This is a genomic window from Nostoc sp. (genome assembly GCF_036918015.1).
Lineage (GTDB): Bacteria > Cyanobacteriota > Cyanobacteriia > Cyanobacteriales > Nostocaceae > Nostoc.
On the sequence record NZ_JBALEO010000060.1, the window covers coordinates 115,343 to 173,013 of the forward strand.

General features: G+C 41.7%; 46 protein-coding genes (1 of these 46 cut by a window edge). 24 read left to right on the plus strand and 22 right to left on the minus strand.

What is annotated here, in order from left to right; translation table 11 throughout:
• Together V7K61_RS14265 and V7K61_RS14270 are read right to left on the minus strand one after the other, a co-directional pair.
• Positions 1 to 145, minus strand: partial view of a hypothetical protein gene (locus V7K61_RS14265; RefSeq protein ID WP_335053935.1) — the beginning only. The gene continues 173 nt to the left of window position 1, outside the view; only the first 145 of its 318 coding nucleotides appear in the window; its start codon is at positions 143 to 145; its stop codon lies beyond the left edge, outside the window.
• A 403-nt stretch (positions 146 to 548) separates the two neighbouring features.
• Entirely contained in the window at positions 549 to 1,385 is an 837-nt protein-coding gene (locus V7K61_RS14270; RefSeq protein ID WP_335054116.1) for a prephenate/arogenate dehydrogenase, read from the minus strand.
• A gap of 70 nt (positions 1,386 to 1,455) precedes the next feature.
• On the opposite strand from V7K61_RS14270, the gene V7K61_RS14275 reads away from it, so the two are divergent.
• The 3 genes from V7K61_RS14275 (at position 1,456) to V7K61_RS14285 (ending at position 4,662) form a co-directional block, all read left to right on the plus strand.
• A complete protein-coding gene (locus V7K61_RS14275) occupies positions 1,456 to 3,027 on the plus strand; it encodes a pentapeptide repeat-containing protein (protein ID WP_335054118.1) in 1,572 nt (523 codons plus the stop codon).
• 81 nt (positions 3,028 to 3,108) lie between these two features.
• Positions 3,109 to 3,702: a DUF1517 domain-containing protein gene (locus tag V7K61_RS14280; RefSeq protein WP_334715927.1), complete on the plus strand. Its 594-nt coding sequence runs from the start codon at positions 3,109 to 3,111 to the stop codon at positions 3,700 to 3,702.
• 69 nt (positions 3,703 to 3,771) lie between these two features.
• Positions 3,772 to 4,662, plus strand: a complete 891-nt coding sequence (locus V7K61_RS14285) for a hypothetical protein (RefSeq protein WP_335053937.1) — start codon at positions 3,772 to 3,774, stop codon at positions 4,660 to 4,662.
• A 129-nt stretch (positions 4,663 to 4,791) separates the two neighbouring features.
• Here V7K61_RS14285 and V7K61_RS14290 read toward each other — a convergent pair whose 3' ends face one another.
• Complete coding sequence (locus V7K61_RS14290) at positions 4,792 to 5,070, minus strand: hypothetical protein (protein ID WP_335053939.1); 279 nt, start codon at positions 5,068 to 5,070, stop codon at positions 4,792 to 4,794.
• Between the two features lie 164 nt (positions 5,071 to 5,234).
• Between V7K61_RS14290 and V7K61_RS14295 the strand changes: the two genes are divergently transcribed.
• A complete protein-coding gene (locus V7K61_RS14295) occupies positions 5,235 to 5,366 on the plus strand; it encodes a hypothetical protein (protein WP_335053941.1) in 132 nt (43 codons plus the stop codon).
• 63 nt (positions 5,367 to 5,429) lie between these two features.
• On the opposite strand, the gene V7K61_RS14300 is transcribed toward V7K61_RS14295, so the two are convergent.
• Complete coding sequence (locus V7K61_RS14300) at positions 5,430 to 6,203, minus strand: hypothetical protein (RefSeq protein WP_334875058.1); 774 nt, start codon at positions 6,201 to 6,203, stop codon at positions 5,430 to 5,432.
• Positions 6,204 to 6,556: 353 nt separating this feature from the next.
• Between V7K61_RS14300 and V7K61_RS14305 the strand changes: the two genes are divergently transcribed.
• Positions 6,557 to 7,246 carry a hypothetical protein gene (locus tag V7K61_RS14305; RefSeq protein ID WP_335053943.1) on the plus strand — a complete coding sequence of 230 codons (690 nt, stop codon included), beginning with the start codon at positions 6,557 to 6,559 and terminating at the stop codon, positions 7,244 to 7,246.
• 10 nt (positions 7,247 to 7,256) lie between these two features.
• On the opposite strand, the gene V7K61_RS14310 is transcribed toward V7K61_RS14305, so the two are convergent.
• Positions 7,257 to 7,664 carry a hypothetical protein gene (locus tag V7K61_RS14310; RefSeq protein WP_335054120.1) on the minus strand — a complete coding sequence of 136 codons (408 nt, stop codon included), beginning with the start codon at positions 7,662 to 7,664 and terminating at the stop codon, positions 7,257 to 7,259.
• 67 nt (positions 7,665 to 7,731) lie between these two features.
• On the opposite strand from V7K61_RS14310, the gene V7K61_RS14315 reads away from it, so the two are divergent.
• Positions 7,732 to 8,397, plus strand: coding sequence for a class I SAM-dependent methyltransferase (locus tag V7K61_RS14315; protein ID WP_335053945.1), 666 nt, complete (start codon positions 7,732 to 7,734; stop codon positions 8,395 to 8,397).
• A 60-nt stretch (positions 8,398 to 8,457) separates the two neighbouring features.
• Here the strand turns inward: V7K61_RS14315 and V7K61_RS14320 are convergent, their stop codons facing one another.
• The 4 genes from V7K61_RS14320 to V7K61_RS14335 all read right to left on the minus strand — a co-directional run bounded on the left by V7K61_RS14320 (position 8,458) and on the right by V7K61_RS14335 (position 16,536).
• Positions 8,458 to 10,134 carry a fasciclin domain-containing protein gene (locus V7K61_RS14320; RefSeq protein ID WP_335053947.1) on the minus strand — a complete coding sequence of 559 codons (1,677 nt, stop codon included), beginning with the start codon at positions 10,132 to 10,134 and terminating at the stop codon, positions 8,458 to 8,460.
• Positions 10,135 to 10,872: 738 nt separating this feature from the next.
• Complete coding sequence (locus V7K61_RS14325) at positions 10,873 to 11,340, minus strand: GNAT family N-acetyltransferase (protein ID WP_335053949.1); 468 nt, start codon at positions 11,338 to 11,340, stop codon at positions 10,873 to 10,875.
• Between the two features lie 454 nt (positions 11,341 to 11,794).
• Entirely contained in the window at positions 11,795 to 15,652 is a 3,858-nt protein-coding gene (locus V7K61_RS14330; RefSeq protein WP_335053951.1) for a CHAT domain-containing protein, read from the minus strand.
• 197 nt (positions 15,653 to 15,849) lie between these two features.
• Positions 15,850 to 16,536 carry a hypothetical protein gene (locus V7K61_RS14335; protein ID WP_442936316.1) on the minus strand — a complete coding sequence of 229 codons (687 nt, stop codon included), beginning with the start codon at positions 16,534 to 16,536 and terminating at the stop codon, positions 15,850 to 15,852.
• Between the two features lie 408 nt (positions 16,537 to 16,944).
• Between V7K61_RS14335 and V7K61_RS14340 the strand changes: the two genes are divergently transcribed.
• Positions 16,945 to 19,050 (plus strand): DNA polymerase III subunit gamma/tau, encoded by a 2,106-nt coding sequence (locus V7K61_RS14340; RefSeq protein WP_335053955.1) that lies wholly within the window; start codon positions 16,945 to 16,947, stop codon positions 19,048 to 19,050.
• A 66-nt stretch (positions 19,051 to 19,116) separates the two neighbouring features.
• Here V7K61_RS14340 and V7K61_RS14345 read toward each other — a convergent pair whose 3' ends face one another.
• Complete coding sequence (locus V7K61_RS14345) at positions 19,117 to 20,523, minus strand: glycosyltransferase (protein WP_335053957.1); 1,407 nt, start codon at positions 20,521 to 20,523, stop codon at positions 19,117 to 19,119.
• Between the two features lie 184 nt (positions 20,524 to 20,707).
• The gene (locus tag V7K61_RS14350) at positions 20,708 to 20,890 is read right to left on the minus strand and encodes a hypothetical protein (protein ID WP_289797665.1); all 183 of its coding nucleotides are present in this window, start codon (positions 20,888 to 20,890) and stop codon (positions 20,708 to 20,710) included.
• A gap of 263 nt (positions 20,891 to 21,153) precedes the next feature.
• Between V7K61_RS14350 and ebsA the strand changes: the two genes are divergently transcribed.
• Positions 21,154 to 21,528: a type IV pilus biogenesis protein EbsA gene (gene ebsA / locus V7K61_RS14355; RefSeq protein WP_094347510.1), complete on the plus strand. Its 375-nt coding sequence runs from the start codon at positions 21,154 to 21,156 to the stop codon at positions 21,526 to 21,528.
• Between the two features lie 164 nt (positions 21,529 to 21,692).
• Here the strand turns inward: ebsA and V7K61_RS14360 are convergent, their stop codons facing one another.
• Positions 21,693 to 22,496 (minus strand): PEP-CTERM sorting domain-containing protein, encoded by an 804-nt coding sequence (locus V7K61_RS14360; RefSeq protein WP_335053959.1) that lies wholly within the window; start codon positions 22,494 to 22,496, stop codon positions 21,693 to 21,695.
• Positions 22,497 to 23,000: 504 nt separating this feature from the next.
• Complete coding sequence (locus V7K61_RS14365) at positions 23,001 to 24,998, minus strand: AAA-like domain-containing protein (RefSeq protein ID WP_335053961.1); 1,998 nt, start codon at positions 24,996 to 24,998, stop codon at positions 23,001 to 23,003.
• 488 nt (positions 24,999 to 25,486) lie between these two features.
• On the opposite strand from V7K61_RS14365, the gene V7K61_RS14370 reads away from it, so the two are divergent.
• Complete coding sequence (locus V7K61_RS14370) at positions 25,487 to 27,016, plus strand: PAS domain-containing sensor histidine kinase (protein WP_335053963.1); 1,530 nt, start codon at positions 25,487 to 25,489, stop codon at positions 27,014 to 27,016.
• 115 nt (positions 27,017 to 27,131) lie between these two features.
• Here the strand turns inward: V7K61_RS14370 and V7K61_RS14375 are convergent, their stop codons facing one another.
• From V7K61_RS14375 to V7K61_RS14390, 4 genes are read right to left on the minus strand one after another with little or no spacing between them, the layout of a single operon-like run.
• Complete coding sequence (locus V7K61_RS14375; RefSeq protein ID WP_335053965.1) at positions 27,132 to 28,166, minus strand: Npun_R2821/Npun_R2822 family protein; 1,035 nt, start codon at positions 28,164 to 28,166, stop codon at positions 27,132 to 27,134.
• 52 nt (positions 28,167 to 28,218) lie between these two features.
• The gene (locus V7K61_RS14380; RefSeq protein WP_335053967.1) at positions 28,219 to 28,479 is read right to left on the minus strand and encodes a hypothetical protein; all 261 of its coding nucleotides are present in this window, start codon (positions 28,477 to 28,479) and stop codon (positions 28,219 to 28,221) included.
• Positions 28,457 to 28,615, minus strand: a complete 159-nt coding sequence (locus tag V7K61_RS14385; RefSeq protein ID WP_335053969.1) for a hypothetical protein — start codon at positions 28,613 to 28,615, stop codon at positions 28,457 to 28,459. The genes V7K61_RS14380 and V7K61_RS14385 overlap by 23 nt, the downstream gene beginning before the upstream one ends.
• Before the next feature lie 39 nt (positions 28,616 to 28,654).
• On the minus strand, positions 28,655 to 29,398 hold the full coding sequence (locus V7K61_RS14390; protein ID WP_335053971.1) for an SIMPL domain-containing protein: 744 nt from the start codon (positions 29,396 to 29,398) through the stop codon (positions 28,655 to 28,657).
• 386 nt (positions 29,399 to 29,784) lie between these two features.
• On the opposite strand from V7K61_RS14390, the gene V7K61_RS14395 reads away from it, so the two are divergent.
• The 6 genes from V7K61_RS14395 (at position 29,785) to V7K61_RS14420 (ending at position 38,530) form a co-directional block, all read left to right on the plus strand.
• Positions 29,785 to 30,381 carry a cytochrome b/b6 domain-containing protein gene (locus V7K61_RS14395; protein ID WP_335053973.1) on the plus strand — a complete coding sequence of 199 codons (597 nt, stop codon included), beginning with the start codon at positions 29,785 to 29,787 and terminating at the stop codon, positions 30,379 to 30,381.
• A 95-nt stretch (positions 30,382 to 30,476) separates the two neighbouring features.
• The gene (locus V7K61_RS14400; protein ID WP_335053975.1) at positions 30,477 to 31,910 is read left to right on the plus strand and encodes a bifunctional orotidine-5'-phosphate decarboxylase/orotate phosphoribosyltransferase; all 1,434 of its coding nucleotides are present in this window, start codon (positions 30,477 to 30,479) and stop codon (positions 31,908 to 31,910) included.
• Positions 31,911 to 32,068: 158 nt separating this feature from the next.
• Positions 32,069 to 33,169 (plus strand): AI-2E family transporter, encoded by a 1,101-nt coding sequence (locus V7K61_RS14405; protein ID WP_335053977.1) that lies wholly within the window; start codon positions 32,069 to 32,071, stop codon positions 33,167 to 33,169.
• A gap of 118 nt (positions 33,170 to 33,287) precedes the next feature.
• Positions 33,288 to 34,001, plus strand: a complete 714-nt coding sequence (locus V7K61_RS14410) for a serine/threonine protein kinase (RefSeq protein WP_335053979.1) — start codon at positions 33,288 to 33,290, stop codon at positions 33,999 to 34,001.
• Between the two features lie 693 nt (positions 34,002 to 34,694).
• Positions 34,695 to 36,605, plus strand: coding sequence for a GTPase family protein (locus tag V7K61_RS14415; protein WP_335053981.1), 1,911 nt, complete (start codon positions 34,695 to 34,697; stop codon positions 36,603 to 36,605).
• 245 nt (positions 36,606 to 36,850) lie between these two features.
• Positions 36,851 to 38,530: a hybrid sensor histidine kinase/response regulator gene (locus V7K61_RS14420; protein ID WP_335053983.1), complete on the plus strand. Its 1,680-nt coding sequence runs from the start codon at positions 36,851 to 36,853 to the stop codon at positions 38,528 to 38,530.
• A 36-nt stretch (positions 38,531 to 38,566) separates the two neighbouring features.
• Here the strand turns inward: V7K61_RS14420 and V7K61_RS14425 are convergent, their stop codons facing one another.
• Together V7K61_RS14425 and V7K61_RS14430 are read right to left on the minus strand one after the other, a co-directional pair.
• Positions 38,567 to 39,025 (minus strand): DUF29 domain-containing protein, encoded by a 459-nt coding sequence (locus V7K61_RS14425; RefSeq protein ID WP_335053985.1) that lies wholly within the window; start codon positions 39,023 to 39,025, stop codon positions 38,567 to 38,569.
• Positions 39,026 to 39,366: 341 nt separating this feature from the next.
• Positions 39,367 to 40,476 (minus strand): S-(hydroxymethyl)glutathione dehydrogenase/class III alcohol dehydrogenase, encoded by a 1,110-nt coding sequence (locus V7K61_RS14430; RefSeq protein ID WP_334838227.1) that lies wholly within the window; start codon positions 40,474 to 40,476, stop codon positions 39,367 to 39,369.
• A 367-nt stretch (positions 40,477 to 40,843) separates the two neighbouring features.
• On the opposite strand from V7K61_RS14430, the gene V7K61_RS14435 reads away from it, so the two are divergent.
• The 8 genes from V7K61_RS14435 (at position 40,844) to V7K61_RS14470 (ending at position 51,440) form a co-directional block, all read left to right on the plus strand.
• Positions 40,844 to 42,127: a valine--pyruvate transaminase gene (locus V7K61_RS14435; RefSeq protein WP_335053987.1), complete on the plus strand. Its 1,284-nt coding sequence runs from the start codon at positions 40,844 to 40,846 to the stop codon at positions 42,125 to 42,127.
• Between the two features lie 114 nt (positions 42,128 to 42,241).
• A complete protein-coding gene (gene rimM, locus V7K61_RS14440) occupies positions 42,242 to 43,015 on the plus strand; it encodes a ribosome maturation factor RimM (RefSeq protein WP_335053989.1) in 774 nt (257 codons plus the stop codon).
• Between the two features lie 120 nt (positions 43,016 to 43,135).
• Entirely contained in the window at positions 43,136 to 43,390 is a 255-nt protein-coding gene (locus V7K61_RS14445; protein WP_335053991.1) for a hypothetical protein, read from the plus strand.
• Positions 43,390 to 43,749, plus strand: a complete 360-nt coding sequence (locus tag V7K61_RS14450) for a type II toxin-antitoxin system PemK/MazF family toxin (RefSeq protein ID WP_335053993.1) — start codon at positions 43,390 to 43,392, stop codon at positions 43,747 to 43,749. The genes V7K61_RS14445 and V7K61_RS14450 overlap by 1 nt, the downstream gene beginning before the upstream one ends.
• Before the next feature lie 186 nt (positions 43,750 to 43,935).
• Positions 43,936 to 46,317 carry a phosphoketolase family protein gene (locus tag V7K61_RS14455; RefSeq protein ID WP_335053995.1) on the plus strand — a complete coding sequence of 794 codons (2,382 nt, stop codon included), beginning with the start codon at positions 43,936 to 43,938 and terminating at the stop codon, positions 46,315 to 46,317.
• Between the two features lie 214 nt (positions 46,318 to 46,531).
• On the plus strand, positions 46,532 to 48,145 hold the full coding sequence (locus V7K61_RS14460) for a DUF1565 domain-containing protein (RefSeq protein WP_335053997.1): 1,614 nt from the start codon (positions 46,532 to 46,534) through the stop codon (positions 48,143 to 48,145).
• 603 nt (positions 48,146 to 48,748) lie between these two features.
• Positions 48,749 to 50,860: a bifunctional arginine dihydrolase/ornithine cyclodeaminase gene (gene argZ / locus V7K61_RS14465; RefSeq protein ID WP_335053999.1), complete on the plus strand. Its 2,112-nt coding sequence runs from the start codon at positions 48,749 to 48,751 to the stop codon at positions 50,858 to 50,860.
• A gap of 34 nt (positions 50,861 to 50,894) precedes the next feature.
• Positions 50,895 to 51,440 carry a DUF2085 domain-containing protein gene (locus V7K61_RS14470; protein ID WP_335054001.1) on the plus strand — a complete coding sequence of 182 codons (546 nt, stop codon included), beginning with the start codon at positions 50,895 to 50,897 and terminating at the stop codon, positions 51,438 to 51,440.
• A gap of 371 nt (positions 51,441 to 51,811) precedes the next feature.
• Here V7K61_RS14470 and V7K61_RS14475 read toward each other — a convergent pair whose 3' ends face one another.
• Both V7K61_RS14475 and V7K61_RS14480 read right to left on the minus strand, forming a co-directional pair.
• A complete protein-coding gene (locus V7K61_RS14475; RefSeq protein ID WP_335054003.1) occupies positions 51,812 to 53,821 on the minus strand; it encodes a glycosyltransferase family 2 protein in 2,010 nt (669 codons plus the stop codon).
• Between the two features lies 1 nt (position 53,822).
• Positions 53,823 to 54,029 (minus strand): hypothetical protein, encoded by a 207-nt coding sequence (locus V7K61_RS14480; protein WP_335054005.1) that lies wholly within the window; start codon positions 54,027 to 54,029, stop codon positions 53,823 to 53,825.
• An 849-nt stretch (positions 54,030 to 54,878) separates the two neighbouring features.
• On the opposite strand from V7K61_RS14480, the gene V7K61_RS14485 reads away from it, so the two are divergent.
• Positions 54,879 to 55,523, plus strand: a complete 645-nt coding sequence (locus V7K61_RS14485; RefSeq protein WP_335054007.1) for a response regulator transcription factor — start codon at positions 54,879 to 54,881, stop codon at positions 55,521 to 55,523.
• Positions 55,524 to 55,925: 402 nt separating this feature from the next.
• On the opposite strand, the gene V7K61_RS14490 is transcribed toward V7K61_RS14485, so the two are convergent.
• Entirely contained in the window at positions 55,926 to 57,203 is a 1,278-nt protein-coding gene (locus V7K61_RS14490; protein WP_335054009.1) for a glycosyltransferase, read from the minus strand.
• Positions 57,204 to 57,671 lie beyond the last annotated feature (468 nt).

Below are 57,671 nucleotides of genomic sequence, written 5' to 3' on the forward strand. Positions count from 1 at the left end.
GGCGCAGCCCGCCTTCGGCATCGCGACTCGGTTTTGAGCTTTTGGGGTTGGATTCAATAGGGGTTACAGAATCCGTATTTTCGGAATTGCTTTCAGTGCTTCCTTGAGACTGACGTTCCGATTTCTTAATTGGACGTTCTACCATTGTTGATTTTTGTAAATTTATCTGTATGGTACATCGGTTTGGTGACTGTCAGACTGTTAAGTAGCATTTTTAAAGATTTTATTAGACCTCTTGCAAAAGTTCCTAACACCCCACCCCCAACTTGACCACTAAAACAGCAATAAATTATTTACTTGACCTCTTGCAAAAGTCCCTAACACCCCACCCCCAACCCCTCCCCGCAAGCGGGGAGGGGAGACAAAGCATAGCTTTGGCGGGGTGGGGTTCTTGATTATTTTTGATTTATGCAAGAGGTCTATTGTTGGAATTTCTGAGTAGCTGTGGAGAGTTGTTTTGACAAAAAAGCAGCCAACAAACTTTATTAATTAACTCACTAAATTAAAAAATGGGTGCGTTATCCATAGCTAAACGCACCCGACAACTATCAAACAAAATCAGGTCGTGCCTGTTGCCTTGATTTGAACTTTTCCTCTAAAACTGCCCAATTTTCTTGCTCAATTAAGTTAGTCAACTCATCGAGGTTTTGACGATATTGTTGCAGCGATCGCAGCAATGCTTGACGATTATACCGCGCCATCATCACGCCCAACTCTGGATTCCCGCCACCCACACGACTAGTATCTCGAAAACCTGAACTAGCTAACTTTTGGGCTAATTGCAAAACATCGGGGTCTGTTTCGCTCAAACAAGCCGCAATCAACGAGGAACTGACCATTACAGGTAAATGGGAAATCCAACTCACAGCGCGATCGTGTTGCTCTGGTTGACAATAATAGATATTAGCTCCCAGCGATCGCACAATTTCTTCCACAACTGTAATTGCACTAGTTGGGGTTGTAGTTATCGGTGTTAATACATAAGGTTTATCAACAAATAAATCTCGCTGTGCAGCTTCTATCCCACTGTCTGTTCTGCCCGCCATTGGATGACCACCAATAAAATTATCCCAAAGGGGAGTAATATCCTTAACTATCTGTGCTTTCGCCGAACCCACATCAGTCACAACTGTAGCAGTAGACAAATGAGCGACTAACTGTTCAAATTGGGGCACAATAAGGGCTAGAGGTGTACAAATAAATACAACTTCTGCGGCTGCTAATAGGCTCAGATCGACTGATGCTTCATCAACACTGCCGAGGGTAACTGCCTTTTGACAGGTTGCTTCACGGCGACTAACTCCTAAGATATGATGTCCTTGCGATCGCAAATCAAAACCCAAAGATCCGCCAATCAGTCCCAATCCTAAAATTCCAATATTCATTTTTGATTTTGACATTCCGTTTTTTATGACTTTACCAACTATTAAAGTTGGCATCCAAGGGGTAGCATCGATGACTGTAGAGGAATTACTGGAACAATACGCAGCAGGAGTCTTAAACTTTAGTGGTGTTGACCTCCCAGAAGCCAATCTGAGTGGAGTAAAACTCAGTGGTGTAAATCTGAGCGATGCTAATTTGAGTATAGTCAACCTGAGTGGCGCGAATCTGAGTGAAGCTAACTTGAGCAATGCCAAGCTGAATGTAGCTAGACTGAGTGGCGCGAATCTATGCAGCGCCATCCTCAACAACGCCAGTCTCAACGTCGCTAATTTGATTCGAGCGGATCTAAGCCGCGCTCAACTCAGAGGAGCCTCATTAATCCGCGCCGAGTTAATTCGTGCCGATCTCAGTCGCGCTGATTTATTGGAAGCTGACCTCACCGGTGCTGATTTGCGAGAGGCGACACTCCGCCAAGCAAATCTCCGTCACGCTAACTTAAGTGAGACTGTCTTGAGAGGTGCTTCTTTAACTGGAGCAAACTTTGAGATGGCTAACTTAAACGCCAGCGATCTTAGTCGTTCTGACTTGAGTGGTGCAAATTTGCGAGATGCCGAACTCAGACAAGCCAATTTCAGCCATGCTAACTTGAGCGGGGCAGATTTGAGTGGGGCAAATCTTCGATGGGCAGATTTTAGCGGCGCAAATCTCCGATGGGCAGATTTGAGCGGTGCAAAATTGAGCGGGGCTGATTTAATTGGTGCAGATTTAAGCAATGCCAATTTAACAAATACAAGTTTAGTCCACGCCAATTTAACTCAGGCAAAATTAATTAGGGCAGAATGGATCGGTGCTGACTTAACAGGAGCAACTTTAACGGGAGCCAAGCTTTATGCCACTTCCAGATTTGGTTTAAAAACCGAAGGCATGGTTTGTGAATGGGTCGATCTTAGCCCAAATGGCGATCGCTCCATTGTCCAAAACTTCCATTCTGAAGAGTCACGAGATTTTTTTAACGAAACACCGCCAACAATTCGGATTATTGTTGATGCAGCCTTAGAACACGAAGCCAATTTTGCGATCGCTGGCGCTTACTACCAAATTGCTCAAGAATATCGAGGGCTGAAACAACCTCCAAGCATCGAAAGTAGCCGTCGCCGAACTATTTTCACCTTTCATGTAGATAGCGACGAAGCATTATTTCTCACTGCTTACATCGTCATTCTTCCCTTTCTAGATGCAGCATCTACGCAAAAGAATATTTCCAGTATAGTGGAAATGATTAATAGTGAAGTTGTTACAAACCAAAACTTAAAACCGCTAAAATCGCCTCATATAGTGAAACAATTAAATACTCTTTTAGAACAAGCGATAAATCAGGCTACAACAATTAAACAGACGAAAAAAAATATCGAAGTAGCCGCAAAGTTAAATTTTTGTAAAGCCCCAACTCAAATAGTTTTAACGAATTCCAGCGCCCACACCTTGATTGTTTATGACCATCCCAACTTTGGAAAAAGATTTATTAATCGTTCTGTTCTCAATGCTTCAGCTTATGATATATCCAGTGATTCAACAAAAAATATATTACCTTCATTAGATATAATTATAGATTTTGTCAAAGGATTTCATTATATTAGTCATTAGCTATGGGACATTGGGCATTGAACTAATGACAAATGACAAATGACAAATGACAAATGACAAACAAAAATTTTGGAGGAAAAAATGAGCAATATTTTCAATAAAATGATTGGTCGAACTCGCTATGTAGTGTTTCGCCTATTTCTGCACTTAGGGGGAGGCGAAGTAGCGCCAATTTTGGGAGTATTGAATAGTGCTGGACGGGATGCGATCGATGTCGATGGCGACTTAGAAGTTTTAGGAGAAGGATTGGTAGAAATCAGCCAAACCCTGCTGCAATATGATGAATATTGGCTTTCTGCTGCTAACGAAGGTGACGTATTTTTTAATGAGGGCGAAGCGGGGGATTACGTGAATGAATTATTTACTGACTCTGCCGAAAGATATCTCAGCGAACCAAATTACAGTTCTGACTCTGGATTGAATGAACCTTTATCTATACCTGTAACCCGCAACATCATTGTGATGATTACAGTAGCTTATGAAGGAGAAGTGCCAGAATTAGAAACCGATCTTTCTAACGTTCAGGCGCTCAAGGAAGGATTGAAAGCATTGATAAATTTGCATTATAAACATAGATTAAAGGCAATCCAAGTACATTTCTCACCAGCACAGTTAGGCGATGAACTTACTAGCGATCAACTGTTGCAATATTACCCAGAATTAATTCCTTTGTAATCTGTTGGGTAGTCCGTACTTACTAATCAGATGATAAATTGTTAAGCTCAGAGATAGGACAATAATCCAATGATCATGACCATAGTGCGTAAATTTACAGCCGTTTTTTTAGCTATGAGTTTGTGCCTGACAACTGTAGCCTGTGGGGGAGGAGAGCAAAATACCACTACCCCTCCAGCTAAGAACGTTAGCCAAACTTCTACTAACACAAAGTTGAGTGATGGCGAGTATCAAATACAACAAGCTACTTATGACGATGCAAGTGGTGAGTACAACCTGTTTTTACTAAACAATAAGCCGCCAACCTTTTCAACTGAAAATTTGCAAATGGCGCGGTTAACTGACGATCAAATTAAGGAGGGTAAAAAAACCTATCTGAAGGTAGAAAAAGGACAACCGATTTTATATCTGACGGAAGACTTTAAACTTGAGTACGTCCACAACGTTACTGAGAATAAAACCAATCCCCAAACAGGACAACAAGAGACGACTGTAGTCCGTCGAGAAAATAGCTTCTGGGCACCGTTTGCTGGGTCTGTGGCTGGTAGCTTGGCGGGACAGGCAATTGGTAGTATGTTGTTTAGACCCCAATATTATGTACCCCCTGTCTATCAATCAGGACAAGGATTAAGTGGCTTCGGTGGATATGGCGGAAGCTATGGCCAAGCAGTTCAAAACTACCAAACTCGCTATAATGCGCCACCAGCAGCTGTAACAAATCGCACTGCGTTCCGCAATACAGGGACAATTAGAAGGTCATATCCTGGAAATTCAAATGTACGCAATACACCGCGTAGCACTACAGGTAATAATCGCCCTTCTGGTTCTGGTTTTGGTGGTAGCACATTGCAACCTTCTGGCAGAGCCACCTCACCTAGACGCAATTCTGGTAGTGGTTTTGGTAGTGGGCGTAGTTCATCACCCAGCCGCTCAGGTGGTTTTGGCAGCAGACGCCGTTAATCAATGCCAAGTTGAATAAATAGACTGCCTAACAAGTAAAGGTAGTTGTGCATAAAGAAGCCGGAGGGTAACAAGTCAAACCTCCGGCTTCTCTTTATATCTAAGCAATTTGCGAGGAGGAATTATTAATTATTCGGTTAAATAATATGAAATACTAAATACAAATATTGCTAAGAGAACAGGAATCATTTTACTAAAGTCTATTCGCTTTTGTTGAACCATTTCTAAACAAGACATCGGAATCATCAGAGGCCAGAAGATAGTTGTCACCACAAACATCACAACCGATAAAAATTTATCTTCTGGATTGGAAGCAGGATGACGTAGGGAAAATATTAACCAATTAGTTAAAAAATAGAATGTCATTAATAAGTAGCCAATAGTTAAAGTCAGTTGTATCTGATTCACTGTGAGTACTCCTGAAGTTATGTGAGCTTCACCAAACATCATCCGTACAAAGTTATAACATATACAATCAGAATCTCACCCGATCTTTCCTGACGCAAACACGGGGTGAGGTTGAAAAATGTACTTCATATAAATGAGAACCGCCATAGCTATTAGAGAGATGTTTGAAAAGTCCTCTTGTCGGTATCAAAAATTTTAGAGACGCGATGAATCGCCGTCTCTACAATAATCAGTTTTTTGTAGAGACGGCGATTTATCGCGTCTTTGTGATGATTTATCGCATCTTTGCGATCTAGAATTTTCATCAAGTGCCTAAAGTCACAGCGAAACACTTTTCAAACAACCTCTTAAAGCAATAATTAAGCGGTCTTAAAAAATCGAATAATTTCGCGGACATGATCGAGAAATTGCCCGTCGGTGGAAAGTTGCGCGATCGCATTTCTGGCTTCTCTCCCCAAACGCTCATGTTCTGTTTGATTTGTCGCCCGTAATTCTTCTAAATTAGCTGCAATCCGGGCTAAATCTCTGCGAGTTTCTTCAGCAAAACGTTGTTGAGTTGCGGATAAGGAATAGGGTTGTTCAGGATTAAGCTGATCTTCCAATGACTGGATTTTTTGTTCCAATATAGAGAAGCGATCGCGCAGTTCAAAAATATCTTCGCGCGGATACTTCCATTCTTGGCGAATCATCGCTAACCGCGCATATAAATACTCATAAGCGCGAATCGCTGGACGCAGAATTGTTAATAACAAAGCTGCACCAGAACTTATATATCCAACTGTACTAATCCCAGTGACAGCAAGGGTATAAAGACCAACAGCAGAGAATAAGTGTAAAGCAATAGCAACCCAGAGCGATCGCTTTGCCAACAATGTGACATACTTCACTTGTTTCTCATCAACTGGAATTCCTTTCTCAGTTGATTGTGCTGCTTCTGCTAAGACTTCTTTGGCTTGAAAATGCACATTCCACGGGACGGTAACAATTACTAATAGCCACCAAAAACTAGCACCACCAATCACCCAATCAAGAAAGTTACCAGCAGGGATGTGCAACCATTGCAGTAGTCCAAAAGCCGCTAGTACCACAACCACAATTCCAGCTATGGAACTGATGAAAAAGTTAATATACATCTTGCCCTGTCTCCGGTGAAACTATACCTCGATCATGACTGTACCCTAGCAGTTATACGTAAATGCGTGTGATGGTTTTTTGAGTAGCACATATCCCACTGTGCGGAATTCAAACCTCAAAAATTTCAATTCATCAAGCAAAATTTAGATAAAACTACTATTCAGTATTGTTATCAATTGTCAACTAGCTATTGGTAGATTGACAATTTTATCTTTTATAAGATAGCTTGACGACTAACTATTTAAATATACTTACAAATAAAATAAAAATTAAACAGTAAGATTCCTGAGTTATCACTTGATACCTCACTTTCTGCCTGACTCCAGTAATTAACAATTTCTAAGAAATCCCTATGTCAATCTTTTTTTTAAATCAAAAAATTCCTAAATTCTTCACCAAATTATCAGTTTTAACAGCTAAAACTGCCTTCAGCTTAATACTATTATTCAAAATTGATTCTGCTCAAGCCTTTGCAGCTAAATTCAACATTGACCCCAGTGCAAGTTTTATTTCTTCGTATACATTTAGTCCTGATAGCGTACCTTTTTCTCTAACAGACTTGGGAATTAATTCAGGGGAAACAATTAAACTGGAACGGTTTGGCAGTTTTTCACCATTTGGCGAGCCGACTGATGAATACTTTAGTGCAATGTGGGCTACTTTCAGCACAGACAATAGATTGCTACCAAGTAGCGGAATTTATAATGGCGCAACGACTGATAGAGTTCCTGGTGCTATTAATGCAATTCTACCCAACGGTTGTCTTCCACTTCAGTGTTTAGACAATAGTATTTTTTACATATCACGTGTAGATTTTAATGGTGCTATTGTACAAGTTCCCATTGATGCAAAATTTATATTTATTGGTGCTGGTGACAGTGTATTTGATGATAATGTAGACTCGAATAAAGACTTTGCTGTAGGTATCAATTCTGTATCTACTGCTAGTGTTGATGAACCCAATTTTATGTCGGCTTTACTAGCATTTGGTGTTTATGCTACTGGTTTCCAATTCTTACGCAAACGAAAAAAAGCACTGTGATAATACAGTTTTACTCAACTAAATAGCTACGCCAAATTGATTGAGTATTTTTACTACCTTTTTCTGGAAGCAGCAATCGCCAAGTTTTACCTTCTTGCTGAATTTGCAAGTAAACGTCAAATGCTTGTTGTGGTTGCGTTAAGCGTCGTTTTGGTAGCTTAACAATCAAGTCGTAGGTTCCCCGAACGTGGAAAGCTGGTAAATTGTCAATCGTCAGGGGTTGTTCCTGGGTAATTGATAGCCGCTTGATTTCAAATCCTTGAAAATCTAAATCCAACTGTTGGCTAAGTTTTTGTTGAGTTTGTTCTAGCCCAAGTGCGATCGCTTTTTGCACTAACTCGCTAGTCGGTAGCAGTCCAATACTGCCACAAGCTGTTACTAGCACCAGTAATATTGCTGTCAAAACTAACCGCACCATGTTATTCCTGAGATTCCACTTATCAGCGATAGTATAACTGTAGATTCTCTCAATTCTCTCATCTACCATGCCAAAACAGTCTATAGGTCTTGATAATCAACTCTACAATTATCTTTTATCCGTTTCGCTGCGAGAACCAGAAATTCTTGAAAAATTGCGCCAAGAAACCGCCAATCATCCCCGGAGTGGAATGCAGATTTCACCAGAACAAGGGCAGTTTATGAGCCTTCTGGTACAGTTAATTGGAGCGAAGAAAACCCTAGAAGTTGGAGTGTTTACGGGTTATAGCTCACTTTCTGTAGCTTTGGCACTACCGGCTGATGGGAAGATTATTGCTTGTGATGTGAGTGAAGAATTTACTGCGATCGCTCGGCGATATTGGCAAGAAGCTGGGGTTGCCAATAAAATCGATCTACGATTGGCACCAGCTTTGGAAACTTTAGATCGGCTATTGGCAACTGGGCAAGCCGAAACTTTTGATTTTGCCTTTATTGATGCTGATAAAGAAAATTATGATGGATATTATGAGCGATCGCTGCAATTAGTGCGTCCAGGTGGATTGATTGCGATCGATAATGTTTTATGGTCTGGACAAGTAGCTGATGAGCAAAATCAAGATGAAAGCACCCAAGCAATCCGGGCGCTGAACGAGAAGTTACATCATGACGAGCGAGTTACCCTTTCCCTTGTCCCCATCGCCGATGGACTTACTTTAGCAATCAAGCGACCTTAATACACCAAGGGCGCACAGTTTAATTGTGCGCCCTTATTACACTACACGATCTACTTCTATTTACCTGAAGTTATAGCCAATTCCTAACTGTAGTCCTACATCAGTTTCATCCATAAAAGCAGCATTTACACCACCTGTTAGCGTAAGTTTAGAACCGAGAGGAACGTCTACACCACCTGTTAACAGCAATCCAATATCAGTATCAGAATTAGCTTCAATTGCTACACCAGCACCTATGTAAGGAGATATACTATAGGTTCTTTCACCCACTGAACCTGCTCTGCGAGGAGAAAAATCTAAAGTCACAGGAACTAGAAATATTGTATCGTCCCCAAAGATCACCGATGGTCGCACTGATAGATAGTTTGTCAGACCAAGTTTACTGATCACTGTAAAGTTAGTGTCGCTCAGAGCTGTATCGTTACCACTCAAACCAATGTTACCACCAACTCCGATATAGCTTCTGCCACCACGAGTACTTCTACCTACGTTAACATCAGGCGTTGTACTTCCTGTTGATGGCTGATTTAACTGACTGATGTTAACATCAGGCGGAATCAGGACTTGGTTAATTGCATGGATGACACCATTGCTAGCTTTCACGTCTGCCTGGAGAACTCTGGCATTATTGACCGAGACTTGACTGCTAGCGGAATCAATTTTAATATTTACAGGTCTTCCTTCATCGGTTGTCAATTCCCCTGCCGAGAGTTGACTAGCAGTTACCGCACCAGGAACCACATGATATCTCAAAATCTTAACTAACGCTTCTTTGTTTTCTGGTTGCTGTAACTGTTCTAAGGTAGCAGGAGGCAAAGCAGCAAATGCATCATTGGTGGGAGCAAAGACTGTATAAGGGCCAGGCTGTTGAAGAATATCTGCTAGACCGGCTGTCTTTAATAAAGAAGTCAGAGTTGTAAAAGAACTACTGGATGCTGCCAGAGAAACAATATCAGTACTTGTAGGAGTTCCAGCTACAACATACTGACTAGCTGGAAGATTGCTAGCAATCGGTTGCACCCGTCCTTGTTTCACTAAAGCTTGATATAAAAGTGCTGCGGCTTCAGCACGAGTCAAAGACTGTTGCGGATTGAGTTGTTTTACATCCGGGTAATTGACAACAAGATTACCTACTGTCGCTGCTGCCACACTGCCAACAGCATATTCTGGGATAGATGAGGCATCGTTGTAGTAAGTAGTAAGAGTACTTGTATCGCCACCAGTTAAACCTAAGCCACTACTTAAAGCAACGATCCCCTGCACTCTGGGAATTTCTTGATTTGGTCTAAACACGTTCCCAGGATAGCCTGCCAAAAATCCAGTTTCGTAGGCGTTTTGAATTGCAGCAGCTGCCCAGTAGTTAGCAGGAACATCACTAAATCCACCCGCACTTAATTGCCGAACTCGGTTTTGGGTACTGAAAGCTTTTTGAATCAAAGCAGCAAATTCAGCACGAGTCACAGGCTGATTTGGTCTATAAGTGCCATCAGGAAAGCCACTAATCACGTTATTCTCAGCTAGGGCTTGAATGAAGGGACGCGCCCAATAATCTGAGGAAACATCAGACAGGTTAACTGTTGAAGTCGGCGATGGTGTCGCAGGTAATGGTGTCGCAGATGGAACAGGAGTTTGAGATGAAGCTGGGGCAGAAATTACGATGGGGGTTATTGTAGCAGCTGTCATTCCCAGAACTAGCAAAGTAACCTTTGTTGATGACCAACGAAACAAACTAGACATGGAAATATCCTCTTTTCAATTTTTTGGGTTGACTATTGGAAAATAACTGGATGCAAGGTTAAGTGAATACAAATATCCAGATAATTATTTGGTTGCCTTGATATGCAAACCAAAATGAAACCCGTTAACTCTGGAAAGTTCAAATGTGGGACATTATGAGTAGCTGCTCTGATATCTCATAACATTTATCCAAATGTTTACCACATGTACTATCGGATTCCTATTTTTTTTTGAAGAACCGCAGATCGCACTAAAGAGAAGCAGGCATACTGTGGTCATCTCTTCTGTTGCAACAATAAAGATAATTAATGCAGGTAGGCGATTTTATCAGTTCTAAAATTGCAGTCAAGCAGTAAAATAATTGGCCTTTAATAGCCATTTCTTTATAATTGCCGACGAGGGTTCATGCCGTCAAACTTAATGTATCATGATCTTTAGCAAGATTTAAGAAATAAAATGCCTCTTTGCGATATCATGTATTATTAATCTTTGATCGAAATTATACAACTAACTCACGGCTAGATTTTAGGGAAAAACTTTCACTCTTTAGATAGTTGTCCTTGATGCTAAATTGTCAAATACTAGACTGGAGATTCGCGATCGCAATCAAAAATTTCGAGCCGGATTGCGCCAAGATTTTTGGCTAAGAATTATTTTTTTACAAAAGACTATTTTATAAAAGCGAACCCAAAGATAAACTAGGATTTTTGGAAGCTGGCTAATCTGTATCAATTTTGCTCACAACTCCTCTGGAGGTAGGGCAACAAATCCGGTTTTTAGCCCACGCTTGAATCCTGCTTTTTCATAGAAGTGCAACGTTTCCTCGTTTTTTGAGCCACTTAGAAGCATCACTTTATAGCACTGTTGCTGCCATGCTAAAGCCAAGGCATAATATAGCACTTTTGTACCAAATCCCTGTTGTCGAAAATCGAGATGGGTAACAACATTTTCAATAATGCCGTATGGACGTGCGCCACGCGTCAAGTTGGGAACAATGGTTAAATTACAGGTTGCTACTAGCTGGTTATCAACATCAGCCACGATGTAATACAAACGGGGATCGTGTAAAATCCCATCCCAGATAGATTGTAAAACATCATCAGCCGGTAGAGGTGCATCGACAGGATTTAGGTGGTTATATAAAACCAAAAGTTGGGGAAGTTCGTCGCGTGTAATCAGGCGAACGGTAATTATCGGTTTAGACAAAGCTGTATTAGGGTAATTATCCCAGGAAGTATGTTTGTTGAAGAAGAATTCAGAAGTCAGAATTCAGGAGTCAGAACTCAGGATTCAGAATGCGTAAATAAACCACCCATTCAAAACCAATGAAATGCTTACGCTGTATTAATTTTGAATTTTGTTAGCGCACCGTTAGCGAGTCCGCGTACCCCTACGGGGAAGCAAGCTACGCTTTTAGCGTCTCGTAGAGAGCGTCATTTTGAATTCCGCCTTGCGGTACTAGTTTCTCTAGCTTATTGTCTGAACTGTTTAGCATTTATTTTTTATCTTCACTCTTGCCATAAACTTTCATACCACAGTGAATTAATACAATTTTTGTATATAATTAGACTATTTTACTGAGGTTATTGAACTTTTAGAGAGATGAAGCTAAAAACAAGTATCTAGCTAATTTTATGGCTGGAATAGAAGTTTCAAAGGATTAATTCGGTTTACCCATAATCGTAAAAGCTGCCCAGTAGTAAGGATGGTTATAAAGAATTTTATCTGATGCCATTTTACTATTTCTATATAATTGCGTTGCTAAATAAGTTTGAATTCTTACTTCCTCTGGATGCAGATTATTTAAGATGTCTTCATACCATTTTGTCAGTTCTCCAGCAGTTAGTTCTTTCAGCCATCGTGTTGCTTCGGCTAAAGCAGTAACGGCTGATTTATTCGGCTGTAATCGTCGGTAAAACTCGATCATTACCAAGGCACTAGCCGAAGATTCTACACTCCAGAGAGTACTCACTACATGAGGTATGCCCTGAGTTACAAAACCACTGACTAAACTCACATATTCGCTGCTGATAGTGTAGTTGTTAGTACTTAAATTTTCACACGCAGAGAGGGTAATCAGGTTGTAACTATCTAGATTTTGTTGGCAGATTTCATCTAGAGTAAGCCTTTCTTCACCTGCTAATACTAATTCTGATTTTTTAGGTTCAGCTAAATTATTAGTGACATGACCCGTAAAATGCAAGATGTTATAACTATCGGATAAGGCATTTCCGACAGTATTTTTTGTAGCCTCTGCCCCCTGAATTCGCTGGATATTATTGAACATCTGACTAACAATTTCAGACTCCAGTTTGGCAAATTTAAGTGTGGGATAACCTGTACTTTCTGGATGTTCAACACTAAGCAAGAACTTATTTTGCCACTGCCAAATATCCTCAGTTCTGATTGATAAACCTATTTGGGCACTAGGTAGATAGGTGACGCTGAAATTTGATTCTACGTTGGGTAACTCTTCTGGTGATGGCGAAGAAAGATGGAAAAGTGTATGAATAGGCAATCTGTACAAGTCACGGTGAGGAATTAAGACAAGTTGGGTGATGCCTTCAAGTTCCTGTGCAATTGTGGAAATATTCAGGATTTCATACAGTTGCAACAGTTTCTCTTCCATCTCAACTCGCCAAGAATGGTGAATTTTACTTTCTTTGTCTTGGGCTGTGCTGCGATATTCTTGGTATTGTTGATGCCAATCTTCTAGCCAAATTTCAAATTCAATTAGGCGCTGCACTGCTTCGGGTAGAGGCAATTCATTGAGACGAATAGCGTCTTCTCCTAAAGGTATTACCCCAGTATCTTGCATGGGTGTAAACAGGAGAATTGGCGATGGCGCTTGGTCTTTGAGAATGAAAGTATGTAGGGCAACTGGACTAATATGCCAGTAAATAATTGCTGTTGTGGGATTGAATAGTTGTTGAATTGCGCCATAATAAGGCGAGTAAATATTATCATTCCAACCAGAAAGCAGCCAGTTTAAACAAGCATTTTTACCTTGTTCGGCAATTTCCCAAGCTTCTACTAAATCACCCGACTCCACAGCTAAGTCAACTGCCAATTGATCGAAGCCGACAAATTTTAAAGCTAGCTGTTTTTTACTTTCGTCTGAGCGAGTTTCTTCACTCAGTAATTGTCGCAATAAATCTGTCCCACGTTGCAGCAATTCTTGAACTTGTGTGGTTTGTCCTAGACCCATCAACACTTTGCTTAGAGATTGTAAAACCTCTAAATGCAACTGGGGAAAATACTCTAATGTCAGGGTTAACAGCGCTTGATGGTACTCAGATGCAGCTTTGCGCCAATAATCGCGGGTATTGGTATGTTTTTTACCTTGTTCGTAGTAAGTATTAGCGATCGCAAAATGCAATCTACCCCAACCTTCTGGATGGGTATCTGTCCGCAGATGCTTTAACCCTTCTTCGTAGCTGGCTAATTTTCCTTCGTAGCCACCCTGTTGTAAGGCGGGATTTGTCGCTATGATACTATTCGACAAATTCAGTAATTCGTCAGAATCTACTAAATGACCGATCGCAGTTCCCCGACCAATCCAAGCTTCCCAATAATCTTGTTTGATTTGCAAAGCGTTATCATAACAAGCGATCGCATCAGCAAATTGTTCTAAATGAAACAGTGCTATTGCCTGATTATACCAAGCTAAGTGGAAGTCGGGTTTAATGGCGATCGCTTGCCGATAGGAAGCGATCGCTTCTTCTCTCCGTCCTAAGTTGTCTAACGCGATACCACGGTTGTACCAAGCTAAGTAGAAATCAGCTTGAACTGAAAGTGCTTTATCCCAAGAGGCGATCGCTTCTGACCATCTTCCTAAATTAAACAGCACTACACCCCGGTCTATCCAAACTTCATGGTACTCTGGGTTAATTTCTATAGCTCTGTCGTAAGATATAATCGCCTCGGCAAATTGTTCGCTGACAGCTAGGGCTATACCTCGGTGATACCAGTTTTCCTGGTCTTCTGGTTCGAGTTGCAGCGCTTGGTCATAACTAGCAATAGCTTCTGGTAGCCAACCTAATTTCAGCAGTGCCAAACCCTTGCTAGACCACGCTTCTTGATAGTCTGGCTTGATTTCTATAGCTTTGTCAAAAGAAGCGATCGCTTCTTCAAAGTATCCTAATTCTCCGAGAGTTCCACCCCGGTTGTACCAAGCTTTGTAGAAGTCTGGCTTCAATTCTATGGCTGTTTCATAAGACGCGATCGCTTCATCAAAACGTTCTAAATGGAACAGCGTTAAGCCTCGATTAAACCAATATTCTGAGAATTCGGGTTGCATTTCAATGGCTTGGTCATAAGATGCGATCGCGCCTAGCAAATCGCCTGTTTTCGCTTGCTGAAGACCTTGGTAAAACCACCCTTGAGCGTGGGTAATCGGATTATCGCTATGTCGCTCAATAATACCAGGGGAATTACTACTTTGAACAGCCAAATCAGAAGCAAGTTGCTGGACTAAATTGGTACTTTGATCCAACCTTACCCACAACTCATCTAAAGTATTAGCCACATTCGGCTCTAAATTCGTCAAAGTGTTATCCCAGGTTTCCACCGAGGGAGACGTTGCTAATTCAGTCCTTTGTCTAGTGGAAAGGAGATTTGCTGGTGTTGTAATTTGAACAACAACTTCTTCGTCAAACCTCAATTCGGTTAACAAGCTGATTGAATCTTCCGCTGCCGGGAGAGGGATATTTTCTGGTATTGTGGTTTGGGCATCTTCCTTTTCATATTCCCATACCAGTTCCTCTAAGTTTTCGGGCGATCTCTCCTCAAAAGAGTCATTTTGGGGTGTTGACGTTATTGGTTCAACATCTGGCGCATCATATTCCCATAATTGTTCGCCAAAGCTAAGGATTAGCTCTTGTCCAGGAGAAATTGGGATAATTTCTTCATCGGTTGTAGTTTCTACCACATCTGGCTCATCATACTCCCATAACTGCTCGCCCAAATCGCGGATCAGTTCTTGTCCAGGAGTAGTTTCTATTACATCTGGCTCATCATGCTCCCATAACTGTTCCCCAAAATCGCGGATCAGTTCTTGCCCAGGAGTGATTTCTAAATCATCTTGTGCCTGATTCTCAGGGTAACCTTCTATTTCTGTAGGTAAGTTTTGCATTAGCCGAATGCCAATGTCATAAGCAACTTCTCCAATTCTGCCAACACCAAGTTCCCCCAATTGCACCATCTGTGTTGCTAAAAGAGGATTTGGTGTAGGTGAAGCTAATAAGCTTTCACCAAACATCACCAACCAGTCTATCCAACGTTCAGCCGGAACGCGATTTTCGATCCGTTGCAGATACCTCAATGCCCACTGTCGTCCTCGTGCTTGATGCACGCCTTCTAACAATTGGATAAACAATTGTTCCAGATCCGCATTGGTTAGTTCTGGTAGTACCCCCACCAGATTGCGTCCTCTCGCACCCTTGAGAGAACTATTCTGTTTACTTGCAATGAGGCGCTTTAAAAACCTTTTAAGCGACTGCGATATCCGCCTGAGCATCTGCCACACTCTTGGATTTTGTTTTTCTAGATTGTAGCCATCGTTGTGTTAAAAAAATCATCAATTACGTAAAAATCCATTAGATTCGGACAGCGCTTCCGTAGCAGGTTAGCAAAAAATATACAAATCTTCAAGAGCATAGCATTACAACGTTACAATTCCCAGATTTAACTCTTGAATTTGACTCTGGCAAGCAGTTAATTTTCAGTTTGCTCTGTAGTCGATTGACCAGCAGGATATAACTGACTAATTAATGCCTGGACAAGCACTTGTGGATCGTCCGTTTCAACGGCAAGCTGTTGAGCAATTTGCTGACGTAAATTTTCATCCTCCTGTAACATTACAAACAACTGTTCTAAAGTGACAGTTTGGTATTCTCCCTCTGGGAGGTTTTCTGGTGCATCTGCTGACTCTAATACTGGGGCAACTACATCAGAGGTCAAAGGAGTGCTAAAAGCATCTGGCCCTTCATATTCCCAAACTGGTTCGCCTTCATTGCGTGTCAACAACTGCATCCCGATATTATAGGCAACATCTCCAATTTCTCCGACGTTCAACTCACCCAATTGCACTAACCGCGCCGCCATTTCATTATTTGGTGTCGGAGATGCGAGCAATCTGTCGCCAAAGCGCCCTAACCACTCAACCCACTCTTGAGTTGTGATGCGATGTTCGATATTATGCAGCCACTTCTGTGCCCATGCTTCCCCTCGTGCTTGATGTACTCCTTGCAACAGTTCGTTGAAGAGAAATTCCAGATCCGTATCGCTCAAGGGTGGTGCTGGTTCTTTTTCCACATTCCCCCTAGATTTTGAGGTAGTCTGTTTTCCACCAAACAAGCTCTGAAAAAGCTTTTTGAGCCATTGAAATAGCCGCTTGAGCATCTGCTGCACCATCGAGTTTTACTTTATCTATAAAATTGTAGCGATCGCACTGGACTATGGCGTTAGTTCAGTCAATAAAACGTATAGTCATTAGTCATTAGTCATTGGTCATTGGGCATTAGTCATTGGGGACTTATTAATTCTTCTCCCTCTGCCTCCCCACTCATTTATAAGAACAAATGTACTAAATGGTATGCTATAATTCCCATACGTTGATGTTGAAATCATAGTAGAGGATAAGCTCTAGTTACTTGCTTTCCTGAGTGCCAAAATTTACGGCATTAGTTGAGTCTTGGGCTATGGCAACATCGATAAATAAAGCTAGGTACGAGAGTTTAAAATAATTGAATCCTCAACTCGACTCGGTGCTACTAATTAACGTTGAAAGGCATTGAAGTCTATATTTCCATGTCTTACGAACCCCTGCACCACAAATATCGCCCCAAAAGTTTTGCTGAACTGGTGGGACAAGAGGCGATCTCGACCACCCTCACGAACGCGATCGGCACATCGAAAATTGCCCCTGCCTATTTATTCACTGGGCCAAGAGGTACGGGGAAAACTTCTAGTGCCCGGATTCTGGCCAAATCCCTCAATTGTCTCAAAGGTGATAAGCCCACTGCTGAACCTTGTGGTGTGTGTGAGGTTTGTCAGGGGATCGCTAAGGGCTACGCCTTAGACGTAATTGAAATCGATGCCGCTAGTAACACTGGTGTCGATAATATCCGCGAGTTGATTGAAAAAGCCCAGTTTGCTCCTGTGCAGTGTCGCTACAAGGTTTATGTTATTGATGAATGCCACATGCTCAGTACCCAGGCATTCAATGCGCTACTTAAGACACTAGAAGAACCACCGAGACACGTGGTTTTTGTATTGGCGACAACAGACCCGCAACGGGTGTTACCAACGATTATTTCGCGCTGTCAAAGGTTTGATTTTAGACGCATTCAGTTAGAGGCGATGGTGAAGCATTTAAGTGCGATCGCATCTCTTGAAAACATTCATATTTCACATGATGCTGTCACCCTGGTAGCCCAACTTTCTCAGGGAGGTTTGCGAGATGCCGAAAGTCTACTGGATCAATTGGGTTTATTAGCGGGTGAAGTCATACCAGAGCGAGTTTGGGATTTGGTGGGGACGGTAAGCGAACAGGACTTGTTAGCGCTTTTAAATGCGATCGCTCAAGATAAACCGGAAGCAGTTCTAGACTGTACTCACTACATTTTAGATCGTGGTCGAGAACCCCTAACTATTCTGCAAAATCTCGCTGCTTTTTACCGTGATTTACTCATAGCGAAAACAGCACCCAACCGCCACGATTTGGTTGCTTGTACTCAGCAAACCTGGACAGCGCTGGTTGAGTTTGCTCAATACTTCGATATGAGCGGGATTTTAGCGGGACAGAAACACTTGCGAGAAGCTGAAGTGCAAATTAAAAATACCACCCAGCCGCGTTTGTGGTTGGAGGTAACATTACTAGGATTGTTACCCAGTGCGACGAATATTCAGCCACAAACCCCAAGTGTCGCGCCGCGAGTTAATACACCTGCTGTATCTCCAAGCTATCCTCCAGTAGTTGCCCAAAATCACCCAGTCTCTTCTGTACCTCTGGCTGAACCGCAAACAAATCATAATTCTGCATCTGCCAATCATCAAGCCGCTGCTCAAAATCAGCCCGTCACTTCATCTCCCCCAGCTTCTTTGACAGCAAATTACCCCTCTTCTAGTAACTCGGTATCACCACCCCCAGCAAGTTTACCTGTTTCTCCACCAGCCATTGAAGATAGGCCATTAGTCTCGTCCGTTCAATCAGTAACCCCAGTAGCTCCAACAGAGAAAGTTCTTGAAGCAGCACAATCTGATTTAACTCAAGTTTGGCAGCAATTACTTGGTTGTCTGACACATCCGGGAAGTCATGCCCTATTTAAGGAACACGGACGCTTATTAAGTATCAACGATAATGTTGCTCAAGTGGGTATGCCGCAAGCGCTAGTTAAGTTTGCTCAACCTAAATTGGCGGAAGTTGAAGCAGCATTTGAAAAACTTTACCAACAAAAGATAAAGGTGATTTGGGTTCCAAACCAGTCGAAGAAAGCTTCTATAAATGGGAATATTGTAGTTCCGCCAAAAGACTCTACTCGCGTTCAGCAACCACCCACACCTAGCTACAACCAGCAAATTTCGCCTCCATCGCCAGCACCACAGCCAGCAACGCCATCACCAGCATCCGCAGCACCACTAAAAACCGAGCCGACAGCAAGAAATGGAAATGGGACAAATGGAAATGGGGCAAATGGAAATGGAGCAAACGGAAATGGGGTGCAAACTTTGCCTCCATCGCCACAGCGAACACCTGCTCCCGATTGGGAAGTTGATGAAGTAGCGATCGCAGCTCAACGTATAGCAACATTCTTCAACGGACAAATTATCCGTTTTGCAGATGATTTCCCAGAATTCTCCGATTCCATAACTACACCAGAATGGGTAGAAGAAGCAGACGTGGATGATGAATAAAAAAATGCAAAATTATTTTTGGTAATTTTGCATTTTTAATTTTGAATTTTTAATTCCCCAAAGGGGCTATTCCCCATTCCCCGTATGCAAGGTTTTCACCCATTTCAGGCGCTTTGGTCTTACCGACATCCGGGCAGTAGTACTGCTCATGACGACTAACCAGTGCAACATATATAAACTGCCACGCAGGGTTTGCACCAGCATCGTAAGATATGTAGAAAGTGGGAATTTTTGATCTTGACGTACCCGCTTCAGACCTGTGAACATCCCTACCATCGACATAGAAATGGACAAGCCTGTGATGGGACTTAACATGGGTGGACGATGACGAGCGATCGCCATTAATAAATCTGGGACTGCTGCTGTCGGTAAGATATACATAATCAGCATAAAAATCAGCAAATCCCAGCTTTTACGCGTTCCCATGCGGTTTTTGAGAATTAAATCCCAATAATCCAAATAACGTTGATAACCGCCTTCTGCCCAACGGTTGCGCTGATGCCAGAGTGAAACTGCACTTGTCACTCCTTCTTCTTGCACCGCTGGATGGAAAACACACTCAATATCCCATTTATCCAAATGTAAACGGATTGTCAAATCCAAATCATCGGTAATGGTTTCTTCATTCCAGCCACCGCAGCTTTCCAAGGCGGAACGCCGGACAAATTGACCATTGCCCCGCAGTTCGCCAATGCCACCAAGGGCAGTCCGCTGTTGCTGGAACCAGGTATCAAGTGCCATTTCTGCCATTTGACCCTTAGTCCAAAAGTTGTCTTTAGCGTTGGCGATCGCTTTTCGCACCTGCACCGCCCCCACGTTTTCTCTTTGAAATAAAGGTATTACCTGTTGCAGCAAGTCTGGTGTGACTTGGGCATCAGCATCAAATACTGCTATAATATCGCCCTTTGTCAGCGGCAATACCTGATTCAATGCCCCCGATTTGCCACCAGTAGCTTCTGCTGAACGCCTTAGTACTTTCAGTTGGTCGTGTTTCTGTTCGAGTTCTGCTAATAAATGTGGCGTGCTATCACTGCTGTGATCGTCAATTATCCAAATTTCGTACTGCCCACCTGGATATTCCAGATTACAAAGATTTTTGACTAATTTAGCAATTACCGCTTCCTCATTTTTCGCAGCCACTAGCACAGAAACAGAAGGCAAATCTCCCTGTATTTCTTTTGGATAGCGACGGGATTTAGTAAAAACTACCACCAAAGCATGAAATCCTAGAATGGTGGTCAGTCCTAGAATAAAAATTGAAGCCCAAGAAACTAAATGTAGAGCGATCGTGCCACTCCAGACGATAGTCAAGACTAGAGCTGCTTTGCCTCTACGACCTTGAAACCGGGGTGTTAGAGATACAGGATCTGTCTCTAACACTGACTCCTCATCTACTGATAGGTCAGACAACAAGGAGTTGAGCGGATCAAGCTCTTGATAAGAATCTTCTTCGGGCCAGGAATTCGCTGGCATAGGTTAGGTTGCTTGATTCAAAAACCACTATTTGTCTACAGTTAGTAATTTTACGGACAAATATCCCTAAGCTACTTTTCCCGATATTAATCGGAATGGGCAAACTGCAATACCCGCTATCCCTAAGCCAAAAGCCGCTGGGACTACCTTTGTTGTCACCGCCACTGTGCGTAATTACCTCATATTAACCGCGTTTACTACTCTTAGACAGAAGCTTGATTCCTTTGATAGCCACTTCGGCAGGAAGCTTGTAGAGTCGGACTTTCTCCAACGAGAACTCCGGTTTGGGTAAAGTAATAGCAAGGTAGCAGCAGCTTTTTGTTGGGAAAAACTGCAATAACGGCATCCACCACTTTACAGTAGACATTTTTAGTGTTATCGTTCCCAGATTCGATAACAGTTAATGCAGCATTATTGTAACCGAAATTTTAATATTTCTTAGTAGTAACTTCATTTATTGGGCATGGGGCATTGGTATTGGGATTAGGGAGAGGTCACAGGTGATAGTGAATAATCTATACCCTATTCCCTTCTTCACTGACCACTATGTGCTTTAGACACATCTTTGGGGAATACTACTAACATCCACTAATATCCCCAGTTGCTAACTAACTTGAGGAATATTTAACTATGTCTATTGAGCAACTCCAGCCTGCAACTCAACAACAAGCCAGTGTTTATTTACCTTATGTTCAGGGCGCTAGGCGCAATTTCTTACCTTATGCCATCAGTCTTTATCAAAAAGGGGTCTTGGAAGGACATCGGAAGATCGAAGCCAGCGAACATGTCCCCTTTGTCGCTTCCTGGAATGTTGCTACTTTACCCTCAGACTTAACCCGTTGCCGAATTCAGTTTGATGGCAATGCTGACCTGAGTTATGAACTGATGATGGCTAGTTTCGAGTTTATTAATTTTTTAATTGAACTGATGGACAACTATAAACGTTATCGTATAACCGATTTTTCACAACAATTTTACCGCAAGCTACTGCGTATAGATGATTGATTAAACCTCAGCCGGATTTGCAAAAGTCCGGCTTATTTTTAATTGATAGATAAATAAGTTCGTAGTAAGGACTTTAGTCCTTATTTTCTAAGATTATTTGCTCACAAAGCGCTGATATTTACAATTCAGCGCCTTGTGAGCTTTCTTACAACAACCTTTCAGTTTTAAAACGTCTTCCTAAGTCCGCTGTCTTTTCTTCTTTTCAGAACGATACCAAAACTAGCTACCATCAGAGTTCCGAGAAGGCTAGCGGGTTCTGGAATAGAAGTTTCATTTATAGGTACTATGATTCTTAAATTTGCCAAACTAGCGTTAGTTATGGTCAAGGATGTTACACCTGGTAAACCTGGAATATCAGACTGGAAATCAAAGACTGTGGGAGTTAAATTACCATTGGGATTACTATATCGCTCCCCATATCCACTCACTTCAAAAGTACCTTGATACTTCTTTCCGGTGTCTGGGTCGGTGACAGTACCAGTGTAGAAAGCTTTTGTGAGATTAAATTCGTCTTGAACTACTCCTTGAAATGTGGTTCCTGGCAATTGTCCCTGGTAGAGGAAGGCAGTCAACTGACCACCAGAAAGCACCGGCGATGTCAGAACACCATCAAACGAGACAATCGGAATGCCTTTAAAGTCAACAAAGTAATGCAGACTTCCATCGGAGCGTGTTTCTACCTTTAAATAATCTGATTGATATACAGGAACATAATTAGGACTATTATTAGTACCTAAGTTCCGGTAATAAGTTCCAGTTTCATCCGTATCAATACGAGTAGTACTATTATTGAAATTGGGATTATTTCTGGGAAGTTCGATAGTTCCTGATAATGTGCCGGTGCTTTCAATTGTGATGAATTGAGCAGCAATTGCACTTGCTCCACTCATAGCGATCGCTACTGCCACAAGACAACTGCTGCTAACAGCTGCAAAACCTAGCTTAATCCCTAATGAACTCACTTTCATTAACAAATTTTCCTTTAATTGCCGATGGTAAACACACCTAATCTGCTGAGATTTATTGCCAATATTTCTCAAGCATGATTTATTATTCCCAAGCTGGTGATGGAAGTTTCATCGGCAACAAAAAGTCTTGTCAATCGCTATTTTTATCGAACAGAATTCAGGAGTCAGGAGTCAGAATTCAGAATGAATTTTGTACGACATTTCGACAGGCTCAGTGCATCGCTGGCGGATGAATAATCGGCGTTTTTGCACCCCCACGTTTATTGAAAATTTATTGTTCAACAAGAAAGTCGCGGGTCTGAATCCCCGACTGATAGCGCCGGTGGCAAGCGAGTCCGCTTACTCTGTAAGAGTTGCTACGCTTTTAGCGTCTGTCTGCGACACGCTGCGCGTTCGCGTAAGCGTCCCGCAGGGAACGTAGAGAGCGTCTCCGGCTCCGCTCCTGAATTCTGACTTCTGAATTCTGAATTCTGAATTCTTCTTCAATTGATTCTAATTTTTAGATTAAACTACAACGCGATCGCGTCCTTTTCTTTTGGCTTGATAGAGTGCTTCTTCAGCAGCATTAACTAAAGTAGCAGGTTCAGTTTCTATTGCCGGAATCACGCTAGCCACACCTAAGCTGACAGTTAAAACAGCAGCAGGTAAACCACCAATGCTAGGATACTCACATTTAATACTTAAAGCTTTTACTTGCTCTCGAATATGTTCGGCAATATCCATTGCAGCAGTAACATCTATTTGAGCAAGAATGGCAAATTCTTCACCACCATAACGAGCCACTAACACTCTACTGCTTTCGTCTCGAAAATATCCTCTTTGGGAACTCACAAAAGCACTACTGGTAGAAGAATTGATATTCCTACTGCATGAGAAACTGCTATGACTTAGTGAGTCTTTAATACAGTTACAGATAGTATTAGCGATTTGTCGTAAACACTCATCTCCCGCCGCTCTACCATAAGTTTTATTATAAATTTTAAAATAGTCGATATCGCACAAAATCATTGAGATTGGAGTGTTTTGAATAGCGGAATTTTCCCACTCAATTCGCAGGTAGGTTTCAAAGTAGCGGCGATTTACTAATTGAGTTAGTTCATCTAAACTAGAGAGGAAGAGAAACTGTTGATTTTCTTGCCTCAACCGTTCAACATGAATATTGTTGAAATGCTCACTTTTTGTGAGATATTGTCGGAAATATAACCGATATAATTCACACGCAGGAGTACTGCGATCGCCTTCTAAATTAACTAGCCCCATACTCTGTAATTTATATGCCAATCTTGGCTCTAATTTCACATAATTTGTAGTATTAATCACTTCATAAAAAGCATCTCCCAATTCTGGCTCATCTCGAAGTGCTAGTAAATACTGCCTTAGACACTGGTTATAGATTCCGGTTTCTGTGGGTGCTTGTTGCAATAATTGCTCTAAATCCCCTTTTAATCCGCCTTTACCCACAAGGTGATACAATGCCAATCGCACCAAATAAGGATTTCCCCCCACCATTGCCATCAAACTATCGGCATCTTTACCATCTGTCCAATCCAAGCCGTGACGTTGTGCTAAATCCTGCACTTGCTCTTTCGTAAAGGGGGGTAAATTAATTGTCAAACCAATATTAAATGGCGATTGAGTCAGTTTTATGGGAACAAGAATTTCCGTTGAATAAACCAGAACCAGACGTAATTTTTGCCAAATTTCTACCCTTTTGGCTTGTTCATGCCACGATCGCACTAATGGTAGCAATTCTCCAGTAATTTCCTGATACTCAAATAGCCAATCCACCTCATTTAATACTAAAACCAGGGGACTTGAGAGCGCAGACAGTAAATATTTTTGGAAATAGATAGAGCAGCTGACTTTGCTACCCATATCTTCATCCCAATAATCATTGAGTTTTGTTTCTAGCTGTAACTCCCGACTAACATTGGCACAGAACCAGCGCAAAAATTTATCCAAACTGGCAAATACTGCTTTGTCTGCTTGCTGAAAGTCCAAAGTTACGGTACGAAAGCCTTGCTTGTTAGCGTGTGCAAGCAACCGGAGAATCAAAGAGCTTTTCCCCATCTTTTTGGGCGCTTTGATGCAAATTACACTCCCAGGTTCAGCCATTTCTGCGTAAGCGAGTTCTTCAATTGGCGGGCGAGGAATGTAAAATCTGGAATTAAGAGATACTGGGCCATTAGGGAATTCTAAGGATATCGCTGTGGCGGCTCGGTTGAATTCCTTAATTAACTGCTGATGGGCTTCGCTAAAAGGGTGATTTTCTAGAGTGTGGCGAAAGTTGGATTTATGTATTGGTTCTTTGTAAAAATTACTCAGTACTTGCCATAAATGAGCAGCGATTTTCTTGACACGTTCCTCGCGGTAGTGCGCTTCACTAGCTATATTAGTGTAGGTTTTTCCTTCCCACGAAGAACGCAATATCAATTCTTGGAGCGTCGTTAAACCGGTTGCTTGACTGGCTTTTAGTAGCAATACTAGTTCATCTATAGTCATTACTCATTGACTCTAATTCAGTATGATATTTTTTCACACCATTCAGCTTTGGAAGTCAATCTCGGCTGCCTTGTATGCATAGCAGCCAGCCCTGACTAAAAAAGCTACAAAAAAGCCTTGACAATTTTTTGCATCCTTAAATTATTTGGCGTGATTTAATCATAGAATTTTTTTTACAAATTTTTCGGGGTTTTTAGGTAATTATATGTGACTTGAACTACTTTTTTTAGACATATCTTAGAATGTAGATGCACACAATGTAGCGATTGTTTTCTAAAAGATTGCTATTGCGATCGCAACAGAGGTTATACTCGTCCGTTTACTTTTTTCTAAATTCCATCCCAATTTATGATATGGGCTGATATATCCCTGACCTAAGCTACAGCCTAATAAACCAACTAGGCAATTTGTCCATAACTGAATCGTCAGGGTGCTAAAACAGCGTAGAGAGAAAGCTACAGAATATCTTCCTCATCGTACCAGCAGCTATGCATATCCAAGAACCCGCTACCCATGAATCGGAAGCTTCACTTTCAGTACAAGATTCTCAAAGTTTCCCAGAAGCCAAAGACTTATCTCCAGAAAATTTAGATCCTTGCCAATGCTCACAAGCCGCCTTACAAATGGCATTAATCGCTAGTGGCTTGGGGTTGTGGGATTGGAATCTGGTAACTGACAAAACCTATTACGATCCCCAGTGGAAAAGCATCCTGGGATATAAAGTAGAGGAAATTGACAACGATTATAAATCCTTTGAACAACTTGTACATCCACAGGATTTACCGAGAATTCGTCAGGTATTGCACGATTATCTCCAAAGATGCATACCTGTGTTTGAAGTCGAATTGCGAATGTTGACTAAATCCGGGGAGTGGAAGTGGATTTTAACTTGTGGCAAAGTATTTCAACGGGATAAATTCGGTAAACCAGTGCGGATGGTGGGAACGCACAAGGATATTAATCAGGATAAGGCAATCGCTACCCAACAATACCAACTATTTGAACAACTCCAAACTGAAATTGCTCAACGCCAGTCTACCGAAGACCAAATTAAGGAAAAATCACAGCAGCTAGAAAATACCCTCGAAGAACTCAAATATACCCAAAAGCAATTATTGCAGAACCAGAAAATGGCTAATCTCGGTCAACTGGTGGCAGATATGGCTAACGAAATTAACAACCCCGTTAGCTTTATCTCCGGCAATCTCCATCCGGCTAGTCAATATGCTGAAGATTTAATCAGAATCATTGAACTTTACCAACATCACTATCCCACACCAACACCAGTCATAGCCTTACAACTGCAACGCCTCGACCTTGGCTTCGTGAAGACAGAATTTTTAAAATTACTGTGGTCAATGCGAGCCGGTTCTGAACGCGTCAAAGATATTGTTTTCGCTTTGCGGAATTTTGCTACTTCTGACGAAAGTCAAATGAAAAAGGTTGACCTACATGAAGGATTTGATAGTGTTCTCAGGATTTTGCAGCATCGTCTCAAAGAAAAACCTGATAGAGCAGAGATTAAAGTAATTAAAACTTTTGGTGAATTACCCTTAATCGAGTGTTACCCTGGTGAACTAAATCAGGTATTCATGAACATCTTAACTAATGCCATTGATGCTTTAGAAGAGAGGATGAAGCATGATTATTCTTTTACTCCAAAAATTTTGATTCATACAGAAGTTGTTAGCAGTCATTTATCATTGGTCAACAATAATGAACCTTGGGTAAATGACAAACTACTAGGGAAAAAGCACAAAGTTATCATTCGCATTTTTGACAATGGCAAAGGTATACTTCCCCATATCCAAAGACATATATTTGAACCGTTTTTTACAACCAAACCAATAGGCAAAAGTCAAGGGCTAGGACTATCAATTAGTCGGCAAATTATAGTTGAAAAACATCAAGGGAAACTTAAGTGTAATTCTCAATTAGGTCAAGGGACAGAGTTGGTGATTGAGATGAATACAACAGCAAGACACTATGCCGCGATTAGAAAACACGCTAGTTTTTAGGTAAGTCGAACCAAGATTTTGGAGTACAATGGAAACGATAAAATGTGCCTCAAATCCTTGCCCATCGATGTGACTACCTCGATGGATTATTGTCGGTTTGAGTCATTTAAAAAATTCAAAAGTGAGAAATTCTCATATTTGTTTTGATTTTATTTACGGACTTTTTAATGAATCTATTAGTTTTAGCCATGATACTTGGCGCTTTAAGATTTTTTGGTTTTTGCTCTGGACTTTTCAAAAAACGATAGTATAAAAATTCGTTTTTATAGCGGATGTTAACATCCTCACCTTGAGAAAGTCGAGTAAAATCAATTGAAGGATAATTCATGTAGTGAAGGCGATGGATATTTTTTAATCCATCTTGATTGTAAAGAACATTGTTAATATTAACGAATGGATCAACATCAGCACAGTTGCCAGTCTTGTCCTGTCCATTAGGGCTAAGGGTAAAGTTAAATAATGGGCGATTACATCGCAAAGTCATATAGCTAAATAAGTCTGCATCACACCACCATGAATGATTGTTGATCCAGGTATATTCTTGCTTATCCACTAAAAGCTTTCTGAGCATTTCTAGTTGATTATCCCCAAAAATACCACTTTTTGAACCGAAGAAGCTAGAGCAATGTAACTGAGAGCGAATTTCAGATTCTGACAAAGAAATTTTATCTTCAATTAAAGAAAAGTTTAATGCTGCTACAGGGGTTGATTTGCGATGCTCCCAATCGTCAAACACAAAGTCATAATCGTCTAACTTCTCTAAAACTCTATCCAAGGAACTCATGGCTAAACTGTCGGCATCATAAAACACAAATCTATAAAAATTGCCATCAAAAGCAGACATTTTTCTAAACAAATTGCTTTTTTTATACCATTTATAATGCCCTTGAATTTTCTGATGGGCCTTAGGGTGTGCATTCCAAACTTGATTATAAAATTCTTCCCAACGCTGCATTGATGCTTTGTTTTCAAATAAGCAAACATTTTGTCTAGAATTAACTTCCTGCTTCACAAGTTGTAATTTATCATCATAGGGAATAATACATATAGGAATATCCGCGCCAACATTTACCTCAATGCTATTGAGCAAAGCAACTAGTTGATCGTAAACGACATCATTAGCCAGGGTATAAATACCGAAAGGTTCCATTCTCATAAATCCTTTTTGTTTTTATTCGTTCAGTAGTTACAATGTGAGACTTTTATCTATTTGCTATTATTCCCAAATTAGGAGTGTTCTGAACACTTAAATATGAGATATAGGTACTCTCCCACGCCCAAACCCCCGACATCTTCGCAGGACAAATCCAGAAATCTCCTTTAGCTTGAGACTTTTCCGATTTTTGTTCGCCGATATGAGTGATTTTTTGTTGATTATGGTCGCTCAACAAAAGACAAAGCAGATGATGGTTGCATCCAGGCAATTGAATCACCCGGCGCTCAGAAATCCATGTTTCCTTCATAAGCAGTCCAATTAGCGATCGCTGTAAATCCCATTTTGTCTTGAAAAAAATGTCCAAAAAGGACAAGATATGGCAATACTGTTCGGTTAAGGCAAGAGACGCGATAAATCGCATCTTTGCGATCTAGAATTTTCATTAAAAAACCCTAACCGAACCGTATTGCCATAAGTCCTGATTAAGCAAATTGCTGCAATCCATTAAGAGGTAGATCGAGAATCACTGCTGAATTTGGAGAATAACCGATATCTAGAGAAACACTAGCTTTTATCGTCTGAGAACCACCAATTATAGGAGTTGTAGAAACCCTATCTGTTATTAGATTAGACACGAAGGGAGATGGTCTAGGATTGTCATTTGAGTTAATATCAATGTCAATAATCTGTCCGGGGGTTAACTGCAAGGTACTAAAAACAGCCTGAGCCTGAGCTTTAGCATCTTTAACAGCTTCGCTCAGAACTTGCAGGCGTGCCTGCTGCACTACTTCGTCTGAGGCAGTGAAGCTGATATTCTGTATGATATTTGCGCCTGCTTGAATAGCTTTGTCAATTGCTGCCCCAGATTGATTTGTTGGTAACTCAAACTGAAGTGTGTTGAGGCCTTCAAAGCCGGTGAGGGTTTGAGTACCATTTTCAAAGCTATAGACAGGATTTAGTTGAATAGATGTAGTTTGAAGTTCTTGCGCCCCAAGCTTTTGCAGTACATCAACTACCGCTGTTGAACGTTGAGCAACTTGTTCTTGAACTTCGGTTGCAGTTTTTCCCTGTACTTTAATCCCCAATTCTACATCAGTTAAAGTAGTGGCAACGCTGACCTCTCCTTTACCAGTAACTTCCAATATCTGAGTAGTGCTACCAATGAGGGGATCGGCGATCGCAATACCCGGATTTCTCACACCTGTGAGATTATCTGTGTTAGCCATCTTATTCTCCTTGCCTAAATGATGTTTGATACCGGTTGATGTTTTAATCTTAATCGTATCTGGACACTCACTCGTGACAACCAGCATTTTCAACATTCTGATGCCATGAAGCGTTTTATTAGTCGTGTTCGTCAGCGTGTAGAAGGTGTTTTTAATGAAATTCAAAACACTGGAGTCTCAACCTATTTAATTCACGTTAGGCGTAATTTAGCTTAGAACAACCCTAGCCATACCTAAGCTGACAGTTAAAACAGCAGACGGTAGACCATTAATGTCAGAATACTGAATCTAATGATGAGAAAATAAAGGTAAGCAATGCCCACCTCCAAACTTGCTGGGCTATTTACCCAAGACAGATAAACAGCAAATTTTATCAGTCAAAATTTATGACTTCCAACGTTCCCTCTCCAACTCGAAAGCCACCCACTCAAGCAATAGGAGCCAAAATTTTCCACTGGTGTAACATCATTAGTCTATTTATCATGCTCACCAGTGGACTACAAATTTACAACGCCAACCCTGTTTTTGGTGGACGTGCGGGTTTGCACATTCCGCCGATATTTACTTTAGGAGGTTGGCTTGCAGGAGGCAGACACTGGCATTTTGCAGCAATGTGGCTATTCTCGCTGAATCTGTTGTGGTATGGAATTTACATTTTAATTACCCGACGCTGGCGACATCGCTTTGTCGGTGCTAATGACTTCAAAGCACTACAAAAAACTCAAAATTCCCAACGTCGAATTTATGCTTGGCATCGGATTGCTTATACAGCAATTATTCCTATTTTGCTGCTGGCATTATTTACAGGCATAGGAATGTATAAACCTGCTGAATTTCCCTGGATTGTGGATTGCTTTGGCGATTGGCAAGCATTGCGAATTGTTCACTTTGCCTCAGTGCCGATGGTTATCTTATTTGTAGTAATTCACTATCAATTAGGGAAAAAAGCTGGAGGTGCTCAACTAACAGAATCAATGTTTTAGTAAACAAACTATGGTCATGGAGATAGGCAGATGCAGGGAATAGTGACCAATGACCAATGACTAATGACCAATGACCAATGACTCTTTAAAAAAAAATGAACTTTTTTGATAAATTGAATAGAAATATCTTACAAAATCAAAGCTTACTATTTGTAGGACTCGATCCAAATCCAGAGATGATGCCTGGGCGTTATGAATCGGAAGAACTCATCGCTGGTTTGGAGAAGTGGTTACAATTCATTATTGCGGAAACTTCTGATTACGTTTGTGCTTATAAACCGACACTTGGCTTTTACGAAGCTTTAGGTATTCCTGGTTTAGAACTGCTGTACAAAACTTTAGCAGCTATTCCAGCCCACATCCCAGTAATTTTAGATGCCAAACACAGTGACTTAAATACTAGTACCATCTTTGCCCAGACTGTGTTTACACAATGGCAAGTGGACGCAATCACTCTCAGTCCCTATACAGGACAAGATCACGTAGCACCTTTTTTGGTCTATCCTGATAAAGCGGTGTTTATTTTATGCTGTACTTCTAATCCAGGTGCAGAAGCTCTACAGCAATATCCTACAAAGGAATCACCCCTTTATTTACAGGTAGTAAAAGAATCAAAAACCTGGGGAACTCCAGAACAATTGGGTTTGGAAGTGGGAACTACAAATCCTGAAGTTTTAGCACTTATTCGAGCAGTTGCACCTGAACGAATTATTATGGCGCGTAGCATCTGGGCGGAGGGTCAAAACCTGAAACAAATTTTAGAAGCTGGCTTGAATAGTAATGGTGATGGTTTACTGATTCCTGTTCCTCAAGATATGTTGGGAAATACCCAATTATCAGAAGAAGTCCAGTCTTTACGTGCAGAAATTAATCAAATCAAAACTGAAATTGTTCACGAAAATTCTACTTGTTCTGTGTGGTTTCCTGATGTTTGTTTTCTAAATCAGCATCCCCACCAAGATTTGATTTTACAACTTTACGATCTTGACTGCATTATGTTTGGCAGCTTTGTCCAAGCATCAGGAGCGATATTTCCTTATTACATCGACTTACGCAAAATTATTTCCAACCCCCAAGTTTTTAATCAAGTTCTCACAGCTTATGAGGATATTTTGAAGAACCTCAATTTTGATAGATTAGCAGGTATTCCCTATGGTTCATTACCGACTGCGACTGGTTTAGCTTTGCGCCTTCACTGTCCGATGATTTTCCCGCGTAAAGAGGTGAAAGCACACGGAACTCGGAGAGTAATTGAGGGTAACTTTCATACTGGGGAAACAGTTGTAGTGGTTGACGATATTCTCATTAGTGGCAAAAGTGTCATGGAAGGGGCAGGAAAGTTGGAATCAGCTGGATTAAAGGTTAATGATATTGTGGTATTTATCGACCATGAACAAGGGGTGAAAGATAAGTTACAGCAAAATGGTTATTGCAGTCATGCGGTTTTAACTATTTCGGAAATTACTAATACTCTGTATCAAGCAGGGCGAATAAATGAAGAACAATTTTCAGCTTTTGCTGAAATTTAGTAATTGGAATAATGGAGAGTAGGGAATGAGGAATTGGGAGAGGCACGATTAATCGCGTCTGTAATGGAGGAAGATTTTTATTGTCTACTTCTTTTTGAGCAGATTTAATTACTCGTTTCAATCTAGTAACTAGAATAATTTTAGCTTTGAAATTAATTATGAATTTTTCACTGAATCAACTACTTAGATGGTTAATTTTTACATTGTTATTTCCCCTAGTATTTCTCAATGGTTGGCTGGCATTTTTGCTGGTGAAAAACTTTCAACCTGTCGTCACAATTCTTGTCTTGGCTACTTTGCTTGCATTCGTTTTAAACTATCCTGTTTCGATTCTCCAACAGCGGAAAGTTAAACGCGGCTATGCAGTAGCATTAGTTTTTATATTAGCATTGGTAATTGTTGTGGCTCTAGGTATCACTTTAGTACCCATTGTTTTAGAGCAATTTAATGAAATGGTTAAAGTCTTTCCCCAATGGATTGATTCTAGCGAAGAAAAACTTCAAATTGCAAATAATTGGTTTTTGAAACATAAATTAAATGTAAATCTAAGTCAGCTATTAGCACAAATTACTGATCAATTACCTAATGAAATAGAGTTTGTTTCAGATAAACTTTTAAGTATTCTTATAGATACAATTGATAGTATTTCTGAGGCGTTAATCACAGTAGTGCTAACTTTTTACTTGTTGTTAGATGGCCCAAGGATTTGGGAGGCGATATTTAAGAAGTTACCTGGAAATATTGCCCCCCAGATAAGCCAGTCTATTCAGCAAAACTTTCAAAATTACTTAATTGGCCAGGGTACTTTGGCTTTGCTGATGGGTGTTTCAATAACATTATTGTTTTTAGCTTTTCAAGTCCAGTTTGCTTTACTCTTTGGTTTAGGAGTTGGACTTTTGAGCTTAATTCCTTTTGGTGATGTCGTCAGTCTGGTTTTAATAACTTTAATAATAGCGTCACATGACTTTTGGCTAGCAGCTAAGGTGTTTGCGGTAGCTGTTGTTATCGATCAGTTAATCGATCAGGCGATCGCACCCCGCCTTTTAGGTAAAATTACTGGCATTAGACCAATATGGGTATTAATTGCTCTGCTTGTAGGAACCAATGTTGGCGGGGTTTTGGGTTTACTAGTTGCAGTACCTATAGCTGGTTTTATCAAAGATGTAGCAGACGGTTTTTCTAAATCTGTTAATTCTGATAACCTGGGTGAGGGGGAAGCAGAATCAGAATTGTTGATAGAAGAATCAATATCGCAATAAGTTTTGGATAAAAATTGTCATCTCTAGCGTTAAAAGTAAGTAGCAACGGTATCATTTAGGTCGTATTAGCTCAAGTCAACCTTATTCCCAAACCTCGTAAATTGGCTAAGGAATTAATATGAACAAATTGCTTCCCAAACAGTTAGTCAAACACATTTATCAGGAACTATTGCCTAGATTACAGATTGAAAGTGTCAATCCCTCTAATCCAATTAAGGTCAGCTATCTTCCACAACCTTGGCAGCTGCTTGGCAGAGGAAATTACGCCGCAGTAGTCTATCACCCCGATTCCCCTGACTATGTAGTTAAGATTTATGCCCCAGGACGGCCAGGTTTTGAAGAGGAAGTAGAAGTTTACCATCGTCTAGGTTCTCATCCAGCGTTTTCTGAGTGTTTCTACGCCAAGGATGGGTTTTTAGTCTTGAAACGCCTTTATGGAACAACCCTCTACGATTGTATGCACTTTGGTTTACCAATTCCCAAGCAGGTAATAAAGGACATCGATGAAGCTCTTGACTATGCCCGAAGTCGTGGACTCCACCCTCATGATATCCACGGGCGTAATGTCATGATGTACCAAGGCAGAGGATTAGTTGTAGATATATCAGATTTCCTGCATCAAGAAGCTTGCTCAAAGTGGAATAACCTAAAAAAGGCTTACTACTGGTTATATCTGCCTGTGTTTTACCCACTTCGACTGCGCTTACCATACTTTGCCTTAGATATCGTCCGTAAATTTTATCGTCTGGGAACTTCTGTTAAAACTTTTTGTTGCCAACTATCCCTAAGATTAACTAATATTAAATATTTAAATAAGTATTTAAAACGTTAAGAGTGATGGACAGACAACTTTTGTACTGTCTTATTCTGGTCTATTTTTGCATTTCCGTTATCAATACTTTGTTGATAAATTCAAGATAAGTAAATTATGGTGAGCCATCACCCAAAGAAGCATCATATATTTATAGCAGTTAAGCAAAAAATGGGACTTATTCTTTTCATGCCTACCTATTGTTTATATAATTAAGAAGAATAAACGAGTTACCGTCTTCTATCAAAGCTATTCAACAACAAAATACTTTAGTTGCAACTATTATTTATGTTTTAGCACTAATTGAGCCTTTGAAACTTAGAATCGAGTGATTGTAATTAGACCGAAAATTATTCTGTGTAATAATAAGCGCTTGAAATGCCAGCTATCATTAATAATTAGGAGTCTATAGGACTAGTATTTAATTTTTGAAATGCACGTAGTGGACTGTCTAGGCTAAAGTAGTGCATTAGACGTAGACTTTTGTTGGGTTACGCAAAGCCTCCACCCAACCTACAATTTTTTTTGAAACATTAAAGCCATGACAGTCCACTACAAGACTACCGAAATTTTTTCAGAAATCAAATATGATTCCTATAGCATTAATCCCAGAATACCAAACATCCTGCTTGCATTGGAGACGATAGACTTTTATATAAGAGTAGTTTTTACAAAAACTCGAATTTTCTAACATTTCAAAGCAGGTATGGGGCAATGGTGCGATTAAAACCTTGGCAGTGGGTAGTCTTAGCAATCCCGATCGCGTTTATCATCATTTTCTTACTGGTATCCGCCGGTTCACAAATTCATGCGTGGGGCATTAATTGGATTTGGGGTGTATTCACCGTTTTATTTGTTGGTTGGCGTTGGCTGCTAGTCAAATGGACTCAACCAGCTGTTAACCAAGTGGAAGCTGTATTAGCCCAAGTCCAAGAAGAACTGGAATCGACAGCAGAGGATAAAGTAAGGCGACCTGTGGGAAGTGACACCACAAAGCTTGCAGAAACCGCCCTTCAAGAGATTCTCCAAGCAGCACAAAGCGATCGCCCGATTTGGGAAGACTGGCAAACTTTTTGGACGCGATGCCAAGATTTAGTTGTGGCGATCGCTCATATCTACAATCCTCAGATTCAATATCCCCTGCTGAATATTTACGTTCCCCAAGCTTACGGGCTGATTCGCGGAACGGTAGATGATATGGATCAGTGGATGCAAAAGTTATCCCCAATCCTCAATCAGGTAACGGTTGGACAAGCATACCAAGGATATGAGGTCTACCGGAAGTTAGAACCATCGGCTCGGAAATTCTGGAAAGTTTGGAACTGGGCACAGTGGATCTTAAATCCGGTGGCGGCGGTGGCAAAACAAGCTAGTAAGGGTTCTAGTAATCAAGCAACTCAGCAATTATTAGGGAATTTGAGCCAGTTATTTCGGGAAGCTGCCCTGAGAAACTTATGCCGACAAGCGATCGCACTTTACGGACGTAGCACCTTACCAGTTCCAGCAACCGTAGTTTCCCCACCAACTTTACCCAAGGCAAAAACCCAAACACTCCGAGAAATCCTGACTCAAGCTCAACCAGCTGAGGCGGTTGAGCAAAAACCCGTGAACATTTTGCTGGTGGGACGCACGGGTTCAGGAAAAAGTAGCCTGATTAACACGCTATTTCAGGCGGATCTCGCAGCCGTTGACGTTTTACCCAGTACCGATCGCATTCAAAATTATCAATGGCAGACTCAAAGTGGAGAAACCTTGACGCTTTGGGATACACCTGGTTACGAACAAGTCAACCGTGCCGAACTCCGAAATTTGGTGCTTGATTATGCCATTAATGCAGATTTGCTGCTGTTAGCTACACCTGCCCTCGATCCTGCCCTGCAAATGGATGTGGACTTTTTGCAAGACATCAAAGCAGAAGTTGCAGATTTACCTGCGATCGCTATTGTCACTCAAGTAGATCGGCTGCGTCCCATCCGCGAATGGCAACCGCCTTACGATTGGGAATGGGGCGATCGCGCCAAAGAAATTGCCATTAGAGAAGCCACTGAATATCGCGCTAAACTGCTGGGAAACTTCTGTAATCTAGTTTTACCCGTGGTTACAAGTGACAGCAAAACGGGTCGAGTTGCCTGGGGAGTAGAAGCGCTATCCTTGGGATTAGTAGATGCGATCGCACCTACCAAGCAACTCCGTCTCGCCCGCTTTTTGCGTAACCTAGAAGTCCGCATTGTCGCCGCCGCCAAAATCATCGACCACTACACCTTCCAGATGACGACAACACAAGGATTAACGACATTGCTCAAAAGTCCCGTCCTTCAGTTTGTTTCTACCCTCTCAACCGGATCTCCAGCTTTAGCATATATGCTGGCGGAGCAAATTCCTGTGGAACAGTTGCCAATTGTCATTGGTAAACTACAAATGGGATATGAACTTTTCTCACTCTTGAACCCCAACGCGCTCAACTTTGAATTGTTATCCCTTTGGCCGCTACTGCTGGAAAACACCGCTGCACCCGATCGCAACGCCTGGGCATTTGGTCATGCCTTAGTGGAGTACTGGACTCAAAATCTCACAATTGAACAACTCCGGGAGCGATTTGAGTATTATTTGGCGATCGCTAAATAACGAGTTTACAAACTACGTAACCGCAGTAGATTAAACATCAGAAGTTGAATTAGAACACATAAGCAACTTACGAATATTCACTTGCAAAAATTAAAGGTGTTTATACCATGAGTCAAGAAAAAATGCGTTAACAGATTGCACTTTCAATATCTAAAGTTAAGATTACGATTAAGAGTAGGTGTCTGCTGAAACCTACCCGCTTTACCTAAGTTTTTATACAGACATCCCTTTTGTTCGGAGTTTTTATGAAAAATATATTACAAACCTCCATCTCTCAAGCACAGAATTCAGATCAAAGCTATAGCATTTCGTCTTACAACAGGCTGCTTTCGGTCGTTAAGGATTTGGCTTGTGTGCGGACTATTGAGGAAATTATTGAGATTGTGCGTTTAGCTGCTCGCGATCTCACAAATGCTGATGGAGTAACTTTTGTATTGCGGGATGGTGAATGTTGCCACTATGTCGATGAAAACGCCATTGGCCCACTTTGGAAAGGTATGCGTTTTCCGCTCAAGTCTTGCATCTCCGGTTGGGCAATGCTGAATAAAAAAGCAGCCGTAATTGAGGATATTTACCAGGATACACGGATTCCGATTGAAGCGTACAAGGTGACTTTTGTCAAGAGTTTAGTGATGGTTCCCATTCGGGTTTCCGAACCACTGGGTGCGATTGGAGCCTACTGGAGTACACGCCACCTAGCCACACCCGAAGAAATCGGAATGCTAGAGATTTTAACCGATACTACAGCAGTTGCGATCGCAAACGTGCAACTTTTCCAGAAATTGACGAACCAAAACGCCCTAAAAGACAAATTTATTGCGATGCTGGCTCACGAACTGAGAAATCCCGTTGCCCCCATCTCCAACGGCGTTCAACTACTGAAGTTGAAGCTAGGACAGACTGGCGCAGTTGGGGAAACAGTTTTAATGATGCAACACCAGATTAAGCACCTCTCGAAATTGATCGATGAGTTACTTGACGTATCATCCATCACTTATGGGAAGATTTCATTAAACCTTGAGAAGGTTAATCTGGTGGAATTGGTTCGCCAGAGTCTCAATGACCACGCACAAGCAATAAAAAGATGGAATCTTAACGTAGTACAAGACTTGCCAAACACGCCCGTGTGGGCTTATGTTGACTCCACTCGCTTCTTCCAAATCTTTGGGAACCTTCTTGATAACGCCTTAAAGTTTTCCCAGCCAGATGGGACGATCTGGGTAGATTTCTCAGTTATTCCAGGTGAGAATGGCTCAGGTAGTGTGGCGGCCTTATCTGTAAGAGATACAGGCATAGGGATAGACCCGACAATATTACCAGAACTTTTCGAGCCGTTTACCCAGGCCGATCGCAGTTTAGACCGTTCGCGGGGCGGGCTAGGTTTGGGACTTTCGGTAGTAAAAAGTCTTGTAGAACTTCATGGTGGTAATGTTGAAGCCTCAAGTAGAGGGATAAATTTGGGAGCAGAATTCAAAGTCACTCTCCCTATATGCGAAGAGATTACAACCTCGGACAACGACCTAGAGATTACAGAGGCGGCGAAAAAATCGTTGAAGATTTTAGTCATCGAAGATAACGAGGATTCAGCCTTATCATTACAAGCAGTACTTGAGCATTTTGGGCATGAAGTTTCAATTGCCAAAAATGGAATTTTAGGGGTAGAAACTGCCAGGAAGCTTGAGCCTCATGTGATTATTTGTGACATCGGACTACCTGAAATGGATGGATTTGCCGTTGCACAGGAACTAAGTAAAGACTCCAAACTTACTCGCTCAATTCTGATTGCACTTACCGGCTACGGTAGCCAAGAGGATCGGCAGCTGGCGCTGAAGGCTGGTTTCAAATGTCACTTGACCAAGCCTGTAGACTTTGAAATACTGATAGCAGAAATCGATCGATACTTTGATGGAGTATTATCAAGTTGAGAAATTTTGCTACTTGTGAATTTTGACTGAGGAGTGTCAATCCATTAAATCATCTGTGGTAGACTCACCGGGATAAAAGCGATCGCTTAAAATTTCCTCAAAAGGATATAAACATTGCTGGGGAAAAGTTGAGAGTGGCAGATTTGTTTCTCCTGATGCTAAATCCCTACCGTTGTCATAAGATTCCTGGAGTGCTTCTTCAATGTAAGGTTTCAGACTAGGATTTTCGCTCAACAACTTGATAATTTCTCGTCGTTGTACTCTAATTGTTGCTAACCAACTACGGCTGCGTTGCTTCGGTTGATATTCCCATTTGAGTAAATGTCCAATTAACACACTAAAACGATTTCTCAATTCTTGGCGTTCCTTTCTTCCCAAAGATTCAATTTCCTCAATTAAATTGGGTAAGTCAAGCTGGTTCCATTGATGATGACGCAAAAGGTTAGCCTGTTGTTGAGTCCAACTGTAGAAGTCTGCTTCATAGAAGTTTGGCATCAGCTTTTTTGTTGTTTTTCAGCTTTGTAGGGTCTACATAATTTTAAAATGCATAATTCATAATTATGTTTCAGATAGAGATTTAAACCTTATCTGAAACAGGACTGTCTGCGTAAGCATCAGAGGATGTTTAAAAAGTGGTATGTTGTGATTTTAATCGAATTATTACCCCCCTTAATTCCCCCTTGTAAAGGGGGGAAACAAGAAAATTCGGTTCCCTCCCCTTTACAAGGGGAGGGTTAGGGTGGGGTAAAAAAATATTTGATACATCAATCATGACTTTTAAAACATCCTCTCAGTCACAAATTACGAATTACGAATTACAAATTACGAATTACGAATTAAAAAGTTACCACACTGCGAATTGATTCACCTTTGTGCATCAACTCAAAAGCATCATTAATTTGCTCAATGGGCATTACATGGGTAATTAAATCATCAATATTTATCTTACCTTCCATATACCAATCAACAATTTTTGGCACATCTGTACGTCCTCTAGCACCACCGAATGCCGAACCTTTCCAAACGCGACCAGTTACTAATTGAAACGGACGAGTACTGATTTCCTGCCCAGCACCAGCAACACCAATAATCACGCTCACACCCCAACCTTTATGGCAGCATTCTAATGCTTGACGCATCAATTTAACATTACCGATACATTCAAAGCTGTAATCAGCACCGCCTTTTGTTAAATCAACCAGATAAGGAACTAAATCACCCTCTACTTCTTGAGGATTCACAAAGTGTGTCATGCCAAACTTTTCTGCCAAGGCGCGTTTGTTGGGATTAATATCGACCCCGACAATCATATTTGCCCCTACCATCCGCGCCCCTTGGATGACATTTAAGCCAATACCACCCAAACCAAAAACCACAACATTTGCTCCAGGTTCCACCTTGGCAGTATTGATAACTGCACCAATACCAGTAGTCACACCGCAGCCAATGTAACAAACCTTATCAAATGGCGCATCTTCCCGAATTTTTGCCAAGGCGATTTCCGGCAGCACCGTATAGTTAGCAAAAGTGGATGTACCCATATAATGATGAATCATTTGCCCATCAAGACTAAAGCGACTAGTGCCATCAGGCATCACACCGCGTCCTTGAGTTAGGCGAATGGCTTGACAGAGATTAGTTTTGAAACTCAGACAATATTCGCACTGACGACATTCGGGAGTGTAGAGGGGAATCACACGATCCCCTGGTTTGAGACTGGTGACACCAGCGCCTACTTCCACTACCACGCCAGCACCTTCATGTCCCAAAATAGCTGGAAACAAACCTTCTGGATCGTCACCAGACAAGGTAAAAGCGTCGGTATGACAAACCCCGCTTGCTTTCACTTCAACTAACACTTCGCCGGCTTTTGGCCCCGATAGTTGAACGGTTTCAATCGTCAACGGCTTACCTGCGCTGTAAGCTACTGCTGCTTTAACTTGCAATGTCAGCGCTCCTGTATAGTTTTGTCATATTTGAGTTTATATCGGGGAGTGCTTTTAAGGATATGGGGCAAAACATTTCTGTTAGCGGATAGCTAAGGTTTAGCCCGTGCTGAGTGAAGAGTTTTGTTTATCTGCTTGTTTCCTCATAAATATTGAACGCATGATAAACTTTTGTATTCCTTCATCGTATTTACTCAGCGCGATCGCGGCTACAACGATAAATATTATCACCTTTGTTAAAATGTCATTCTCTAGCTAGATTGGTTAAAGGCGGCAACAGCTGTTTTGGCAACGATGTAAACTGGATGTCAGCAGCAAACCCCAAATAATTTGTCCACCCCTCAATTAATATATTTTATTACAGCTTATGAACCCTGCCCTAACTCAAATTGGCGCTCAAATGTCCAACCTGACTGGCGTCAGAGCAATCATGAAGGATATTATCGAAACATTACGAGCGGGTGCAGGGCGGCAGTTTATTAATTTGAGTGCTGGTAATCCGTTGATTTTGCCAGAGGTAGAACAATTATGGCGGGATTGCACTGCACAACTTCTTGCTAGTCCAGAATATGGTGAGGTAGTTTGTCGGTATGGCTCAAGTCAGGGTTATGCACCATTGATTGAAGCGATCGCTAACGATTTTAACAAACGCTACGGGTTAAACTTAAGCGATCGCAATATCCTCATCACCCCCGGTAGTCAAACCCTCTACTTCTATGCTGCCAATACCTTCGGTGGCTATACCCCCAGTGGTGAGTTAAAACAAATCGTTTTACCCCTCAGCCCTGACTACACAGGTTACGGCGGTATCTGCTTAGTTCCAAAAGCCTTAACTGCCTACAAACCAACTCTCGATATTGATGCAGCTGCCCACCGATTTAAATATCGCCCGGACTTCAGCAAACTTACGATTACAGAAAATACGGGTTGTGTCCTTTTCTCTCGCCCCTGTAATCCTACTGGTAACGTCCTCACCGATGATGAGGTGAAAAAGATTGCCGCCCTGGCTGCACCTTACAATCTACCTGTGTTGATTGACTCAGCTTATGCGCCTCCCTTCCCAGCATTGAACTTTACCGAAATGACACCAGTCTTTGGTGATAACATTCTCCACTGCCTGAGTTTATCGAAAGCGGGATTACCAGGGGAAAGAATTGGTATAGCTATTGGAGATGAAAAGTGGATTGAAGTGCTGGAGTGTTTTCAGGCAAATATGAGTCTCCATTCTTCACGTTACGGCCAAGCGATCGCAGCTTATGCAATCAATTCTGGCCGCTTAGTGGAAATTTCTCATACTGTCATCCGTCCCTTTTACCAAAATAAATTTACCGTTTTAGAAACCAGCCTAGAACAGGCGATGCCCAAGGATTTACCTTGGTATCTCCATCGCGGTGAAGGGGCAATTTTTGCGTGGTTGTGGTTACAAGATTTACCCATCAGTGACTGGGAATTTTACCAACAATTAAAGCAAGTAGGTGTGATTATTGTCCCTGGAAGTACCTTCTTCCCCGGTTTAGAGGAAGAATGGGCACACAAGCACCAATGTTTCCGCATCAGCCTCACCGGCAGCGATGAGGAGATTGCCACTGCCATGCAACGTTTAGCAAAAGTAGCTGAGGAAGCTTATAAAGGTGCGGCTGTGACTGCCTAGTACCGCAAGGCGGAATTAAAAATTAAAAATTAAAAATGAATACAGCGTAAGCGTTTCATTGATTTGGAATTGGTGGTTTATTTCCGCCGTGTTGTACTAGTAGGAAAAATGGAAATGAAACACGAAGAAGCTAATAAAGAGATCGGAGGCAGAGGTGCAGAGGGGCAGAGGGGCAGAGGGGCAGAGAAGCAGAGGGGCAAGAGAGTAGGAGGAAATTCAAAAATTCAAAATGTCCAATCTCCAGCCCCTAATAACCAGCCCTTAGTTGCCAGTCCCCGATCCCCAGCCCCCAATCTTGATGATTGGCTAGAAATTGGTAAAATTGTTTCCCCTCAAGGATTGTCTGGAGAATTACGGGTTTATCCTGTATCTGACTTTCCCGAAAGATTTGAGGTGCCAGGAAAACGTTGGTTGTTGCGTTCAGGTGACACAGAACCACAACCAATCGAATTATTGACAGGACGTTATATCAGTAACAAAAACTTGTATGTAATCAAATTAGCTGGCGTGGAAAATTGCGATCAGGCGGATGCGTTGCGCGGTTGTAAGTTAATGGTGCCAGCTAGCGATCGCCCCCAATTAGACGAAGATGAATATCATGTCCTCGATTTGATTGGTTTGGAAGTCTTCATGCAAGCATCTGGCGAACTCGTGGGTACGGTGGTAGACATCATCCCCGCTGGCAATGATTTGTTAGAAGTAAAATTACACCCATCTTTTACCACTGACAAAGGACAAATGACAAATGACAAAGGACAAATGACAAATGACAAAAAACAAATGACTGTTTTGATTCCATTTGTGGAAGCGATCGCACCAGTAGTAGACTTGAAATCTAATCGTATTGAAATTACACCACCGCCTGGATTATTGGAAATTAATAATTAGGTTATTCCTCGATCTGCCTCTAGCTAGTTTTGCTGTACTGGATAGTTCAAGGAAAAGCAAAGCTTGAAGCATGAGAAAATTAGAGTACATACTTTATTTATTAATCTAGGAAGTGTGGGAATGCCAGAAAAACCAACAGCAACTATTCACAAGCAACTACTGGAAATATTGTCCCAATTGCCCAAGTCTAGTCAAGAAGAAGTATTAGATTTTGCTATCTCTCTCCAGAAAAAAAAACTAACTCAGCATTGGGATGCTATTTCTGATGTTGAGGCTGCTGCATTGAAAACTGAGTTTGCTAATGAAGATTTAGCTTTTGCAGAATCCGTTTTAACTGATTATCTCTCTCAACTTCAACAAGAGGACGCAGTTTGATGCGAGGAGATGTTTATTTAGCTGACTTGAATCCAAGTCGAGGTTCAGAACAAGCAGGTATCCGACCAGTTATCATTGTTCAGCGAGATCGACTAGCTCAGTTTACAACAACATCTGTAGTAGTTCCTTTAACCACTAATCTGCGACGCACTATTATACCAGGTACAATTGTCATACCTTCAGGTGAAGGCGGTTTAACGCAAGAGTCAGTGGTACTTTCTTATCAAATAGTTGTTATCGATAAGCAGCGATTAATCCGAAAATTAGGAAGTCTTTCTCCTAATTATTTATTAATGCTAAAAGTAGCATTAGATTACACTTTACAACTAGATAATTATGACGAAGAAAATGCCGATTGATAGTATTAATCAATCGCATAGGTGTAATCCATCGTAGACATCGCTTTCCAACCTTTGCCTAAAGCCAAGGAATTTAGTAGCAAAGGCTGAAAAAATTCATCATGGGTAGATGGCCATCATCTGGAAAACAAGTATAATTGCTTACTGATGAACCCATCAAAAACCTTTTGGAATGGAGTGTCGATAATGACATTAGCAACGACTCCACAAACAAAGCCTTTAACTGATGAAGAATTACAAAAGATAAACGCCTACTGGCGTGCAGCTAACTATCTTTCCGTTGGGCAAATATATTTACTCGACAATCCGCTACTAAGAGAACCCCTAAAGCTGGAACACGTCAAACCCAGACTATTGGGGCACTGGGGAACAACGCCAGGGCTGAACTTAATCTATGTTCACCTGAATCGGGTCATCAAAAAATATGACCTCAACACAATCTACATTGCTGGCCCCGGTCATGGAGGCCCTGGATTAGTAGCCAATACTTACTTAGAAGGCACTTACACTGAGTATTATCACAACATCTCCCAAGATGCTGAAGGAATTCAGAAACTCTTCAAACAGTTTTCTTTCCCCGGTGGTATTCCCAGTCACGTAGCACCGGAAACCCCTGGTTCGATCCACGAAGGCGGAGAATTAGGTTATGCCCTCGTCCATGCTTTCGGTGCTGCCTTTGATAACCCTGACTTAATTGTTGCTGCTGTTGTCGGTGACGGTGAAGCCGAGACAGGTGCTTTAGCAACTAGCTGGCATTCCAACAAGTTTCTTAACCCTGTGCATGATGGTGCTGTACTTCCCATTCTGCACCTGAATGGGTATAAAATTGCTAACCCAACGATCCTGGCACGGATTAGTCATGAGGAGTTGGAGAGTTTATTTATAGGCTACGGCTACAAACCATACTTTGTAGAAGGTGACGATCCCGCAGATGTCCATCAGCAGATGGCGGCGACTCTAGATATAGCGATCGCCGAAATTCAAAGTATCCAAAGGGAAGCCCGCGTACATGGTTTCACTGAACGTCCCCAGTGGCCGATGATTGTCTTGAGAACCCCCAAAGGTTGGACAGGGCCTAAAGAAGTGGATGGCAAAAAAACTGAAGGTTATTGGCGATCGCACCAAGTTCCCTTTGGTAATATAGCTAAACAGCCAGACCACCTGAGACTTCTAGAAGATTGGATGAAGAGTTACAAACCAGAAGAACTCTTCGACGCTAACGGTAAACTGATTCCTGAATTAGCAGAACTCGCCCCCAAAAAGCATCGACGCATGGGTGACAATCCCCACGCTAACGGCGGTATTTTGCTGCATGACCTGAAAATGCCCGACTTTCAAGACTATGCTGTAGATGTCTCTGAACCAGGGAAAGCGATCGCAGAAGCTACCAAAGTGACCGGCAAATTCTTGCGGGATATCATGCGACTTAACCAAGAAAGTCGCAACTTCCGTATCTTCGCCCCCGACGAATTAGCATCGAATCGCCTAGACCCTGTGTTAGAAGTTACAGACCGGGTTTGGGAAGCCGAGATTTACCCCGAAGATGACCACCTTTCCCCCGACGGTCGGGTAATGGAAGTTCTCAGCGAAACTTCTTGCCAAGGATGGTTAGAAGGCTACCTCCTCACCGGGCGTCACGGGTTCTTCACTTGCTACGAAGCATTCATCCATATCATTGATTCTATGTTCAACCAACACGCCAAATGGTTGAAAACCACCAGACATATTCCCTGGCGTAGACCAATTGCTTCCCTCAATTACCTACTCACCTCTCACGTTTGGCGACAAGACCATAACGGTTTCTCTCACCAAGACCCTGGTTTTATCGACCATGTACTTAACAAAAAAGCCGAGATTGTTCGCGTCTATTTACCCCCCGATGCCAACACCCTGCTGTCGGTAACTGACCATTGTCTAAAAAGCCGCAACTATGTTAACGTCATCATTGCTGGAAAACAGCCAGCATTGCAATATCTCAACATAGATGCAGCCATTAAGCACTGCACCAAAGGCATCGGCATTTGGGAATGGGCTAGCAACGACGAAGGCGACGACCCAGATGTAATCCTAGCTTGTGCTGGGGATATTCCCACCTTAGAAACCTTGGCGGCTGTAGACATCTTGCGTCAGCACTTCCCAGATTTAAAAGTGCGGGTAGTGAACGTAGTCGATTTGATGACACTCCAGCCAAAAAGCGAACATCCCCACGGCTTGAGTGAAAAAGATTTTGATACAATTTTCACCACCAACAAACCCGTTCTCTTTGCCTTTCATGGCTATCCCTGGCTAATTCATCGCCTAACCTACCGCCACACTAATCATCAAAACATCCATGTGCGTGGCTACAAGGAAGAGGGAACTACCACAACTCCCTTTGATATGGTTGTTCTCAACGATTTAGATCGCTTCCATTTAGTAATTGATGTAATCGATCGCGTCCCCAAACTAGGATCTAAGGCAGCTTATGTCAAACAGCACATGCGAGATAAGCTGATTGAACACAAGCACTATGTTGAGAAGTACGGCGACGATGTGCCGGAAATTCGTGACTGGAAGTGGCCTTATTAAAAGCAGATGAAGGGAAAGCAGGCAGAGGGGAAACTCTTCTCCCTGCTTCTCCCTTTTTTATAACTTACGCAGAAGAGATTCTCTAACTCCCAAAAGCATCTGCATAATTTTTTAACTTTGCAGTGAGAAGTACTTAAAGTTACTTAATGCATCAAACGCTACTTACTTTCATAGTTAGCGCTAGGATAGCTATGTCTTTTTTGAAAGTATAAATATGGCTCAAACTTTTTACGTAAATCCAGTATCAGGTAGCAATACCAACCCAGGTACTCAACAAGCCCCCTTCAAAACTATTACACAAGCCCTCAAGGTAGCGACTGTTGATACCAAGATTCAACTAGCAGATGGTAATTACAATGCTGCTAGTGGTGAAGTCTTTCCGTTAACGATTCCATCTGGCGTAACAGTAGTGGGTAATGAAGCCAATAAAGGCAATGGTATTTTAATTGAAGGAAGTGGTAGTTACCTGAGCCGTACTTTTGCTGGTCAGAATGTCACATTTGTGCTGCTGGATAAAGCTGAACTCCGAGGAGTAACTGTAACAAATTTAGCTAGTCGTGGTAGTGGTGTCTGGATCGAATCAACTACCCCTACTGTTGCTAATAGCACCTTCATCAACAATAAGCGGGAGGGAGTATTTGCTACAGGCGATGCTAACCCAGTGATTCTAGGTAATGTGTTCAGTGAGAATGCAGCTAATGGAATTGCGATCGCTAAAAATTCTAAAGGTCAAATTGAAAATAATACCTACTTTAAAACAGGTTTTGGCATTGCCATTAGTGATACTGCATCACCCATCCTTCGAGATAACAGAATCTATGAAAACCGTTCTGGGATTGTCATCTCTGGTAGTGCCCGTCCCGTATTACGTAATAATGTCAGTGAAAATAATACTGATGATGGGATTACAGTAATTGGAACTGCTCTACCGGATATCGGTAGTATCAATAGTCCAGGGGGCAATACTCTACGCAATAACGGTAAATTTGATTTGCAAAATGTCAGTTCCAACAAGCTGATTTCTCTAGGAAATAAAATAGATGTGTCTAAAGTCGCCGGAAACATAGAGTTTGCAGATAGTTCGGTTCCAACGCCAACACCAACACCAATACCGACACCAACTCCAACGCCGACACCGACACCAACACCAACTCCAACGCCAACACCGACACCAACGCCAACTCCAACACCGACACCAACGCCAACGCCAACTCCAACCCCAACGCCAACACCAACCCCAACTCCAACTATTGAATTAACTGATATTGCGAATCATTGGGCAGGTGGGTTTATTCGAGAATTAGTCAAATTGGGGATAGTTAATGGTTTTCCCGATCGCACATTTAAACCCGATGCGACGATGACACGGGCACAATACGCGGCAATACTGGTAAAAGCTTTCAACCCACTACCAAACCGTGCAGCGATCAAATTCAAAGATGTACCAACAGACTTCTGGGCATCTAAAGTTATTGAGCAGGCATATCAAGGTTCATTTCTCTCTGGTTTTCCCGACAATACCTTTGGCCCTAACAAAAATATTCAGCGCGTGCAAGTGATTGTCTCTCTGGTGAATGGACTGAAGTTATCTGCTGATGGTACGGCAACTATCAAAGTTTTTGATGACCAAGCCAAGATTCCTGAATATGCCAAGGATGAGGTAGCAAAAGCTATAGACAAGGAAATTATCGTCAATTACCCAAACCTGAAACAACTCAATCCTACCCGCGATGCTACACGCGGTGAGGTAGCGGCGATCGTGTATCAAGCATTGGTAGATGCTGGGCGTGTAGCAGCAATCAATTCGTCTTATATAGTGACTACTTGATTAGTCATTGGTCATTGGTCATTAGTAGTTTTGTAGTGGCGTGACAAGACTAAAATGTTGCAATAAATTTTCTTGTGGGGCGGGCATCTTGCCCGCCAATTAGGACGGGCTAGAAGCCCATCCCACAAGAGTTTGCTAATGCACGAATTTAGTCTTGACACGCCAGTAGGGTGTGTTATCGCGTTAGCGTAACGCACCATTAGAGATTTTCGGTGCGTTAGGACTAAAATCCATAACGCACAACCCCAAATTAAAGCTCATGTGGAGCCGATTTTTCGATTTGTGTACACCGTAGCCTAAAAGGAGAGAGGTTTTCTAGATGCCGTGAAAAGTCAAAAGAGCGATCGCTACCAATATTTACTATTGACTGCTTTTAACGGTGTTTTCACCTGCCCCACTTTCTTGGAAACCAGATTAAATTAGGGTTTTTGAATTTTGAATTGGTATTATTACTCTGTTCCAGTAATAGAATTGATAACGAAGGCTTGGTAAAGTCTTCAACTCTCAAAAGATAGAAGCTTTAGTAGCAGATTTTACCTGTAAAAAAACAAAAATCTGTATTCAAAGTAAGCTTGTAGCATATAAAACGCTTGTAAGATTTTTATGACTTCCCGGATTCGCTTTTTAATGTGCCCTCCTGACCACTACGATGTGGACTATGTGATTAATCCTTGGATGGAAGGGAATATTCACAAGTCATCGCGCGATCGCGCCGTGGAACAGTGGCAGGGACTACACCAAATCCTTAAACAACACGCCATTGTAGATTTAGTACCACCTGAAAAAGGCTGGCCTGATTTGGTTTTTACCGCCAATGCTGGCTTAGTTCTGGGTGATAATGTCGTCCTCAGTCGCTTTTTACACAAAGAACGTCAGGGAGAGGAGCCTTTCTTCAAACAATGGTTTGAGGCAAATGGTTATACAGTCAATGAACTTCCCAAAGATTTGCCCTTTGAGGGAGCAGGAGACGCACTCCTAGATCGGGAAGGACGCTGGCTATGGGCGGGATACGGTTTCCGCTCGGAATTAGATTCTCACCCTTATCTGGCTAAATGGCTGGATATTGAGGTGCTATCCCTGCGATTAATAGACGAACGTTTCTATCACCTGGATACTTGCTTTTGTCCCCTAACAAATGGCTATTTGCTTTACTATCCCGGTGCTTTTGATTCTTACTCCAACCGCTTAATTGAAATGCGAGTCGCACCAGAAAAGCTAATCGCAATTGAAGAAGCCGATGCAGTCAACTTCGCTTGTAATACGGTGAATGTGGATAACATCGTCATCATGAACAAGGCGAGTGATGCTTTGAAAGCCCGCCTTGCAGATGTAGGTTTCCAAGTGCTGGAAACACCGCTGACGGAATTTCTCAAAGCTGGTGGTGCGGCTAAATGCTTAACTCTCCGGGTGACAGAACCAGTTAGAGATGAAATTCATGCCAATGTCTCGGTAGAAAGCCGCGTCATTCGGATGGAAGGGCATTTGCTAGATGCTGGCTTAATTAACCGCGCCTTGGATTTGATTATAGATGCCGGGGGAAGTTTCCAAGTCCTGAATTTCAACTTAGGAGAACAGCGACAAAGTACCTCAGCCGCAGAGGTGAAGGTATCAGCACCATCTCATGAGGTGATGGAAGAAATCATCTCAATGTTGATTGATTTGGGTGCTGTAAATTTACCCCATGATGAGCGAGATGCCAAACTGGAGCCGGTAATCCAAGATGGTGTTGCGCCTGATGATTTCTACGTCAGTACAATTTATCCCACCGAAGTCCGAATTAATGGTTACTGGGTGAAGGTAGAAAATCAGCGAATGGATGGCGCGATCGCCATTACTCAATCTCCCACAGGTTTAGTTGCTCGGTGTAAAATACTACGCGATTTAAAAGTTGGCGAACAGGTAATTGTAGACGTTTTAGGTATCCGCACCATCCGCAAAACTGAATCGCGCGAAGTCCGCAGCACTCAAGAATTCAGCTTTATGTCGGCGGGAGTTTCCAGCGAACGGCGCGTGGAAATAGTCGTTGAGCAAGTGGCTTGGGAATTACGTAAAATCCGAGATGCTGGTGGTAAAGTAGTTGTCACGGCTGGGCCTGTGGTGATTCACACTGGTGGCGGCGAACACTTGGCGCAACTGGTTCGGGAAGGGTATGTACAGGCGTTGCTGGGTGGGAATGCGATCGCAGTTCACGACATCGAGCAAAATATCATGGGCACTTCCTTGGGTGTGGACATGAAGCGGGGTGTCGCCGTTCGTGGTGGACACCGCCATCACCTGAAGGTAATTAATAGTATCCGCCGTTATGGCAGCATTCCCAAAGCTGTGGAGGCGGGAGCAATTAAAAGTGGCGTGATGTATGAATGTGTCCACAATAATATACCTTTTGTGCTTGCGGGTTCGATTCGGGATGACGGGCCTCTACCTGATACCGTAATGGATTTGATTCAAGCACAGGAGGAATATGCCAAACACCTAGAAGGTGCAGAGATGATTTTAATGCTGTCATCAATGCTGCACTCCATTGGCGTGGGAAATATGACCCCGGCTGGTGTGAAAATGGTGTGTGTGGATATTAATCCCGCTGTAGTGACTAAGTTAAGCGATCGCGGTTCTGTAGAATCGGTGGGTGTGGTGACAGATGTGGGATTGTTCCTCAGTCTGTTAATTCAGCAGTTGGATAAGTTGACAAGTCCTTATGTAAATAAGGTAGGTTAAGAAAACGTAGACGCAAAGACGCAGACAAAGGGAAATGACAAGAGTAGCTTTCAGTGAATTGCAGGTTAATTGGGTCAGTTTTATAGCTGATTTCTTGTTGATAGGTATGGTTTTTGGCCCGCCTATCGCTCCCTTTTTGGCTGCGTCTGGAGTGTCTTTGCTTCCTGGGATTGCGGACATCATTTATTTCATGGGTAATCATGTCTGTCCGCAACCAGATATGGGGTTAGATTTAGCACCACCGTTTATTATGGCTGTATGTATGCGCTGCTACGGCACTGTAACGGGTTTGCTAATTACTCGTCTGCTGTATGGCGTAACTGGTGGTAAGGGATTTTACTGGTTGAGTCAGTATGGCTGGAGTGGTGCGGCGCTAGCCAGTGTGCTGATGATGGCTTATCCTTTGGAATTGGCAGCGCAGGTTTTCGGTTTGTGGAGTTTTAATAACTATCTGGTTACGCCTTTTGGGTTGATTACGGGTTTGGCGTGGGGATTGTTTACTATGCCGATCTTACATGGGTGGCGGGTTGGTAAAATCGTAAGAATTCAGGAGTCAGAATCCAGGAGCCAGAAGGGTTAAAAAATAAGGAGAAATATTTAATGAATGAATTTACTAATTCTATAGATACTTTATTATTCTGACTTCTGACTCCTGGGTACTGAATTCTTACGTAAAATCAGCTTGCATGAATTGTAGAATTAGAAACCGCACGTCAGTCGCCTCTCCTACTTGACATAGAAACGCTAACAATTGTATTTAGACCGAGAATTCTTTTGTGTCCCAGTCATCAGATGGTTGCAAGCTCTTGATATCCCCTTTGAAATGCCAGTAATTATTCGAGGCAAACATGGCGGGACTGTTTTCGGTCTACTGACATTTTTACCAGACCAGATATAGTTTTTGCAACACAACCCTCACGTTAATCGGAAAAGTCAGATGCACTTTTCGATTCAAAAACCCTTTTTTAGTCTCATCGAACTCACGTTAAATATAATTCCCGATAAAACACTAAACCCTATGTAGAAAGCATATAAAAGTATTATCGAAGTTTGTACATTAGGAAAAATCATAATACTTATTGTCAAAGTAAAGTTTGATAAAAGCCATGTACAAACAAAGATGTTCCTAAATTTTTGACGCGACTGTTTTAACTCCTGAGATCCTCCAGTTAATCCTTTAGTTCCCCAACTGACATCATGTATATTGTGAAATGCATAGGATTGCAACACAAGCCATACTGGCAAATCAATCAGAAAATATAGGATTAGACTCTTCCAGCTTTGCTTTAAAAACCATTGTCCATGTAGTGCAATACTGAGGAAGATTAATGCAGGTAACATGCAAAGTGCAAGAAGAAGATTAAGTAATGCAGGATAACCTGTCCAAAGAAAAGCACAAATTAAAGAACCAATAATAACTGCTGAAAAAGATAAACGACTAGCGACGTTCAGAATTAAGATAAATTGATACTTCTTATACAACTCGCCAAGTATCAATATTGTGGTTACAGAAAAAAGCTCTATTCCTAAAAATAAATCAATTATTGGTACAAGTGAGGGAGAATGGATTTCTAAAATAGATTTCGTATATGTATAGAGTAGAATTGTTGAACCACATATAGTAGCTGGACAAAACCAAGTAAGAAGTGCTGTCAGAAAATGGTAAGCAGATGCTCCTACGAAACGAAATCTATCAATTAAGTCAATATCTCCGTTACGGAGATACTTAAAACTCTTGAAGAGCATCCAAAGGCGAACAGTAAAAATACTATTAATCCAGCGTCGCCGTTGACGTAACAACTCTGATAGAGATTGACAAGCGTCTGTGATTACTATTGCAGATGGGACAAGGGCTATCTTCCAGCCATAAGAGGAATTTGTAAGAATTTCAAAACCAATAATTCGGTCTTCTGCCAAAAACATATTAGATTCAAACAAACCAAGTTTTCTTAAACCCCGAAAATATTCTTTCAAGGGAAAGGCTTGTTTTTCTTCGACAAGTTGATCTGATCTTTGAGGGTACAAAGCCTTCCAGCGTAACATACTGAACTGTCCAGGAAGAATACTGAGGTATCCTGCTGCAATTTCGGGAGGAAAAACTAGGACTTTTTCAACACTAAAATGACCATACTGCCAGGTTGATACTATATCCGATAATATAGGAGGCTTTGGAGTGAGAACAAAACTAGCAGTTCCTGCTACATTCTGATGTTGTTCCATATAACTCCAAAGGAGGTGCATACAGCTAGCAGTAGGTACTGATCCAGCATCCATTTGGATACAATATCGAGGAAACAAGTAGCGACTAAGAGCCATAAAAAACCACCAATGGGTGTTCAATTTTCCTGCATTGTGTTCCTTAATACAAAGTAAAACTCTTGGTAGAAGTTGCTCTTTGTTTTTACCTTGTTCCTCGATATAACCTGATGAATTTATTTGATTATATTCCTGTGCTGTCCGATAAATATGCTGCAAATGTTTATCAGATAATTCACTCTCTGTAAAAAGGTCAGTACAGTGTTTCAGCCTTTTATTATCAAGCATCCCATCAAAAATGTGTACTCCTGCTCCAGACTTAACTTTTTCTGGATCGTATAGTTTTAGATCCTCTATTAAATTAGCGGCAGAAGGTGACATCTTGTCCCGACCATCAAAAATAATACAAATTGTGATTTGACCTGCTAAAAAAGGTTTTCCGATACTCGCTAAATAGTCAATGTTGTTTTTTATGCCCGCAAGTGAGTAAAGCAAAGCTTCAGCAGGTTCGTTGTAGACAGTAATGCAACATAGTATCTCGGGGCTGGAATCTTTACAAAGCTTTTGCAGCAATTTTTCAGAACTCTCTATGGGACAAAGCTGATCTATATCCGTTGGTTCAAAAAAAGCATCAGGAATGAAGAAATAATCTGGCGTCAGTCCGATGGCGTTGGTAGTTGGGGCGATAAAATTCAGGTCAGCCATGTTAGTTTTCTCTTGATTCAAATATACGGTTAATCAACTTACTCGTTTGCCGCACTTCCCCTACCCCAGTTAATAGGGTGTCAGGTGTCGGTGCGTTGGTTTGGTAAGTTGTGAATGCCAAGCTGAGATTTTGCTTGCATAGCCAAGAGCCGAATTGCTCACAAGCGTTGATTTCTAGTCCACTAGGGGCAGAAACAAGGGTTTGCATTGGTTATTGGGTTAAAGGAGACTAATTAACTTTGATTTGTTACCTTGGAACGTTGAATGCTTCCACAGGCGCGACATTATGCGACTTTATTTAATAAAGAATTAGCATTGAGGTTAAGAAAACGCAGTAAAGTAGTCCTCTGCACCGTCTGTGTTTGAGGATTAAAACTAGCTTGATGTCTGCTCGGTTAGGCAGTTTTCTAAATTTTTGCTTTGGCAAAATGGATTATATAGCGATCGCCTTAATGGCCGCATCGAACAAAGATCCAAGTTTTGACTAGGATCTTTGTCCTATATAATTAATACTTATGTTGAATGATGAGAGTAGCGATACCTACGGTGGGAATTGCCTGTGAGCAATTAAAATCTGCGCTGCACTTTTTTTCTTCACCCTATACAAATCATTATTATTTTTCTCTCGTTGTATAAAACCACCCTATGTTTCCCGAAGCAAGAAGGGGGAACAATTTAAAGCCTCTCTCCTAAAAATAGAGAGGTTTGAAGAGAGGTCAAAATTGTATTTTACGCTTGCTTGTCGAGAACCGTTATAGGCATAAATAAAATTAACTATTAAAAGCGCGATTTGTTCTTTTTAATTGTTTATTGACAAGGGTTTTAGGCGTATTTGATTTTTGTAATATAGCTATGTTTATTTCTATCATCTTACTGAGTAAAGACAGGCTTATACTTATACATAACGTAAGATTTTTCCGTGATTGACTGGCGATAAATAAAAAATTCAAGATTAAGAATCTCATGCATAAATACTGAAAATGGAACAGTACTATAATGTAGTAAATGTATTAAAGTATTAAAAATAGTTTCAATATCTATCCCGGATTTATATTATATGAAAAAAGATAAATCATTGAAGCCAATTCGGGTGATTACTGTTGACGATCATGAAATCCTGCGGAGAAGTATTAAATTTGTCTTGCTGGCGTTTGATGACATTCAATTAGTGGGTGAAGCGCGTAATGGAGATGAAGCAATACATTTGTGCGAACAGTTGAAACCAGATGTAGTGTTAATGGATTTGATGATGGTGGGAATGAATGGGGCAGAAGCAACAAGAGCTATCCGCAAAAAATACCCAGAAATTCAAGTTTTAATTTTGACGAGTTTTCTAGAGAATGACTTGGTACAGCAAGCAATGCAAGCCGGAGCTATTGGCTACTTGCTCAAGGGTGTCTCGATTGATGAGTTGGCGGATGCCATACGAGCCGCTGCGATCGGTCGGTCTATGTTAGCAGCAGAGGTAATTCAGGCATTGATGCAACCGAGCAAACCATCATCCCAACCTGTCTATGAACTGAGCAAGCGACAAAGAGAGGTTTTAGGACTGCTGGTTTTAGGATTAAGTAATGAAGCGATCGCTAAACGGATGAAACTGAGTCCTTCTACCATTAGGCATCATGTCAGCCAGGTACTAAATAAGTTAGGAGTAACGAACCGCACTGAAGCTGCAACTACAGCAGTGCGAGTTTTAAGATAATTGATTTTGACAAGAGTAGTAGCGATACTTACGGTGGGCTACACCAACGGCACTACTCTTGTCACGCCAGTTTTAATTTTTGCAGGTTGATACATTTAATACCAATTCAATTAATGATTGCAACACATCCTTGGGTAAAGACGCGATGAATCGCGTCTCTACAAATGGTCTATTTGTCGCATTCTTTTTTCAAATTGGTATAAGGTGCAGGTCAATGCAACAAAGGTGCAGCCCTAGTAGGGAAGGGAAAAATTCAAAGTTTCATTAACTCACCGCTGCTACTAGCTGCAACTACGAGAATGCAAGTCGAATGTGTTTAACGATCCTAAAACTCGTTGGTGCAAAAAGTTGCAGTGCTAGCGATCGCTAGTACTGTAAATACTAGCGATCTGTTTGTGATTGTTATCGTCTTATACTGGTTGTACCTACTTCCACTTTCTGCGCTCCTTCAATGATTTGGTAAAGTTTGTGTTCAAATTTCTGCATACATGCCGACCAATCAAATTCGAGTATAGAGGGGCGAGCGTGTCTAGTCATATCTGCTTTCAAATCGGGATTTTCTAGAATCGCAATTACCTTTTGGGCAAAATCTGTAGGATTGTTCGGTTGGGCAAGGAAGCCGTTACGACCAGGAAATACTTGTTCTGAGGTTGACGGCGCAACAACAGCAACCAGAGGAGTTCCAGAGGCTAATGCTTCGTTATTTGTCGTGCAGAAGTTCTCGGTGACGGAGGGGTTGACAAAAACATCCGCTCTGGCAAACCAACCTAGAAGTTCTGTACCATGAGACTCGCCCCATACAGTAATACCCGATCCAAACTTTTTAGCACGTTCGCGGATCTCTTCATCTAGCGGGCCACTACCAACAATTACCAGATGAACATCAGGAATTTTGGCAGCTATGACTGGAAAGATATCAAGCAATTGGTTGACATTCTTTTCGGGTGTGATGCGTCCGACAAACAATAGAGTTGGTCGGCTATCGTTGGGAATTGGGTCGTAACAAATGTTTCGCGGGTGAAATTTTTCGCAATCGATACCTTGATAAGCGACGTATTCAGCGCGTTGGCATTTCAGTTCTTCGTATTTAGTCAGTTGCTCTTTAGAAGAGAAATAATTGAAGTCATAAGACTCACTAAATTGCTTAACTAAAACGGGAACGATGGGACGAACTAAATTGAAGAACCTGTCTCCAAAGTAATATTTGATATACGCAACGATATCTGTATGGAAGAGTGATATTATTGGCGTGCCTGTTCGTTTTGCGTATTGAGTGCCGATAGGGCGACCATAACCTTGCAAGAAAAATGAGTATAAACCTCTCATTTGCGCTGCTTCTTCAACCACGATAATATCGGGTTTGAATTTCTCCAGCAACTTGGTATCGCTCCAATGTCGATAGTTCAACGGTTGAGGAAGAGACTTATAGAATAGCAGCGGTTCTGTGGGGAATGCGTAAGCAGAGAAATTGGGGAAAGATTGAATTTCCTCTAAACCTGGCATGGGGCGATCGCCAACATTTTTGGGGTAGCGATCGTTGATTTGCGGATGGACTAGAAAAACCTCATGTCCCTGCTCTAGCAACCAACGAACTCGTTGGTGAACTGCAACGGAAACACCAGTTAAGAAAGGAGCATACAACCCTGTAAACAGTGCAATGCGAAGTTTTTGCTTAGTCATAATAAAGGGGAATATTTCACAAAATTGCTGGTTTTTAACTTAGGATTTACGCAGCAAATGTTTCATGAACATCCTGATTATTTGGCTCAGAAATTCCCAGTAATACAGTTAGACTAAGGATTTACGCATTGTCAAATAGCTGAAATTTTCGATTTTGAAGTGGATGTTTATAGTGCTTCTAGTTTGTGTGCAATAGAGTCTGATCTCTCTCCTTATAAAAGAAATGTTTACTCACCTGGTTTTTCGCGTCAGTTTTACCCCACCCTAGCCCTCCCCTTATAAAGGGGAGGGAACTAGATTTCCGGTCTCCCCCCTTTATAAGGGGGGATTAAGGGGGGTAAATTCAGGGTTTGGGCTTCATTACCAAGATGTGTGTATACCGTAGCTTCTTAAGAGAGAGTTAGAGAGAGGTAGAGAAAAAGTTGGAGATTAAGTAGACTCAATTGCAAACACGTATATAAACCTGGG

What these genes read in the sequence shown, in the direction of transcription:
- V7K61_RS14270 (WP_335054116.1), bottom strand. Translation starts at nt 1,385, where the DNA reads ATGAATATTGGAATTTTAGGATTGGGACTGATTGGCGGATCTTTGGGT.
- V7K61_RS14275 (WP_335054118.1), top strand. Translation starts at nt 1,456, where the DNA reads ATGACTGTAGAGGAATTACTGGAACAATACGCAGCAGGAGTCTTAAAC.
- V7K61_RS14280 (WP_334715927.1), top strand. Translation starts at nt 3,109, where the DNA reads ATGAGCAATATTTTCAATAAAATGATTGGTCGAACTCGCTATGTAGTG.
- V7K61_RS14285 (WP_335053937.1), top strand. Translation starts at nt 3,772, where the DNA reads ATGATCATGACCATAGTGCGTAAATTTACAGCCGTTTTTTTAGCTATG.
- V7K61_RS14300 (WP_334875058.1), bottom strand. Translation starts at nt 6,203, where the DNA reads ATGTATATTAACTTTTTCATCAGTTCCATAGCTGGAATTGTGGTTGTG.
- V7K61_RS14305 (WP_335053943.1), top strand. Translation starts at nt 6,557, where the DNA reads ATGTCAATCTTTTTTTTAAATCAAAAAATTCCTAAATTCTTCACCAAA.
- V7K61_RS14310 (WP_335054120.1), bottom strand. Translation starts at nt 7,664, where the DNA reads ATGGTGCGGTTAGTTTTGACAGCAATATTACTGGTGCTAGTAACAGCT.
- V7K61_RS14315 (WP_335053945.1), top strand. Translation starts at nt 7,732, where the DNA reads ATGCCAAAACAGTCTATAGGTCTTGATAATCAACTCTACAATTATCTT.
- V7K61_RS14320 (WP_335053947.1), bottom strand. Translation starts at nt 10,134, where the DNA reads ATGTCTAGTTTGTTTCGTTGGTCATCAACAAAGGTTACTTTGCTAGTT.
- V7K61_RS14330 (WP_335053951.1), bottom strand. Translation starts at nt 15,652, where the DNA reads ATGCTCAGGCGGATATCGCAGTCGCTTAAAAGGTTTTTAAAGCGCCTC.
- V7K61_RS14335 (WP_442936316.1), bottom strand. Translation starts at nt 16,536, where the DNA reads ATGCTCAAGCGGCTATTTCAATGGCTCAAAAAGCTTTTTCAGAGCTTG.
- V7K61_RS14340 (WP_335053955.1), top strand. Translation starts at nt 16,945, where the DNA reads ATGTCTTACGAACCCCTGCACCACAAATATCGCCCCAAAAGTTTTGCT.
- V7K61_RS14345 (WP_335053957.1), bottom strand. Translation starts at nt 20,523, where the DNA reads ATGCCAGCGAATTCCTGGCCCGAAGAAGATTCTTATCAAGAGCTTGAT.
- V7K61_RS14350 (WP_289797665.1), bottom strand. Translation starts at nt 20,890, where the DNA reads ATGTCTACTGTAAAGTGGTGGATGCCGTTATTGCAGTTTTTCCCAACA.
- ebsA (WP_094347510.1), top strand. Translation starts at nt 21,154, where the DNA reads ATGTCTATTGAGCAACTCCAGCCTGCAACTCAACAACAAGCCAGTGTT.
- V7K61_RS14360 (WP_335053959.1), bottom strand. Translation starts at nt 22,496, where the DNA reads ATGAAAGTGAGTTCATTAGGGATTAAGCTAGGTTTTGCAGCTGTTAGC.
- V7K61_RS14365 (WP_335053961.1), bottom strand. Translation starts at nt 24,998, where the DNA reads ATGACTATAGATGAACTAGTATTGCTACTAAAAGCCAGTCAAGCAACC.
- V7K61_RS14370 (WP_335053963.1), top strand. Translation starts at nt 25,487, where the DNA reads ATGCATATCCAAGAACCCGCTACCCATGAATCGGAAGCTTCACTTTCA.
- V7K61_RS14375 (WP_335053965.1), bottom strand. Translation starts at nt 28,166, where the DNA reads ATGGAACCTTTCGGTATTTATACCCTGGCTAATGATGTCGTTTACGAT.
- V7K61_RS14380 (WP_335053967.1), bottom strand. Translation starts at nt 28,479, where the DNA reads ATGAAGGAAACATGGATTTCTGAGCGCCGGGTGATTCAATTGCCTGGA.
- V7K61_RS14385 (WP_335053969.1), bottom strand. Translation starts at nt 28,615, where the DNA reads ATGAAAATTCTAGATCGCAAAGATGCGATTTATCGCGTCTCTTGCCTT.
- V7K61_RS14390 (WP_335053971.1), bottom strand. Translation starts at nt 29,398, where the DNA reads ATGGCTAACACAGATAATCTCACAGGTGTGAGAAATCCGGGTATTGCG.
- V7K61_RS14395 (WP_335053973.1), top strand. Translation starts at nt 29,785, where the DNA reads ATGACTTCCAACGTTCCCTCTCCAACTCGAAAGCCACCCACTCAAGCA.
- V7K61_RS14400 (WP_335053975.1), top strand. Translation starts at nt 30,477, where the DNA reads ATGAACTTTTTTGATAAATTGAATAGAAATATCTTACAAAATCAAAGC.
- V7K61_RS14405 (WP_335053977.1), top strand. Translation starts at nt 32,069, where the DNA reads ATGAATTTTTCACTGAATCAACTACTTAGATGGTTAATTTTTACATTG.
- V7K61_RS14410 (WP_335053979.1), top strand. Translation starts at nt 33,288, where the DNA reads ATGAACAAATTGCTTCCCAAACAGTTAGTCAAACACATTTATCAGGAA.
- V7K61_RS14415 (WP_335053981.1), top strand. Translation starts at nt 34,695, where the DNA reads ATGGTGCGATTAAAACCTTGGCAGTGGGTAGTCTTAGCAATCCCGATC.
- V7K61_RS14420 (WP_335053983.1), top strand. Translation starts at nt 36,851, where the DNA reads ATGAAAAATATATTACAAACCTCCATCTCTCAAGCACAGAATTCAGAT.
- V7K61_RS14425 (WP_335053985.1), bottom strand. Translation starts at nt 39,025, where the DNA reads ATGCCAAACTTCTATGAAGCAGACTTCTACAGTTGGACTCAACAACAG.
- V7K61_RS14435 (WP_335053987.1), top strand. Translation starts at nt 40,844, where the DNA reads ATGAACCCTGCCCTAACTCAAATTGGCGCTCAAATGTCCAACCTGACT.
- rimM (WP_335053989.1), top strand. Translation starts at nt 42,242, where the DNA reads ATGAAACACGAAGAAGCTAATAAAGAGATCGGAGGCAGAGGTGCAGAG.
- V7K61_RS14445 (WP_335053991.1), top strand. Translation starts at nt 43,136, where the DNA reads ATGCCAGAAAAACCAACAGCAACTATTCACAAGCAACTACTGGAAATA.
- V7K61_RS14450 (WP_335053993.1), top strand. Translation starts at nt 43,390, where the DNA reads ATGCGAGGAGATGTTTATTTAGCTGACTTGAATCCAAGTCGAGGTTCA.
- V7K61_RS14455 (WP_335053995.1), top strand. Translation starts at nt 43,936, where the DNA reads ATGACATTAGCAACGACTCCACAAACAAAGCCTTTAACTGATGAAGAA.
- V7K61_RS14460 (WP_335053997.1), top strand. Translation starts at nt 46,532, where the DNA reads ATGGCTCAAACTTTTTACGTAAATCCAGTATCAGGTAGCAATACCAAC.
- argZ (WP_335053999.1), top strand. Translation starts at nt 48,749, where the DNA reads ATGACTTCCCGGATTCGCTTTTTAATGTGCCCTCCTGACCACTACGAT.
- V7K61_RS14470 (WP_335054001.1), top strand. Translation starts at nt 50,895, where the DNA reads ATGACAAGAGTAGCTTTCAGTGAATTGCAGGTTAATTGGGTCAGTTTT.
- V7K61_RS14475 (WP_335054003.1), bottom strand. Translation starts at nt 53,821, where the DNA reads ATGGCTGACCTGAATTTTATCGCCCCAACTACCAACGCCATCGGACTG.
- V7K61_RS14480 (WP_335054005.1), bottom strand. Translation starts at nt 54,029, where the DNA reads ATGCAAACCCTTGTTTCTGCCCCTAGTGGACTAGAAATCAACGCTTGT.
- V7K61_RS14485 (WP_335054007.1), top strand. Translation starts at nt 54,879, where the DNA reads ATGAAAAAAGATAAATCATTGAAGCCAATTCGGGTGATTACTGTTGAC.
- V7K61_RS14490 (WP_335054009.1), bottom strand. Translation starts at nt 57,203, where the DNA reads ATGACTAAGCAAAAACTTCGCATTGCACTGTTTACAGGGTTGTATGCT.